Here is a 55,865-nt window from a genome sequence, read left to right on the forward strand (position 1 = left end):
CGATCGCATCGATCCGCCGATACGGCGCCCCCAACGGCGGACGCTGATCCTGTTCACCCTTGTTCGGCCACAACGACATCGCACGCTCGGCCTGGGCGGTAATGGTCAGCGACGGATTGACCCCGAGATTCGCCGAGATGGTCGAACCGTCCACGATATGCAAACCCTCGTAGCCATAGAGCCGCTGATACGGGTCGACCACCCCCGTATCGGGGGAGTCGCCGATCGCGCAGCCACCGATGAAATGCCCCGTGATCGGGATATTCGCCATTTCCGTCCAGGAACCCTGCGGAATGCCGTTGATCTTCTCGGCGACCCGTCGCGTGACCTCGTTGCCCTCCGGAATCCACGTCGGCGGCGCTTGTCCCGCACCGGGTTTGGTGGTCATCCGCTTACCGAACAAACCACGCTTGTTATAGGTGATGATCGAATTGTCGACGTTCTGCATGACCAGCAGCCCGATCATCCGCTCGGACCAGTGCGCCGGATTGTGCATGCGCAGCAGATCCCGCCGATACCGCACCATCTCCCGCAGACCGAGCACCCAACGCCGCTTCCCCTCCTGCCCGTCGACCAGCACCGTCGTCAACAGGCCCATGAAATTGCTGCCCTTGCCGTAACGCACGGGCTCCACATGGGTGTGGGAGTTCGGATGGATCGACGAGGTGATGGCGACACCCTTGGTGAAATCCGAATCCTTATCGCGGGTTCGCGCCGCCAACACCGCCTCGGAATTCGTGCGCGCCAGATGGCCCAGGCGCGGCGAAATATTCGGCAGCACACCGCGATCCCGCAGATTGTGCAGCAACTGTTGGGTGCCGAGCGCGGCCGCGGAGAACACCACCTGATCGGCGGTGAAGGTCTGCTTCGCCTTGCGAACCCACCGCCCGGTGCGCACGGTATCGACCGCGTACCCGCCGCCGGACAGCGGCCGCACCGACACCGCGGTCGTCAACGGATGCACGGCCGCACCCGCCTGCTCCGCCAGATATAGATAGTTCTTCACCAGGGTGTTCTTCGCGCCGTGCCGACACCCGGTCATGCACTCACCACAATGCGTACACGAGCGCCGCTGCGGCCCGACACCACCGAAGAACGGATCCGCGACCGCAGCTCCCGGCCGAGTCTCCTTATCCGCGAACAACACTCCGACCGGCGTTCGACGGTAGGTATCGCCGATACCCATATCCTCGGCGACCTCCCGCAGCACCCGATCCGACGGCGTGGTCGCCGGATTGGTCGTCACCCCCAGCATCCGCGTGGCCTGGTCGTAGTGCGGCGCCAGCTCGGACTTCCAATCGGTGATATGCGCCCACTGCTTATCGCCGTAGAAGGTGTCCGGCGCCTCGTACAACGTGTTCGCATACACCAGCGAACCACCACCGACACCGGAACCACTCATGATGAAAGTGTCGTTCAGCAGCGTCATCCGCTGAATACCGAAGCATCCCAATTTCGGCGCCCACAGGTACTCGCGCAGATGCCAGGAGTTCTCGGCGAATTCGTGATCGGCGAAGCGCCGCCCGGTCTCCAGGACACCGACCCGGTAGCCCTTCTCGGTCAACCGCAGTGCGCTCACACTGCCACCGAAACCGGAACCGATCACCAGCACGTCATAGTGCGTCATGGGTTACCTTCCGGTCCGAACCAGCTCGTAGTCGCGGACATCGAAATGCGTCCGCTTGTCGTATTCGCTCATCCGCCCCGGCCAGTTCGTCGTCACCCGACCACTGGCCTCCCGGTACCAGCTGGTGCACTTGGTCCACACCGTATGTTCGAGCCGCCCCTGGATCTCCTCGTCGAACCGCGCCTCCACCTCCGGCCTCACCGAGAGATAGCCACCAGCCCCGCGCAGATGCTCGACCGCTTGACGCAGATAACGCGCCTGCCGCTCGTGCATGTAGATGATCGACCCCGCGCCGAGGTTGGTATTCGGCCCGTACATGATGAACATATTCGGGAAATACGGCACGGTGAGGCCCTTATAGGCCCGCGCACCGCCCGACCACACCTCACGCAGCTCCTTGCCGCCGATCCCGCGAATCGTCATGGGCGCCAAGAACTCCGTGGCCTTGAATCCGGTGCAGTAGACGATCACATCGACCTCGTGCAGCGTGCCGTCCTCGGTGCGCACACCGGACGGCGTGATCCCAGCGATGTGCGAGGTCTCCACGTGCACATTCGGCTGTGACACCGCCGGGTAGTAGTTGCTCGCCATCAGCCCGCGCTTACAGCCCGCCTCGTAATCCGGCGTCATCTTCGCCAGCAGTTCGGGATCGGAGATCTGGGAGGCCCGATGCCGGTCCGCCCATCCGGAGATCAGATCGGCGATGCGGCCATTGCCTTCCAGTCCCGAGGTCACCAACTCGTAGAACGAATACCAGCCGAACCGCTCCGCACGCTGGATCAGCGGGAACTTCGCCACGATCGACAGCTTGTCCAGCACATTGAGTTTCGGTGGCGCGTAATAGCTTTCGATCTTCGGAATGATCCACGGCGCCGACCGCTGGAAGACCGTCAACTGCCCGACCTTCGGCTGAATCGCCGGAATGATCTGAATCGCGCTCGCCCCGGTGCCGATGATCGCGACCCGCCTACCGGTCAGGTCGACCTCGTGATCCCATCGCGCCGAATGAAACGCGTCCCCGGTGAACGAATCCATGCCCGAAATATTCGGCCACACCGGACGCGACAGCTGACCCACCGCGGGCACGAAGACATCCGCCTCGAGCAGCTCACCGGCGGTCGTGCGCACCTGCCAGACGCCACGGTCGGCATCGAAGTCCGCCGAGTCGACCTCGACACCGAAACGCATGTGCTTCTCGAGGTCGTAGCGGCGCGCGACATCATGCATGTACGCGAGAATGTCGGGCTGCTCGGCGAAGCGCTTCGGCCAGTGCGCATTGGGAGCGAAGGAGAAAGAGTACAGATCCGACGGCGCGTCACAGGCGGCGCCCGGATAGGTATTGTCCCGCCAGACCCCGCCGAGCCCGTCGGCCTTATCGATAATGGTGAACGCCTCGTAGCCGCGGCGCACGAGCTCCAGCGCGGCCGCGAGGCCGCCGAATCCGGCGCCGACGATGAGCACGGATGGAGTGCTAGTCATGTCGACAACTGTATGAACGGTGACACAGTTGTCGAGAGAGCGCCGCGGCCAGGAAATCAACATTTTCGGCCATCGAGCTGCCGACTACATCCGTAGTAACCGAACAGCCATATCGAGTTCGCACACTCTCCGCATCACTGTGCGGCTACGACAAGGTCGTGCGCGGTACATGCGGATATACATCCAACCAACTGTCACAGTGACGATTTGGCGCAGGGTAGCACAAAGAACGGGCGAAGGGGAGGGGTTTCAACGGAAACTTGCTGCAGCCCAGGATAATTCGGACGCTCCCCGGGTATCGAACTTCGGCAGGCCTCGCCAGTTCGCGACCGGCCACAGTCAAGGCGCCACCGGGACGACATCGGGCTCAGCCTTGCGATCCGCATGGAATCCGGGCAGATACCGGTCAGCGAGCGGAATCATCACCTGAATCAGCGGACCGATGCCGAACGCGTACACCACAGTGCCCACGCCGACGCTGCCCCCGAGTAGCCAGCCGGTCGTCAGTACTGTCACTTCGATCCCGGTCCGCACCAATCGCACCGACCACCCGGTCCGGCGGACCAGTCCAGTCATCAGTCCATCCCGTGGCCCTGGGCCCATACCCGCGCCGATATACAGCACCGTGGCAAGCGCATTCAAAACCACCGCGGCACCCATCGCGCCGACTCGCACCGCCAGCACATCCCAGTCCGGCAACAGCCACAACCCGACATCTACCGATACACCGATCACCACGACATTGCTCACCGTGCCGAGCCCTGGCAACTGCCGCAACGGAATCCACGCCAATAACACCACGACACCCGTCAAAGCCGTCACCGCCCCGAAACTGATCGATACATGCGCGGCAACCCCTTGATGAAACACATCCCACGGATCCAACCCGAGCCCGGCCCGAATCATCACCGCCATCGAAAACCCGTACAACCACAACCCGACATAGAGCGCGACCAGCCGCCGAACCAACATCACCTCAGCCTGCCGATAACTGGACTCCCAAAACAGAGCCAATCGCTAACCACTGGCCTTATAATCCGAACCCAATCCAAGCCAGGGAACCTCGCCTCCATCCCTTAAATCGTCACTGTGACGTTATATGGAGTTTGGCGGCCCCAGCAGGGGATCCGCCTCCAAAACAGCCAGATCGCCGTTGTCGAGCCGCTCCGATATTTCTCCGCCGAAATCCAGCATCTGCCGAAATATTTACATCAGCCGATCTGTGCGGCAAGGGGACACCACGCATCCGCAGCATGCGATTTCCGCGCACAGAACGCCGGTAAGCCAGCCAGCTACTGAGCAGCGGAGCGAAAGTCCGTACCTACCAACGTCATACAACCAAAGCCGCCCACTTCCAGCGCCTCCGTTGTAACGCCGATAATCGACATTATGTTAAGTAGACCTGATGGCGATGGCCGCTGACAGTTCATCCGACGCTCCCCTCCCAATAACCATGAGCTCGTACCGGTAGCGGACTGTGGGGTTCATCGGACGCGATCGTCCCCAGAGAGCGGCGGTTTGTGGGATCGTCTCGAGTTTCGCAAAACCCTCCCCCTGGAGACTTGAATGAGTCATACTCTTGAATGTGTCCAGCAATTCGGAATTCGAGCGCATGTTGCGCGGGGTGTCGCTGCGCGTGACCGCGCCGCGGGTTGCCGTGCTGACTGCCGTGCACGAGCATCCTCACTCCGATACGGACTCGATCCTCGGTCATGTGCGCCAGACGCTGGGTGCGGTATCCCACCAGGCGGTATACGACGTGTTGCGCGCACTGACGGCCGCCGGTTTGCTGCGGCGCATCCAGCCGATGGGATCCGTCGCGCGCTACGAAACGCGCGTCGGCGATAACCATCACCATGTCGTGTGCCGCTCATGCGGCGTCATCGCCGATGTCGACTGCGCCGTCGGCGAGGCCCCCTGTCTGACCGCATCGCACGACAACGGATTCGTACTCGATGAAGCCGAGGTCATCTATTGGGGCCTGTGCTCCGATTGCTCGGCAGCGCAAATGTCCGGATCACACCCGTGATCACAGCCCGATTCACTGAACCCCCCGAAAGGAAATGCCGTGCCTGAGGAACATCCGCCCATCGGAGAGGCCAATACGGAACCCGCCACCGGTGGTTGCCCCGTTATTTCCGGTCGCCTCAAATCCCCCGCCGAGGGCGGAAGCAACCGTGACTGGTGGCCGAACCAGCTCAATCTCAAGATCCTGCAGAAGAACCCCGCCGTAGCCAACCCGATGGACGCCGACTTCGACTACGCCGCGGAATTCAAAACCCTCGATCTGGCTGCCGTCAAACAGGACATCGTCGAGGTCATGACCACCTCGCAAGAGTGGTGGCCCGCCGACTTCGGCCACTACGGCCCCTTCTTCATCCGGATGGCCTGGCACGCCGCGGGCACCTACCGGATCAGCGACGGCCGCGGCGGAGCCGGCGCCGGTATGCAGCGCTTCGCCCCGCTCAACAGCTGGCCCGACAACGCCAGCCTCGACAAGGCCCGACGCCTGCTGTGGCCGGTCAAGAAGAAGTACGGCAAGAAACTCTCCTGGGCCGACCTCCTCGTCTACGCCGGCAATGTCGCGCTGGAAGACATGGGCTTCCCCACCTTCGGTTTCGGTGGCGGCCGCGTCGACCAGTGGGAGCCCGAGGAGGACGTGTACTGGGGTCCGGAGCAGACCTGGCTCGGCGACGAGCGCTACACCGGCACCCGCGATCTGGAAAACCCGCTGGCCGCAGTCCAAATGGGTCTGATCTACGTGAATCCGGAAGGCCCGAACGGCAATCCGGATCCGCTCGCAGCGGCCATCGACATCCGTGAGACGTTCCACCGCATGGCCATGAACGATATCGAGACGGCGGCGCTGATCGTCGGCGGCCACACCTTCGGCAAGACCCACGGCGCCGGCGATGCCGAACTCGTCGGTCCCGAGCCCGAGGCCGCCCCGCTCGAGGAGCAGGGCCTGGGTTGGAAGAGCGCCTTCGGCACCGGCGTCGGCAAGGACGCGATCACCTCCGGCCTGGAGGGCACCTGGACGCCGACTCCGACCAAGTGGGACAACAGCTTCCTCGAGACCCTCTACGGGTACGAGTGGGAGCTGACCAAGAGCCCCGCCGGCGCCAACCAGTGGATCCCCAAGGACGGCGCGGGCGCGGGCACCGTGGTCGATGCCCACGACCCGTCGAAGTCCCACGCCCCGGTCATGCTCACGACGGACCTCTCGCTGCGGATCGACCCGATCTATGAGCAGATCACCCGTCGCTGGCTCGAGCACCCCGAGGAGCTCACCCAGGAGTTCGCCAAGGCCTGGTACAAGCTGACCCACCGCGATATGGGGCCGAAGGTCCGTTACCTCGGGCCGGAGGTGCCGGCGGAGACGCTGCTGTGGCAGGACCCCGTCCCGGCCGCCGACTACGACCTCATCGGGGCCGCCGATATCGCCGCACTCAAGAGCCAGATCCTGGCCTCGGGTCTGACTGTCGCACAGCTCGTTTCGACCACGTGGGCGGCCGCGGCGTCGTTCCGTGGCAGTGACAAGCGCGGCGGCGCCAACGGCGGCCGCATCCGCCTGCAGCCGCAGGCCGGGTGGGAGGTCAACGAGCCCGACGAACTCGCCCAGGTGGTACGCGTCCTGGACGGCATCCAGGAGTCCTTCAACTCCGCCCAGACCGGGAACACCCGGGTGTCCTTCGCCGACCTCGTCGTACTCGGCGGCGCCGCGGCCGTCGAGCAGGCCGCCAAGAACGCCGGTTACGACGTCGAGGTGCCGTTCACCCCGGGTCGCACGGACGCCACCCAGGAGCAGACCGATGTGGAGTCCTTCTCCGCGCTCGAGCCCAGCGCGGACGGCTTCCGCAACTACCTCGGCAAGGGTAACCGGCTGCCCGCCGAGTACCTGCTGATCGACCGCGCGAACCTGCTGACCCTCAGTGCTCCCGAGTTGACCGTCCTCGTCGGTGGTCTGCGCGTCCTCGGGGCGAACCACAAGCAGTCTCCGCTCGGCGTATTCACCGCCAACCCGGGATCGTTGAGCAACGACTTCTTCGTGAACCTGCTCGATATGGGCACGAAGTGGGAGCCGTCGGCCGCCGATGACGGAACCTACGAGGGCAAGGATCGCGCCACCGGCACGGTCAAGTGGACCGGCAGCCGCGTCGACCTGGTCTTCGGGTCGAACTCGCAGCTGCGCGCCCTCGCGGAGGTCTACGCGACCGACGACGCGAAGGAGAAGTTCGTCAACGACTTCATCGCCGCGTGGGTCAAGGTGTCGAACCTGGACCGGTTCGACCTGGTGTGATGAAGGAGGAATGACCGACCGACCCGGCCGGTCCTCCGCACGCGGCGCCCCCGCGAACCCCCGTGGTTCGCGGGGGCGTCTTCATGCGTACGTCAGTTCCGTTGCGTCCGGCGCCCACTGGTGGCGAAGATCAGCGACGGACGACGATAATCGAATATTCTCGGTTCTGTCCCGGACACCAACCTGATCGAGTGAGCCGACGATGAATACCCAGCTCGGCGCGGTACCACCGGAGCACGGTGGGGACCGCGCGATGGCTGCTCAGGCCGTATTGGCCAGGGCGGTCGCCGATTTCGCGGGTGAGTGGGAGGCCGCGGGCGAACCACCCGAGCTGACCCCGCATCTGCCCACCGAGACCGCACTGCGGCGGTCGGCACTCATCGAGTTGATCAAGGTGGATCTGCATCACCGGTCGATCCGCAAGAAGGCCGAAAAGCGCCTCGACGAATACCTGGCCGAATTTCCCGAACTCGACACCGCCCCACTGCCACCGGATCTGATCTACGAGGAGATCACTGCGCGCCGCCAGTTCGATAAGGATCTGGATCTCACCGAATACGAACAGCGGTATTCGCAACAGATGGCGCGGATCGCCGACCGCCTCGATGGCGATCACTTCCGCAGCACCGTCCTGACCGACCCTGCCGCACTCGCGACGCTCGACTCCATCAAACCCGGTGCGACCGTTGACGATTTCGATATGTTGATCCTGCTCGGCCAGGGCGCGTTCGGCCGAGTCTTCCTGGCGCGGCAGCGCTCGATGCGGCGACTCGTCGCGGTCAAGATCTCCCATGATCGCGGCAGCGAGGGACAGACGCTGGCCCAGCTCGACCACGAGAACATCGTGCGGGTCTTCGATCAACGCCAGATCGCCGACCGGCACCTGAAATTGATGTACATGCAGTATGTTCCGGGTGGCACCCTGCTCGGCGTGCTGCGGCTGCTGCGCCGAACCGGGGTAGCGGGCAAGACCGGTCGACTACTCCTCGACGCCGTCGACGAGGCGGCCGCCAGCGGCGGCGTGCTGGAACCACAACCATCCCCCACCCGTACCGAGGTCGCGCGGCTGAGCTGGCCGGAAACCGTTGCGTGGCTCGGCAGTCGACTCGCCTCCGCCTTGGACTACGCCAACCACGCAGGCGTGCTGCACCGCGATATCAAACCCGCGAACGTACTGCTCACCGTCGACGGACAACCCAAGCTCGCCGACTTCAATATCAGCTTCAGCCGCCACATTCCAGGTGCCAGCCCCGCCGCTTACTTCGGCGGCTCACTGGCCTACATGTCACCCGAACAGCTCGAAGCCTGCCACCCGACCATGGCCACCACCGCCGCTGACCTCGACACCCGCAGCGACCTCTACGCACTGGCGGTCGTGCTGTGGGAACTGCTCACCGGCCGACTCCCCTTCGACGACGAACGCAGTGCGGGCGAATCCGATACCTCACTGGAACGGATGATCGAACTGCGCCGCCAGCCGGTCCCAGACCGCTTCGCCGCCGATATCCCGCCGGACTGCCCACCGGTACTGCAGCATGCCCTGCTCGCCTGCCTGTCCCCCGATCCCGCCGACCGCTTCGCCACCGGCGCCGAACTCGCCAGTCAACTCGATCTCACCCTGGACCGCACCGCCCGCGATCTCGTCGACCCGCCGGCGCGCAGTATCCGCGCCAAACTGCGGATGCGGCCGATGCCGGTGGTGACGCTGTCCAGCATGCTCGGGCAATTCCTCGGCGCGCTCTATCTTTCCGCGCACAACACGCGACTGCTCGACGCGCGGCTCACCAGCGAGGCGAGCGCCCAACTCCAACGCCTCGCAACGCTGCTCGGCGCGGTCGGCTACCCGCTCGGCATTCTGGCCCTGCTGTATTGGTGCCGTCTCGTGTTCCTGGTTCCCGACGGACTGCGGCGCGGTAAGTACTTCGACGAGCAGACCCTCGCTCGGGCGCGCGCCGATACGCTCGCGTGCGGCGACCGCATCGCGGTGGTCGGATTCGCCGGGTGGGCGTTATCCCTGGTGATCTTCCTGACACAGTTGCATTACACCGCGAACCTGTCCAGCGGGTTCACCTTCAACCTCATCGCATCTCATCTGGTCGCGGCCGCGGTCGCGGTGGTGTACTCGTATTTCCCGGTCACCTTCTTCGTACTGCGCTGGTATTACCCGGGTTTGCTCGGTACCGGGCAGACCTCCCCCGATGACGCCTTCCGATTGCGGCGGCTCGCTCGGCGCATCCGGATCTACCTCGGCATCGCCGCCTCGGTTCCCCTGATCGGGGTGGCAGGTGGTCTGGTCTATCTCGACGCTGCGCAGCAGCAGATGGTGATCGGTCCCATCGTGATCCTGTGCGTGGTCAGTCTCTTCGCATTCGTCGGCGCGCTGCGGGTGTTCTACGCATTGGAATCGGATCTGCACGCCCTCCAACGCATCGTGGATCCGCGTTCGCGGCGCACGGGTTAGCTTTTTCAAAGGTTTCCCAAAGGACCTCAGCAGATTTCGTGACTACTCTCGAAGCTGTTCGGAATGCCACTGGCCTCGGGGGCGCCATGAAAGAACAGCGGACACAGGTCTACGGATCGGTTATGGAGTTCGTCGAGAACTATCTGGCCGAGGTCTATCGGCGCAAAGTGGCCGACAACGGCGTGGCCTGGTGCCCGGAATGGTGGCGGCACACCGAGGCCGTGGCACGGCTCGAGGCGCTCTGGCAATCCTGGGAACTCTATCGGCTCAACGGCGAATTGGGGCTGTCACTATGGTTTCTCGACCATGCCGACAGCCATATGGACATGCTGTTCGACCTCAAGGGACCGTTCGCGGGCTGTTCCATGCACAATGGCCACACCGACCGTATCTGGCCGCTCTCGGTGAACTCCCCTCCCCCCGAGACGTTTTCAACCGCCGGCTAGCCGCGTTTGTTTGAAACAGGTTGTGGTCAACTAATCTTCATGCGGTGCTAGGACATTCACATGCGACCAGTGGCGCTTTCGCCTGGTCGGTGGCAGCGGCCACGCTGCCCATTTCGGCGTTGGTCTATCCGGTATTGCCCACTGGCGACGCGCACCTCGGTGCCGTCGAGGTATTGCTCGGAACCTTTCTGACAGCAGGGGCCGCGCTGCTGCCCGATGCGGACCATCCGAACGGCACCATCGCGCATGTGCTCGGTCCGCTCTCCTATCACCTGTGCCGCTTGATTTCCTGGATCTCCGGCGGACATCGGCACGCCACCCACTCGTTCGCCTTCGTGATCGCTGTCGCCTATGGGACCTGGGCCGGTGAGCATTGGCTCGGAAGGTATTTCACACTCGGATTGGTGTTCTTCCTGCTCGCACTGGCCGTGCGGGCACTGCATCTGTGCCCGCCCGGGGAGGGCATCCAGGCGTGGGGCACGATCGTAATCCTCGCCGCGGCAGGCACGTTCGTGATGGATCACTGGATCACCGACAAACCGGCATGGTTGCCGTTTTCCGTCGGGCTCGGGGCGCTGGCCCATCTAGCCGGTGATTGCCTCACCGATAAGGGGTGCCGACTGTTCTGGCCGTTCCCGTTGCGTACCTGCGTGCCGGTGATCGAACGGACCGGGAACAAAGTCGAGATCTGGATCCTGTCACCGTTTTTCACGCTTGCCACACTTGCCGTGCTCTGGCACGTCTTCTCCGTCAATCCCTAGTCCCCCGCTGCTGCGGCCGTCACTGGGCGCAGCAGCGGGGGCTTCCCTGTTCTGTGCTGTTTTTGAGGCGCCCGGGATTTGGTGAGTTAGAGTTTGAGAATTATATAGGTTAATTCGCATATCTAAATATGGCAATGTATTCTAGGAGCGCGGGGCCCATAGAAGCTCCGAACACGTTCCCCGCGAACCGCCTCGAGATCCCTGCGACGTCGTCCGGCGATCGCCGGACGCAGTGCTCCCCCATCCGTGGATCCCGGCCCGAATGATCTTGGGCCGGGATCCACGGATGGATCAGCTCGCCACGCTCTCGAACGTGCCGGGCACGTAGGAGCCACCCTTGGTCTGCGTAATCACCAGGAGCCGGTTGGCGGCATTGATCATCGCGACCAAGTAGACGAGCGCGGCGATCTGGTTGTCGTCGTAGTGCTCGCGCACCTGAGCCCAGGTCTCGTCGGACACACCGAGATTCGCGTCGGCGAGACGCGAGCCCTCCTCCGCGAATGCCAGCGCGGCCCGCTCGGCCTCGCTGAACACGGTGGACTCACGCCAGGCAGCGACCAGATTGATCCGAACCGCTGGTTCGCCGGCCGCCGCCAGCTCTTTGGCGTGGGCGTCGACGCAATAACCGCAGCCGTTGATCTGGCTGGCGCGCAACTCCACCAGCTCCACTGTGGACTTCGGTAGCGACGACTCCATGATCGCCAGGCTGGTGCTGGCGAACCGCTTGCCGATCTTGGCGCCGAGCTCGTTGCCGTTCAGGTTGAAACGGGGTTCCATGACTTCGGTCCTTACTGGTTGTGCTGAATCGAACGACCATGAGACGGCCCCGCCCCGATCCGCGTAACAGCCCTTGGATGTGACGCACACCACCGTCGTCTCGCTGTTACAAAACAACAGGACCCGACGTCTGATGGGTGACAAAGTCGAGAGTGAACAGGAGCCGCCCATGCCCGGCATGTCGCAGTCCACGCCCACCGGCCGCGGCGCGCGCAGCAGCCGCGAGGACCATCCGAACTCCGCGACGGAAGCGTTCATCGCGCACCGCAACCTGCTCTTCACCGTCGCGTACGAAATGCTCGGCTCGGCTGCAGACGCCGAAGACGTCCTACAGGAGACCTGGCTGCGCTGGGCAGGCGTCGATCTCGACACAGTGCAGGATCACCGGGCGTACCTGGTCCGAATCGCCACCCGCCAGTCGCTCGACCGGCTGCGTGCGCTCGGGCGCCGCAAGGAGACCTACGTCGGGCCCTGGCTTCCCGAACCTCTACTGACCGCGCCCGACGTCGCCGAGGACATCGAGTTGGCCGACAGCGTCTCGATGGCGATGCTTTTGGTATTGGAAACCCTCACGCCCATCGAGCGAGCGGTATTCGTACTGCGCGAGGTATTCGATCTGGAGTATGACGAGATCGCCGAAGCGGTCGACAAGAGCCCGGCCGCGGTTCGCCAGCTCGCATACCGGGCACGTTCACACGTCGCCGCGCGCCGGCCACGCGGGGTGGTTTCCGTGGACGAGACGCGAGACGCGCTCGCGGCATTCCAGCGGGCCGTCGAAACCGGCGAACTGCAGAGCCTGCTCGACATTCTCGCACCGGATGTCGTCTTCCTCGGCGACGGCGGCGGACTCGCACAGGCCGCGCTGGTGCCGGTCGTCGGCGCCGACGCGGTGGCCGGCTTCCTCGCTGCCGCGCTCGGAAACCTCACCGCGAGGTCCGCGCAACCCGCCCTCGTCAACGGCTACCCGGCGCTGATCCTGCGCCACGACGGCGATATCGACGCCGTCGTGGCCGCGCGCATCGACGACGGCCTCATTACCGGGATCTACGCTGTGCGCAATCCGGAGAAGCTGTCGCGTTTGCAGCACGAGACCGCCCTGCACCGCTGACATCCCTCAGGGAGCACCGAACTCCCGAACCACGGTGGCCCGCCCTCCCCTCTCCCCCATTCCGCGCGCCACCACGCGATATCGGGGGTATTGCCCTCTGGTTTCCGACCCGCCCTCTTCATTGTTCAAAGTGATCGGAGCCCATCCCCTCCCTCCCTTGCTTGTTGCGTTCGGCGAAGCCGAACGGATTCGTTTTTTGCTCCATTGGGAGGAACACATATTTAGATGCGCATATCTATGTATGACCATGCCGCGGTGTGCGGTCGGTTCTTGAACAGATGATTGTCGCCACCGGGATAGGCTGAGGCCATGGCCGCCGGATCGATAATGCAGCCGCAACGCTGGACACCGCCGCCTGCCCCACCCCGGGCTCGCGAAACGCGTAGCGCCCCACCACTTGCCCCGGTCGCGCGATTCGAACTGCCCGGCGCGGCACCCGAAGATGTGGTTCGCACCGCCGAGGGTCGGATCATTGCGGGAGTCGATGACGGTTCCATCTACAGCATCGATCCCGCGGACGGTGCGGTGAGCCTGCTGGCGAACACTGGTGGCCGCCCGCTCGGTATGCATGCCGCCACCGATGGGTCGCTGCTGATCTGCGATTTCGATCGCGGCCTGCTGCGGCTGGACAGCGCGGGCGAGATCGAGGTGCTCGTGGCCGAGGTCGAGGGCGAACCACTCCCCTTCGCCAGCAATGTGGTTCGCGCCGAGGACGGCACGATCTACTTCTCCTCGTCGTCGCGCCGCTATCCGCTGGATGAGTGGATGGGCGATCTGCTGGAGCATTCCGGCACCGGCCGCCTGTTCCGCCTCGATCCATCCGGCAAACTCGAAACCCTCATCGACGGACTGCAATTCGCCAATGGCGTGGTCCTCTCCCCCGACGGCTCCTGCGTGCTCGTCGCGGAAACGGGCGCCTACCGCGTGACCCGATACTGGCTGACCGGACCGAAGGCTGGCACCTACGACCGCCTGATCGAGAACCTCCCCGGCTTCCCGGACAATATGGCCCTCGGCAGCGACGCTCTGGTGTGGATGACCCTGCCGTCACCGCGAAATCCATTGCTGGATCGCCTACTTCCCCTGCCCGGCGTTCTGCGCCGGGTCGTCTGGGCACTGCCGCGATGGGTGCAGCCCGAACCACCGCGCACCGTCTGGGTGATGGCTGTCGACTTCGACGGCAAGGTCGTGCACGACCTGCAGACCGAGGGCACCGACTTCGCGATGGTTACCGGCGTTGTCGAGCACAACGGCACCCTCTACCTCGGCAGTCTCACTGAAACCGCGGTCGGAGTCAGCCACATACCGTCCTAGGCCGTGCTCCGACGCGAAAATCTCAGTGCACAGTTGTACACTCAATGAATGAGTGAGCCCGAGCGGCAACGACAGGCCGAGATTCAGGCGCTCGCCCGGTTGGCGGGCGATGAGCTGGGTGGTGCGATCGAGGGGATCGCCGCGGTTCACCGAGCCGTGTCGGACCGGGTGTTCGCGGCGGTGCGACTGGGTGTCGGACCGGCCGCGCAGCCGGTCAAGGTAGTGCACGATGCGATTACCGATGGGGTGTATCGCCTGGTCGGCGGTACTGCGGTGGTTGCCGGAGCGCTTGCCGAGCGCGCCGTGGATATACCCGGCGCTGCGGTGCCCTCACGCACGGTGCGCGGCTCCGGATTCCTCGCCGCGTTGCAGGGGTTGATCGGAGACACGCTCGAGGATGAGCGGCCGATTCTCGCCGGGCCGATGACATTTCGGATCAAAGGCGAGCCCGTCGCGCCGGGCTGGGCCGGCGATGTGGTGTCGAATCCGCGCTCGCGCATCGTGGTTTTCCTGCACGGCCTGGTGGAGACCGAACACGCTTGGCGCCTTGGCGGGCGGCCCAGCTACGCCGAGCGGCTCGAAGCCGACCTCGACTGCACGACGCTGATGGTTCGATACAACAGCGGACTGCACATCTCGGAGAACGCCCGTCTGCTGAACGGGATGCTGCAGCGGTTGGTCGAGAACTGGCCGGTGGAGGTCGAACAGATCGCCCTTGTCGGCCATTCCATGGGCGGCCTGATCGCGCGTGGTGCGTGCTATGACGCCGATCAAACCGACCTGCCGTGGGTGCGTCGGGTGCGGCATATCGTCTGTCTCGGATCACCACATTTGGGCGCGCCGTTGGAGCAGCTCGTCCATTACGCCTCCGCCGCATTGGTGAAAATTCCCGAGACCCGGCCCTTCGGTCGGCTGCTACGCCGCCGCAGTGCGGGCATTCGTGACCTGCACCAGGGTTCGCTCGTCGATGAGGATTGGTACGGTCTGGACGCGGATGCTTTGCGCCGCAGAGTCATTCGCGAGGTGCCGCTGCTCGACTGCGCTGATCATTACTTCGTTACCGCATCGGTCACGCGCAGCCCGCGCCATCCGCTCGGTCGCATCATCGGTGACGGCCTGGTCCTGCCCGCCAGTGGCTCCGGCCGAAATCGGGCTCGCCGCATCGGTTTCGACGACGACAATGGCCTGCATATCCCCGGAGCCAACCATTTCACCCTGCTCAACCACGACGCCGTTTACGAGGCGCTGCTGGGCTGGCTCGCCGCCGATGTGAGTCGGAAGTCGGTGCGGTGTGGTTGATCAGCGGTGCCCGAGTCAGAACAGTTGGTCGGAGTGGGCGTCGGCTTCCCCTCTGACGTCGGCGGCGAACTTGGCTTCGACTTCCGCGTCGGCGCCCGCGGTGTGGGCCGAGTACAGCAGCAGGCAGCCGCGGATGCCGTCGAGGAGATCTTCCAGCAGGTCCAGAGCCGGGCGGGTGGGGTCGAGGTGGCTGATCCGGAATTCGTCGAGAAGGGCGGCGCGGGAGGCGCTGTCGAGATCGAATTTGCGGGCCTGCTCTTCGATTTCGGCGACGCGCCCCACGACTGCCCATGGTGCGGGCACGTGCCCTTCGGAGATCGCCGTGGCCTCGGCGATGAGGTCGACGACGATCTCGGTCGGGGTCTCGCCGCCGGTCAGCCGCTCCAGCACCAGGGTCGGCGTTTCGACCTGCAGTGCCTCGATGTCATCGGCTTCGACGACCACATCGGCGGTTGGCACGCCCGCGAGTTCGCCCGCGACCTCGGCGGCGGCATAGAGCCAGTGCGCGGCCGCGACGGAGGCGGAAGCCGGGTCGAGTTCGGTGAACAGTTCCACGGTGCCGAGGGGGTCGGCGCGTAGCAGGTCGTCGGCGGCCTGCACCTGAGCCGGTGAGACATCCGGGCGTGAGAGTTCGACCGCTTGGCGTGCACGGCCGGACAGATCGCCGAGTTCGGCTGATTCGATGGCGGCCTGTTCGGTGCGGACCTCGGCCGCGATGGTGTCGCGCAGGGCAGAGTCGTCGATGGCGTGCAGGGTGCGTCCGACGCGGTGCGCGGATTCGACTACGCCGCTGTAGGAAACGACGAGGCCGTGGTCGGTCGGCAGGTTCGGGTTCCGGATTCCGGCTTCGACCTCCTTGAAGTTGCGGCGCTCCTCCGCGCGGCGCCAGGCCTCGCTATTGGGGACGTCGGGATCGCCTGCGGCGCTTGCCGGATGCGTGTAGGTGCGCCACTGGAACCGGGACAGGGTGGTCAGATTCGACGCCAAACTCGTTGCCTGGTCATGGTTTATCGGTGGCAGCTCGGCCACGGTGGTGGCGAGATCGCCGCGTCCGGTCGCCCAGATGGCGACGAGGGCGTTGCGGTCGGCGTCGAATGCGTATCTGGTCACGCACGCCAGTCTTGCCGATCCGCGGCCGTTGCGCGCGCGATCGATCGGTTCGAGACGCGGTCGTCGGCGTTTCGAATGTCCGATGTCAGCTGCTCCACGCCCCTCGGTGGTTCTGCTGCGCTACCGCGTCCCGGGCGGGATACCGCACTGGATAGCAGTGGATACCTGCGAGGATGGACGGCATGACTCTCGATCACGGTGATCCGGGCGACGCGCCTTCGATTCCACAGCCGACCTCGCCGGTGGCGAATCCGGCTCGCCCCTCGGCGGCCGAGGAGGCCAGAACCGTTGCGGCGGCGACGAATATCGCGACGCTGGCGAGTTTGAGCGAGGACGGCGGTCCGTGGGCGTCGTTCGTCACCTATGGGCTACTGGAGGGCCAGCCGGTGCTGTGCGTATCGCGGATGGCCGAGCACGGGCGCAATCTCGCGGCGGATCCGCGGGCCAGCCTGTCGGTGGTGTCGCCCGAGGTGCCCGCCGATCCGCTGGCCGGTACTCGGATCACGCTGGCCGGTGTGGTGGAGCGTCCGGTCGGCGATGAGGCTGCGGCGGCGCGCGAGGCGCATCTGGCGGCGGTGCCAGCGGCGAAGTACTACGTGGATTACAGCGATTTCTCGCTGTGGGTGTTGCGGGTGCGGCGCGTTCGATGGGTCGGTGGGTACGGGCGGATGGATTCGGCGACGGCAGAGCAGTATCTGGCGGCCGCGCCGGATCCGGTCGTTCCGGTGGCTGGGCGCGCGATCACGCACCTGAATGACGATCACGCGGACGCGCTGTTGTCGATGGCACAGGTATTGGGCGGATATCCGGACGCGACCGAGGCGAGTTGCGAACGCGCCGACCGGTACGGGCTGGATCTGCGAGTGGTGACATCCCGCGGCGTGGCACGGACACGGGTCGGCTACGCGACGCCGATTGATTCGGCAGGCGAATTGCGCGCGGCGACAGTTGAATTGACGCGGCGTTCGCGCGAGGGCTGATGGCGCATTCCGGCCGCGGTCGCCAGCCGACCGAATAACAGTATACTCAATATCGGTGCCACCCGGCACGGCGACGAGTCGGACGCGTTCCGAGTCGTCGCCTCGCCGACGGTGCATACCGCAGACGACGGCGCGCAGGGCCGTCTCGCCGGCGGATCTCGCGGACACCGATGGGAGCCTCACATGACCGATCTTGCTGACCGCATGTCACAGCACGGGCCGAACGACCCGATGATGCCCCGGACGCATGCGGCCAGATCGGCTCGTGCCGCGCGTAGCCGTCAGATAGTCGCAAGCGCCGGCGAAGTTTTCGCGACGCGCGGCTACCACGGCACCAGCATGGATCAGCTCGCGCGGCGATCAGGTATCAGCAAACCCACTCTGTACCAGTACTTTCCGAGCAAATTGGAGCTGTATCTGGCGGTATTGCAACAGCATCTCGACAGACTCGTGTCCACTGTCCACGACGCCCTGCATTCGACCGATGACAACCATGGGCGGCTATCCGCGGCGGTGCATGCCTATTTCGACTTCGTCGACGATGATCCCGCCGGATTCCGGCTGGTCTTCGAGTCGGAGGTGCCGACAGAGCCATCCGTGCAGTGGCGCGTAGGGCAGGCCAACGCAGCCTGCATCGGCGCGGTGCACGATCTACTCATCCGAGACTCCGGCCTCGGTCCGCAACGCGCGTGGGCATTCGCGGTCGGGCTTGTCGGCGCCAGCCAGTTCACCTCGCGCTACTGGCTGAACGCCGATCGACCCATACCCAAGGAGCAAGCCGTCGAAATCACCGTCACACTCTGCTGGGGCGGTCTGTCGGATGTACCGCTTCGGACGGTTTCCGCCCCACGGAAAGAGGACAATCAATTCGACCCGGCCCGTACTATCTCGAGCCGATGTTCAGAGTAAGGCTCGGAGTCCGGACGCGGATTCTGGCGATCGCGCTCGTTCCGAGCCTGTCCCTGCTCGTGGTCGGCGCGAGTACCGCGGGATACCTGGTTGCCGAGAGAAAATCGAACAGGCCGGGCGGCCGCGCGTCGCCACCTGAGTCGCAGAGACGCACCGCGCCGATTCAGAGGCGATGTGCGACGTTGTACTGGCGGTGCGGATCGGATTCGGCCATGTTATTGCGCCGCCTCTCCATCACCGACCAAAGCCGGACGCCGCTCTCGGCGAGCGGCGTCGTTGGTGAATTGCTCTCGTGCGCGGTCGATTCCGATGGCGGATGCTGTGCGGCGATGACCACGGCCATCATTCACCCACCCACAGGGTGGGCAAAATGGTCGAGAACTCCACCCGCGAACCGCCATTGAAGGTAGATCGCGGTGAGGTTCACCGCCGAAGCGGCAAGCGCGAGCAAATAGACATAAAGCAACACATTGCTCGCGTCCGGATTAGTTGCGACCTCGGTGATCAGCAGCGCAGCCCAGAGCGCGGTGAGGGCGATAAAAGGGCCACGTAGCCGAATCGGACACACCTGGACGTAACAGGGAGCGGGTCCGTTCGGGCGAGAGGCGAGGCTGCGACGCCGCTCCGGAATCACCAACCAACGCAGGAGCCCGGCGATGACTGCAGTCAGCACAATGACAGCGATGAGATGCAAAGGACGCGTGTCTTTCCTCGTGTGAGATTCCTTCGGCTTGCATGAATAGATTCGGTTACGTGTGCAGTGGGCGATAGCCACCCATGGGGTGGACATCGCCCACCCCCGAAGGATTTCTCGCTGGAGATCGACAAGCCGTTGCGCGAACCGATGGCCAGCCCTGTCCTTATGTCTGCGGTGGCGATCAACCCAACGGGTTTCAAATGCATCGGCGAGGCGGCCCAACGCCACCGCCTCGCCGAATACGGGTTCGGATGGCTATGACGGCGTAAGTGCCTTCATCAGCGCAGCGGCAGTTGCCTGGTCGATGCACGTCGGCTTACCACCGTTGGCAGAGTGGAATACTCCGCCTTTGGTGTTTCCGGTGAAGTAGCACAGCGGGAACCCCGGTTGGCCTTCAGGGAAGGTCAGCGGCGGAGCGAGACCGTCGAGGGTCTCTTCGCGCAGTGCGCGCAGTCCCTTGATCGCATCCGCGCTCGTCGAAGACGGGGAGAGGTTGGCTGCTTTGGCCGCCGCCAGGAACAGTTGCCCACCTGCCCAGGGCCACAGCAGCGGCGCGCTGAAGTCCCCGCTGCCCCGAAGACCGGGAATGTATTTGTCGAGGGCGTCACCGAAGTCCTTGATGGCGGGAATCGAGTCATCGGTGTACAGCGCGTTCGAGCCCGCGAAGATACTGCCCTCGAAGTTCGGGTCCGTGGCCCACGCTCTCTGCAGGCTCACGCCGGTAGGAGCCTGAATCGGTTTGTAACCTTGCTGTGCGCACGATGCCGCGATGCGCGAAATCGCCTCGACGGAGACGCCGGGGAATACGGCGTCGACACCCTTATCCTTGAATGCGAGACAGGGAGCGATGTAGTTCGGCGCGGCAATCGCGACTTTCTCCGCAGAGAATCCCAGACCAGCCTGTTCGGCCATTGGTTTCAGCATCTGTGGAAGCTGCTCGCAGACCGGGATTTCGGCACAATAGTAGACGCCGAGGGTCTTCGCCCCCGCCTGCTTGGCCTGGGCTACCTCACCCAGCATCAACACCGGCAGCGTGGTTCCGGAGGCGAAGAAGTTCGGGTCGGTGATGAACGGGGCGTCGACCGGCTGTCCGCCGATGACCGGGATGCCCTTGCTGTCGACATAGTTCTGCCAGCTCGAACTGACCAGGCTGGTCTGGCCGACGATTGCGACCACCCTGTCCTGTTCTACCAGTTTCTTCGCGACGGCCAGCGCTGTTGTCGGATTCTGCTCGTCGTCGTATGAGACGAGCTTGACCGGGTGCCCATTGATTCCGCCACGATCGTTGACCCACGACGCCCATGCCTGTAGCACGTCGCTGGCGTGTCCCACCGACGCCGCGGCCGGGCCGGTGCAGCTGCAAATCGACCCGATGAGGATCGGATCGCCATTCAGCCCGCCGTCGGAAACCTTCACCGGGCCAACGGGTTCGGTCCCGCCGCTCGTCGAGTCGGCGGAACACGACGAGAGCGCGAGCGCCGCCGCCAGCACCGGTGCGACCCACCACAGAAACCTTGTTTTCCTCATTACTCCACTCCTGTACGGATACCGAGCATTCGATTCGCTACGCCCATCGCCCGGCCGCGGTTCCGGGTGGGTGTCCTGCCGGCGACGCCGGCAAGTCTGTGTGACCGCTGTCGATGCCGAGATAGTTCTGCAGCACGGCAGCTCGATCGATGTCAACGGCGGGCCCGGCGAACGCGACAGTGCCGCGGCTGAGCAACACCACGCGATCGGCCATCGTCATGGCGTGATCCACGTACTGCTCGACCAGGACAATCGCCGAGCCGGTAGTACGCAATTCGCCGAGCGCCGCGAAGATCTCGTCCACGACGAGCGGAGCCAGGCCCATGGACACCTCGTCGAGCAGCACAACCGATGGATCTGCCAGCCAGGCACGCCCCAGTGCCAGCATCTGCTGCTGGCCACCGGACAGCGAGCCGGCCCGTTGATCGAGCTTCGCCCGCAGCGCGGGGAAGATATCGAGCACGTCGTCGGTGCTACCTCGGCGCCACGGCGGCGTCAGGAGGCGCAGGTTCTCCCGAACCGTCAAGTCCGCGAATACACCTCGGCCTTCGGGGATCAGGCACAGCCCCGCGCGGGCGCGACGCACAGGACGAGCTCGGGTCAGATCGGCCCCGCCTATCGACACCGTCCCCGATCGGGCCGGAAGTAGCCCGGAGGCCACCCGCAGCAGCGTCGACTTTCCGGCGCCATTCGGCCCGAGCAGCGCCACGACCGACCCGGGGGCAACCGCGAGGTCGACGTCGTGGAGCACGATCGTGGTGCCGTATCCCGCGGTGATCGAGCGCAATTCGAGCGCGTAGGCGGTCTCGGTCATGCGACGGGCTCCGTGATCCCGCGGTCGTCGGTGACCGGCTCGCCGAGGTAGGCGTGCTGCACTACCACCGAAGCGCGAACCTGCGCGGGTGAGCCCCGGAATATCAGGCGACCGAAGTCGAGTACGAAGATCTCCTCACAGATCTCGAGCACCAGCGACATATCGTGCTCTACCAGAACGATTCCGACGCCACGGGCGGCGACGACCTGCCGCAGAATCTGTCCGAAGCGCACGGTCTCCGAGCGATCCAGGCCAGCACTGGGCTCGTCGAGCAACAGGATCCGGTACGGCCCGGCAAGACATCTGGCGAGTTCGACCAGTCTTCGTTGCCCGGTGGACAGTGCACCGACGCGAGAATCCGCGATGGATTCGATACCGCACAACGCCATCGCGGAGGCCGTCGCGGTGCGCACCCGCCGGGCCTGTCCGTGCGCCGAGACCAGTTGGGCCAGCGGGTTCGCACCGGCGAGTGGACCTTCGGCGCCCATCGCGACGTTTTCGGCGACAGTAAGGGAGTCGAACAGTTCGGTCTGCTGAAAGGTTCGCCCGATGCCCAGCCGCGCCCGGCGCGCGGTCGAGGCTCGGCTGATCACCAGGTCCTGCAGTCGCACCTCGCCTGCGTTGGCTTGGACGAGACCGGTGCAGGCATCGAAGGTCGTGGTCTTGCCTGCCCCGTTTGGGCCGATGAGTCCGGTGATCCGCCCGGTGCACGCGTCGAACGAGAGTCCGTCGACTGCCACTACGCCGCCGAAGCGAACCGAAAGATCGTGGACGTCCAGCACCGTTGCGGGCTGCTCGGTGGCGGGTTCCGCGGCGAAGACCACCGAGGACCGGTGCAGGCGAAAAGCGTTGTCCAGCCAGGATCGAATCGGCACGGGAACTTCGAGTCGGCTCGCGGTGGCGGCGCGCAGCACCACCAGAATGCCGAACAGGACCTGCAGCCACAGCGACATTCCCACGACTTGGAGATAGGACGGCACCAGGATCAACGCCACCGCGGCCAGCAGCGGATACCAAGGCTCCCGGCCCACCACGACGACAATGACCGCGAAATAAGTAACCGATAGCAGCGGCTGATAATTCGCCGCCGAGGCAGTGGTCTGGGCCATTCCGGCGAGTGCGCCACCCAATGCGGCAAGAAATGCCGAAACGCAGAAGACGAGAACGCGGGTGACTTCGATTGTGACACCAGTGGTCCGCAACGCGGTCGGCGATTCGGCCAGCCCCCGGAGCAATCGTCCGAGCCTGCTCTTGTCCAACACCACCACAATCAGCGTGCCTACCGTGGCCAGCACCAGCACTAAACGGTAGAACGACGGGTCGGAGTCGAGTCCGAATACGCTGGGGCGCGGCATTTTCAGGCCCAGACCACTGGTGCCGAACATGTAGGGCTCGCTGTAGAACATCATCTGAACTACGACGCCGAATCCGAAGGTCGCCAACGCCAGATACAGGCCGCTGAGTCGAATAGCCGGAATCGACAACACCGCACCGATCGGTAGGACCACCAGTCCGCAGCCGATGAACGCGAGCGGCCACGGCCACTGCCGATCGACAGCCAGGTGCGAGAACGCGCAGGCTCCGATCGCGGTGAAAGCCATGTGGCACAGCGAGACTTGACCGGACGTGCGGACCAACAGACCGAGCGACAGAAAGACGAGCGTCATCGCCAGCGCCACAGTCCAATCCGTCAAATGGATGCCCGCGAACGACGGAACCAGCGCGAGCACCACCAACACCACGACCGCCCCCGCGGATTGCAACGCCGGTGGCGCAGTCCAACCGGACCGGATCCGCCGGACCGCTCGGTCCCGGTCCACCAGGTAGCGGCGTGGCATGATCAGCAGCACGAGAAACAACGCCAAGAACGGCAATGCGGTGGGAACTCCCGCGGCCACCCCGGTGGTGAAGTAGTGCGTAGCCAACGCGGCGAGCACCCCGATGAGCAGTCCACCGCCGAAACTCCAAGGCAGACTGGTGAATCGGCCGATGGCCGCCGCCCCGAAAGCCTGGACGACCAGCAACGTCAACTGCATGGGATCGAGCGGAATCAACGGCGCGAACAGCACACCGGACAGCGATGCCAAACCAGTGCCGACACACCAGGCCGATCGTCGCGTGCGCACCGAGCTCGTCCCGGCCAGATCCAGCAATGCCGCGTTCCCGACGACCGCGCGCATCGCGATACCACCTCGGGTGAACCGCAGCGCGGCCGATAACGCGACGGTCGCCAGTACCGCGACGCCGAACGTTGATACATCCGACCACTGCACCCGGACACCGAAGGCGGCGAATCCGCCCTGGGGCAGGAAGACCGGAACGATCCGCGGCGTCGTCTGCCCGTAGTACAGACTCGCCCCCGCCTGGACAACCAGCAGAATGCCGACCGTCGCGGCGATCCGCAGTTCCGAACTCGCCCGGTCTACAACGCGGGCCAGCAATTCCAGTGCCATGCCCATGGTCGGGCCGATCCCGAGCACACAAATCGCCAGGGCGAGCGGCCATACGACACCATCGATGATGTGCAACGTGTAGAACGCGTACGCCGACACGGTGGCCATAGCGCCGTGGGCGAAGTTGAATACTCCCGACGTCTTATAGGTGAGCACCAAACCCGTTGCGGCCAGCCCATAAACCGAGCCGGATACAATTCCGGCGATCACGAACGGCAAGAGATCTGCCACGATGTACTCCAATTTTCGCTGATCTCCGACCGACCGCGACCGTGCGGAAGTGCCGGCGCGGACTTGCCTGACCTGGTCGGCTGCTGATCGAACGGCTGGGCGAGCTGTGCCAGGTCAGTGTCGACGGCTGACGCATGCCTCGCCACGGGAACCCACCGCTCCTGCCTCGCAACAGAATTCGACGGCGCAAAAACAAAAAGCCGGGCAGCGATGCAGGTCATTAGAAGGGAATTCACACTCCGCTTGCGGACGCCGATGTACTGCCACTCGTCGACGCCCCGGACATGCGTCGGCGACTGGAACCGCCGACCACTGCTGTGCCGATCTACGCCGGTATCGTCCACGAGAAGCCCGAGGCGTAACGAGTCGTCACGGCACTGACGCAGGCCGGTCAGTACTAGGCTGTCCATTCGGGGGCCTGAGCACAGGCTGCGGTATGGCTCCGATGACCGAAGCCGAGATGGATCGGGTAGTGCTCACTATTGCGGTGGCACTCAGCCGAGAGTTGTTGTGGACCGGACCGACTCGGCTAACCGGTGTTTGCGAAACTCTCGCGGTGTCTCACCGTATCGTGCCTTGAATGCAGCGGAGAACCAGGTGAGGGTGAAGCCGCTGCGCACGGCAACCTCTCCGATTGTTGCTGTCGTGTCGGGGTTTTCGAGCATGGTCCGAGCCGCTCGCAGTGCTTCGTCCTGGCGCACTTCCCGATACGTGGTGCCCGCCTGATGCAGTGCGGTGCGCAGCTGTCGCGGCGACCAGCCCAATGCCCGCGCCACCTCGGGCAGCCGGAGGTCGGCAACTCCGATGTGTCGGCGCACGTGCTGTCGGACGGTCTCGGCGAGCTCTGTCAGATGAGTCTGCTGCGGTCCGGTATCACCCGCGCTCATCATGCAGAGCAGCTCGGCGATCCGGTCACCGACCGCGTTGAACTCCCGGCTCGTCAACGCGGATCGTTCGGCATGCAGATCACGGACCATGCCCGCGGCGATCCGGCCGAGACCCGAGCCGAGGTCGAGCACCGGCTGTCGTAGGCCGGGTCGCGCGAACTCTGCGCGTGGTACCTGGAAGCCGTAGGCCACCGAGCCGGGGATATGCAGCCGGCACTGCCGATCCAGCGCCAGCACCGCCGCCTGCCCCGGTGAGATTCGAGTGACTCCGTGCTCATCGGCCGCGGCGAATTCTCCCCGCTGTGGGACGACTACCCAGTAGAAGTCCTCGGCCGAAACACGACGGATGTTCGACGGGGTGCGGAAAGCCAGCCGGTCGCCGGGCTGATCCCAGCGCAGCAGGCGGTACGTGGTCGTCTGCTGCACGGTCATGGCCACCTGCCAGCGCTCGGGTTCGCGGTAGCGATGATCCATCGGGACGAAACTGTTGGAGGTTTCGGTCCATTCGTCGACATCCGCGATGTCCAGCTCGTAGTACTCCATTGCGACACCCCGAACGGTTCAGCCGGTGACAATGACGATGTCGGCGCCACTGAACAGCAAGTCGGACGGGCGTGCTCGAGTCCGCTGCCCCGCCGGTACCAGACGTGCGGCCGGTGCGAGAGCGTGCAATTCCCGCAGGAATACCTCGACTGCGAGCTGCGCCAATTGCTTGCCGGGGCAGACGTGTTTACCGAATCCGAAGGTCAACGGAAGTTTGCCGGCACCGTGCAGGTCCAAGGGGTTCGGGAAGGCCCGCGGATCTCGGTTGGCGGCGGCGCACATCACCAGAACCGGCCCGGGCGAGAGCGCGGTGCCGCTGCGCAGCGTCAGCGAGTCCACGACATGCCGCTTCCAAGCCACCAGACCCGGATCGAGCTGAAGTACCTTGGCCGCTACGTGCGCGGTCGATGCCTCGTCGGCGAGCAGGTGCCACCACTGCCGGTCCGGATTGTTCAGCAGGCGCTGCAGGCCCTGCTGGATACTGCCGCTGACGGTGTGTACGCCTGCGGCCAGTGAGTTGGCCACGGCGGACACGGCAACTCGACGGGGTATGCGGGCAGCGCACAGACGGCCGGGCAATCCGTCCGTCCGATCCCGTCCGCCGGATGCGATGGCGTCGGCGCTCACGGTGAACAGCCGACCGAGGCCGCCGACCGCCTCGGCCAATTCGCGTCCGCGCATCCGCCGACCCAGCAGCCCGGACTGGGCACCGCTCCATATCGCCACATGCGGCCAGTCCGCAGGCGGCAAGCCGACCGCTGCGCTGACGATCCGGGCCGCGTAATCGATCGACAGGGACGTCACGTCGAGCGTCCGGTCACTCACGTCACGTTCGGTGCCAAGCGCGTGATGGAAATGCTCGGTCAGGTCCTTGATCCGTTGCGGGCGTTGTGCCCTCGGCACTGTGAAATGTCCCCCCGGGCCTGCCAAGGTGTCCCATACCCGTTTGTGCAGGATGTCGTCGGTGAGATCCGCGGTCGCCTTCGCCGGCAGCGGGAGCAGATGCCGGCAGAGATGGCCGACGGCGCGAGGATTGGCCGCGATGCGCCCGAAACCGACAAGGGGCTCCAGCGATTTCGCGTTCGAGATGCCGGGGCTGGCCGCTTCCATCAACTCCCGCACGTCGTCGTAGCGCCACACCATCCGCAAGCCGGAGTTGTGTCGATAGGTGGGTTCGGACCAGTCGTGCAGCTGGCGATATCGTTCGTCGCGTTCGGCGAACGAGAGCTGGTTGGGGGTCAGCTCGTCGAAAGGGAATTTCATTGTCAGATCATCGGTTTCGCTGAAGTCAACGCGGGCTGTGCATCCTGGTTGCGCAATGCCGGTAACGGGTGGGCTGGCTCCCTCATGGGACCTCCGTGGTTGGTCGACCGTGGCGTCAGGCGCCTACCGGAACAGTGTCGGCTACCGGTGCTCGCTGCTCGGCCGAGTACACATTCCGTGCCGATGAACGTATATTCACTGCCCCACAGCGTAAATGGGTGTGTATTCGCGCCGGGGAATGCCGCGATCCGCCCGCGTCCAGTCTTCCCGGGCAAGACGCTGGACGGCACGTCGAAAATCCTACGCACCACCTGAGGTCGCTTCGCGCACCGGCACGGTGAGCATTGCGACGATCATGTCGATGATCTCGGCGGTGTCGCTGTCGGGGTCCGCGGTGCGCACGCCTGCTTCGAGCGCGCGTTCGTAGTCGGCGATCAGGGCGAACATGACGGTCGCCATCGTTTCCAGGCGCTGGCGGCGACAACGGGACGGGAGTTGCGGCAGGCCCGCATCCAGGCGGGTGGCGATGATGCGGACGGCGGCACGGTCGGCGCCGGCGAGGCGGCGAGCGTCGGCGATCACGGGGTGGGCGCGCACCACCTCGAGGAAGCGGCCGTAGTGGGTGACCTCTGCGGTGTAGATGAGTTCCAGGATGGGGGCGGCGAGCATCGCGACCAGTGTGCGGATCTCATGTGCGGTTCCCTCGGTCTCATACCTGGCCAGCAGTCCCATTCGGCGGTCTTCGAGCCAGTTCATGCGGCGGTCGACGATGGCCTCGAGCAAACCGCTGCGGGAGTCGAAGTAGTAGTGCACCGCGGAGTTGTTGCGCTGACCCGCGGCCGCGGCGATATCGCGCAGCGGGACGTCAACGCCGCGTTCGGCGATGAGTCGTTCGCCCGCGTCGAGCAGTGCGGCACGCGGATCCTCGGTGGCCATGTCAGCACTGTACTAAACCCAAGTATTGACGATGTTAAGCGAAAATGCTTAATTGGGGCCGTACGGAACGAAGGCGCGGTCGCCTTCGTGCAGCAGACCAGAGGTGATCCGATGACCATCGCGCGCGGGCCGATCTTCCAGCTGTGCTGGGTGGTGCGCGATATCGAGGCGGCGCAGCGGGAGTTCACCGAGCGATACGGCGTCGCGAAGTGGTTCACCGTCCCCGACGTGCACTTCGGACCGCAATTGTGCGAATTGCGTGGCGCGCCCGCCGATTACACGATCACGGTGGCATTGGGGTATGCGGGCGGGCAGCAGTTGGAGTTGATCGAGCCCAAGTCCGGGGTCAGTTTGTATTCCGAACATCTGAACAGCGTCGGGCCTGGACTGCATCACGTCGCATGGGTGGCCGAAGACTATGACGCGGCCTTGGCCGAGGCGAAGGCGAGCGGGGCCGAGGTGCTCGCTCGCGGCGCGTTCGAGGATATCGGGATGGAGTTCGCTTATCTCGACGGAGGCGCCCTCGGTTCCGCCATCGAGCTCATGCGGCTGTCAGCCGATATGAAAGCGATGTTCGATTATCTGATCCCGGAGGGGTTTTCGAACCCATGGGCCTAGGAACCGCACTCCCCCAGCTGATTACCGAACCGGACGAGTGGGACGCGACCGCGGATGTGATTGTGGTCGGATTCGGCATCGCCGGAAGCGTGCGCGGTGCCGCATCGAACAGGGCGCACAGCGCCGAACGTATGGAAGGCGATTGAGATGCGATTCACCTATGCCGAGACGATGACGGACCCGAGCTTCTATATTCCGCTGGCACAGGCCGCGGAAGCTGCCGGGTATACGTCGATGACGATCGCCGACAGTGTGGCCTATCCGAAGGAATCCGACGCCACCTACCCCTACACCCCCGATGGCAATCGGGAGTTCCTGGAGGACAAGCCGTTCATCGAGGCCTTCGTGCTGTCGGCGGCCATCGCGGCGGCCACGACGACACTGCGGCTGACGCCCTTCGTGGTGAAGTTGCCCATCCGCCCACCGGTGCTGGTCGCCAAGCAGGCCGCCTCGATCGCGGCATTGAGCGGGAACCGGTTCGGCTTCGGCGTCGGCATCAGCCCATGGCCCGATGACTTCGAAATAATGGGTGTGCCGTTCGAACATCGCGGTGCACGCATGGACGAGTGCATCGATATCGTGCGCGGGCTCACCGCGGGCGGCTATTTCGAATACCACGGACAGTTCTACGATCTGCCGCCCATCAAGATCAGCCCGGTGCCGACCGAACCGATTCCGATCCTCATCGGCGGACACAGTGGCCCGGCATTGCGACGCGCCGCCCAGCGCGGCGACGGCTGGATGCATGCAGGCGGCGATCCAGCCGAACTGGACCGGCTGCTCGCGAAACTCGATGTGCTGCGCGCCGAATACGGCACCCGCAAGGATTTCGAGATCCACGTCATCTCGCTGGACGGGTTCACCGTCGATGGTGTGAAGCGGTTGGAGGACAAGGGTGTCACCGATGTGATCGTCGGCTTCCGCTACCCGTACACCACCGAACCCGATACCGAATCGCTGGACACCAAAATCGCGCACCTGTCCCGGTTCGCGGAGAAGGTCATCGCGAAGACGAGCTGAACTCACCTGTGTACCCCACGCCTCGAGCCTTGTGACACCCCCGGGGCGATGCCCGTCACAAGCGCCTGGTGTCACAGAATGTGGTGGTCCGGCGTCTGGTGAGCGACGCAGTCGAGATCCAACAGACAGGAGCCACCCGTGACCACACACTTCCGGATGCCGGGGGCGCAGTCGTGAGTGCGGATCCTGCCACCGAAGTCTTCGTCACCCACCGCAACCTGCTCTTCACCGTCGCGTACGAAATGCTCGGATCGGCCGCCGACGCCGAAGACGTCCTGCAAGAAACCTGGCTACGGTGGGCAGGCGTCGACCACGACACCGTGCAAGACCAGCGTGCCTACCTGGTCCGAATCACCACCCGCCAATCACTCGACCGACTACGCACACTCGGACGCCGCAAAGAGACCTACATCGGCCCCTGGCTGCCCGAACCGCTGCTCACCACACCCGACGTCGCCGACGATGTCGAACTCGCCGAGAACGTCTCGATGGCGATGCTGCTGGTGCTGGAGACACTTGCACCAACCGAGCGCGCGGTGTTCGTGCTGCGCGAGGTGTTCGACCTGCCGTACGACGAAATCGCCGAAGCCGTCGACAAAACCCCGGTCGCGGTCCGCCAGATCGCCCATCGTGCCCGCGCACATGTGGCGGCGCGCCGACCTCGCGGGGTGATTTCAGCGGCCCAGAGCCGAGACGTGCTCGCGGCATTCCAGCGGGCGGTCGAAACCGGCGACATACAGAGCCTGTTCGATATTCTCGCGCCTGATGTCGTACTCCTGGGTGATGGTGGCGGAATCAAACAAGCCCTCCCGCGGCCCGTCACGGGAGCCGACAAGGTGGCCCGCCTACTGGCCGCGTTGTCGGGCAGGATTACTGCCTTGTCGCTGCAACCGGCCCAGGTCAATGGCTATCCGGCGCTGGTAATACGGCTCGACGGCGAGCTCGATACGGTCATGGCGGTGCGCATCGACGACGGGCTGATCACCGGCATCTACTCCGTTCGCAATCCCGAGAAGTTGTCGCATATGCAGCAGGAAACCGCCTTGCGCCGCTGAGTCCGTGGGCCTCGATGTGCCCTGCCCACCACCCTGCCGGTGTCGGGGCATGATTGCCAGGCCAGCAGCGCGCCGTCCTCACCGAAGGCGTCGGTCTGTCCGCACCGAGCATGGCCGGGCCCACTACCGCGATACATGCGCGCCCAGCACCCCCGCACATGTCACCGTGCTGCGCCCTCGCGAGGGGGCAGTACTGGGGCGCTGTAGGGGGCAGTCTTACGGGGTGCGGTCCTATGGGTGCGATGCGGCGAGGGCGGCCGTGGCGGCGGCGATGGTTTGGGATCGGTAGGAGATACCGAACAGAACCACGTGCACGAGGAGTGGATGCAGTTGGTGCAGGGGGATGCGGTTGCGCCAGCCGTCGGCGAGGGGGTGGGTTTCGTGGTAGGCGGCGCGGATTCGGTCCAGGTGTGGGATGCCGAAGAGGGCGAGCATGGCGAGGTCGGTTTCGCGGTGACCGCCGTGCGCGGCCGGGTCGATGACGAGTGCGTGGTCGGCGGTCCACAGGACGTTGCCGGACCACAGATCGCCATGGATGCGGCTGGGCGGTTCGGGTGGGCCCGCCAAGGTTTCGATATTCTCGATCACGCGCTCCACCAACCGAATTCCGTCGCGACCGAGCGCTGCGGCGGCCCTCGGCAGATATGGGGCGAGGCGGTAGTCGGCGTACCAGCGTGCCCACGAGCCATCGACCTGGGTGTTGTCCAGCGGTAGATCGGCGATCCAACCCGACCACGGCGCGCCGAACGATCCCGGCGAATCCGCGTGCAGCGCAGCAAGTTCGCGCCCGAAACGCGCCGCGGAAGATGCGCTCGGCACGGCCGCGGGCACCCAGGGCAGCACCAGCATCCCGCCATCGACAGCCAGCACGTCGGGCACCAACTCCGGAGCCCCCGCCGCGAGCCAGCGCAGCCCCGCCGCCTCCGCCGCGAATACCGCCGCCTGGTCGTGCGCGACCTTCACAAAGACCTCGCGCCCGTCACCGAGAATTGCTCGATGCAACGTCCACGAATGCTGTGAACCCAGATCGGTCATCGAATCCACCGCTACGCCGACCAGTGCCGCGAGATCCGCCGCGCCCGTCACTTCGGTCCCCTGCCCACGCCCCGAACCTACCCCCTCGAGCCTCGATTCGGCGCGGTTGATCCGTAGTCACTGGCGTCGATCACCATGATGCACACAGCACAACGGCCGCTCATTACGATGCGGCGTTCAGGCGCTTCTTGGTCTCCTCATCGGCAGGGAAGAACGATTCGATGGCGAGTTCGGCGACGGTGACGTTCATCGGCGTGCCGAAGACGGTGGTGACGCTGATGAAGGACAGTTCGTGGTCATCGTGGCGCAGGCGTAGCGGGACGATGGCCTGGTCCGGTTCGGGGAGAATGAGATCGGCTGTGCCACCGGGGTATTCGCGCAATTCGTCGCGGAGCTCGATCAATTCCGGCGAACCGGTGACTTCGATCTGGCGCGACAACCGCTCGAAGATATGGCCGCGCCATTCGGCCAGATTGACGATGCGGCTGGCCATACCATCGGGGTGCAGGCTCAGGCGCAGGGCATTCACCGGTGCGGTGAGCAGTTTCGGGTCGATACCCGTCAACAGCAGTGCCACACCGGAATTGGCGTCGATCATATTCCAGCTCTGGTCGATGGCCAGTGCAGGATAGGGATCGTGGCCCGCGAGGATCTGGCGCATCGCACCGCGCACCGCGTCCATCGCGGGTGTATCGAGGGATGGTTCGGCGTAGGCGGGTGCGAATCCGGCCGCGAGCAGCAGCCGATTGCGTTCGCGCAATGGGATTTCCAACTGCTCGCACAGGTGCACCAGCATGGTGCGGCTCGGATTCGCGCGACCCGTTTCGATGAAACTCAGGTGCCGCGCGGAGGTTTCGGCGCGCCCGGCCAATTCCAGCTGGCTGAGCCTGCGCTCGAGCCGCCAATGGCGCAGCAGGTCACCGGCTGTCTGCGTACTCATGCTGCCGATCCTACGAAGCCCGCGGTCCCGACACGATTACCTGACGGGTAATCGAGGTGCGGCGACTCAGAACCGCCAGCGGGTCGCGCCACCGGGTTCCACGGTGGACAGGGCCGTGGCGGTGAGCGCGGTCAGACGGTAGACCTGCCAAGGCGGCGGGCCGGCGGATGGGGCGCTGTATTCGGCGGTGAGCGCCTCTCCGGTGTCGTCCACGCGACACGGCCAGCCGCCGTCGGCCCAGCGCCGGGCCATATCGGCGACGGCGGCGGGATCGGCGATCCTGGTCGCGGTGCCCTCGACGACCAGGTCGAATTCGTGGGTGGCCACACTCATCGAGCAGCGCGGATCGCGAGCCAGGTTACGGCCCTTGCGGCTGCGGGCACCGGTGGTGAACCAGAAGGCGCCGTCGATCCAGAGCGCGCCGACTGCGGTGACATGAGGGCTGCCGTCCGGATTGATCGTCGACAACCAGCAGGTGTGCCGGTCGAGACCGCCACTGCCAGGCGCTTGTTCGATGCCCGCGTCGAGTCGTCTGCGAATGCTTTCCCAGTCGATCGGCGGCAGCTCATAGCGGTCGGCGAGGTTGATTGTGTCCATATCAGTAGGACGATCCGTGTCCGGGAAACTCACCGGTGTCAGAAGATCTCATCGCCGGCGAAGGCCTGGGCCGACGGGGCCGCGGTGAGCTCGGCGCCGATAGCTTCGGTGAATGCGGTCAGGTCGCCGGGACTGCGGGAGGTGATCAGCGGCCAGCCGTTCTCGTCGGAACGCACCACCGCTCGATCGATCCAGCGGCCGTCGGCGTTGACGACGTCGGTGCGCAGCGAGGGATAGGAGGTCAGGGTCTTGCCCGCGACGACGTCGGCCTCCACGAGCAGCCACGGGCCGTGGCAGATCGCCGCGACCGGTTTGCCCGCACGCACGAACTGCTGCGCCACTTCCACGGCGCGTTCGCAGACGCGCAGTTTATCCGCGTTCACCGTTCCGCCCGGCACGACGAGCAGGTCGAAATCGTCGGCCTCGAGGTCGTTGAGCGCCGCATCCGGCTGCACGACCTCGTCTTTGTCGACATCGTGTCGAAAAGTCTGGACCTCGCCACGTTCGGGTGTCGCATGCACGGCGACGGCGCCGTGTTCGCGCAACCAGTCCAGCGGCATCAGCAGCTCGTCGTGTTCGACGCCGGTATTCGCGGTAATGACCAATGCGCGCACACCGCGCAATTCCTCGGACATACCGGACCCCTTTCTCGCCGATCCTTCACTAAGGTCGGCCTACCCCGGCGCGGGGCACTCAAACGATTCCGGCATCCGTCCGGATCAGCGATTTGCGCAGTAAAATCCAGTGATGGCCGTGGTCCTACCCACCGTCGGCGTGGAAGAGGAGTTCCTTCTGGCGGATCCGATCACGGGTGCGCCGAGTCCGCGCAATGTCGAAGTCGCGGGGGCGGCCGCCGATGTCGGTATCGATCTGCAGTTGGAGTTGACGCGGTGTCAGGTCGAGATCAATACCGGGGTGCACACCCGGACCCCTGAATTGCTCGATGACCTGTGCCGACTGCGCCGCAGCGTGGCGAATTGCGCGGAGAAGCACGGTGCCCGATTGCTTGCGGTGGCGGTGCCGCCCGCGATACCGGATGCGTATCCGGTCACCGATACACCTCGCTATCAACGTATCGAACAAAACTTCGGGATGCTCGCCCATGAACAGGGTTTGTGCGGCTGCCACGTGCATGTCGGGGTGTCGTCACGAGATATCGCGATACGGGTCGGGAATTATTTGCGGCCGTGGTTACCGGTGTTGTTGTCGCTGACCGCCAATTCCGCTGTCTACCGCGCCACCGATACCGGATACGCCAGTTGGCGCAGCATCATGTGGCGGCGGTGGCCCAGTGCCGGTCCCCCGCCCTTCTTCGATTCCGTCGCGGACTACGACGATATGGTGCAGATGATGCTCGCCAGCGGCAGCATTCTCGATACGGCGATGGTGTATTGGGATGTGCGGCCCTCGGCCTCGTACCCGACCGTCGAGGTGCGCGTCAGCGATGTACCGGCGACGGTCGAGGAAACGGCGTTGTTGGCCACGCTGATTCGCGCGGCGGTCGTCATGGCGCAGACGGCGATTCAGGATGGGTTGCCACCGCCCCCGGTGCCCGCGGAGGTTTTGCGGGCCGCGTATTGGAAAGCCGCCCGGTCCGGGTTGGACGGAGACGGGCTCGACACGATCAGTGGGCGCGCCCTTCCGGCCAGCACCCTGCTCGCCGGTCTGATCGACCACCTCACCCCCGCGCTCGAACAGTCCGGCGACCAGCAATTCGTCGCCGATACCGTCAAAGCAGTTCTGGCGCGTGGCAACGGCGCGCGGCGACAACGCATCGCGATGCACGCGCGCAACGAGGTCACCGATGTCATCGATGTGGTCGCCGCAGCCACCCTTGAAGGGTGCTACTGACCGGACGAACCGGAGACCGGGCGCAGGCCACGATCCCGGACGACCTGTACGGCACGGAGAGCCAGTAGCGTCGCGCTGGTCACCATGTGCTCGATCGCGTCGGTGATATGGCTCGGGAAGCTGAAGATCAGCACGTGGTACGAGAATCTATCTACTACATAGCGTCGTTGACATGAGGGCCGTCAGAAAGTGCTTCGATGGAGGTATGCCCCTACTCGTCGGCACATCGGGTTGGCAGTACCGGGACTGGCGCGAGGTGCTGTATCCGACGAATGTTCCGCAGCGTGCGTGGCTGGAAACCTACGCCGCGGGCTTCGCAACGGTCGAGAGCAACAATGCTTTCTATCGACTGCCCAGCGGGGAGACCTTTGCGGCATGGCGGGATCGGACGCCGCCGGACTTCTGTTTCGCGGTCAAGGCAAGCCGTTTCCTCACCCACATCAAGCGACTGCGCGAACCCGAGGAGCCGGTCGGGCGCTTGATGGAACACGCCCGTGTACTCGGCGACAAGCTGGGGCCGGTGCTGTTGCAACTTCCGCCGACACTGCGGGTCGATCCGGCACTGCTCGACGCGTGCCTACGCTGTTTTCCGCCCGAAGTCCGGATCGCGGTCGAACCCAGGCACGATTCCTGGTGGATTCCGGAAGTTCGTGCCGTGCTGACGGAACACGCCGCGGCGCTGTGTTGGGCCGATGTCCGCTCCCGTCCCGTCGCGCCGCTGTGGCGCACGACGGACTGGGGTTATCTGCGACTGCATTCCGGACGTGCCACACCCACACCGCGCTACGGACGCACGGCACTGTCCAGTTGGGCGCGACGGCTGGCCGACACCTGGTCGGATCGCGAAGAGGTGTTCGTCTACTTCAACAATGATCCCGGCGGTGCGGCGGTGCGCGACGCGGTCGTCTTCGCGCGCGCCGCCGCCGCTGCCGGAGCCAGCGTCAGCCGAACACCCACAACTGTTTTCAGCCGACGATAGAGTTCATGATGGTGCCCGCGCTGGTTGCGATGACACCACCGAGCATCGCGCCGGCAAGCATTTTCGGCGAGTCCAGGGTGCCGCCGCTCCACTTCTCCCACGCGAACCGGCCGCCCGCGTAGGTGATGCCGCAGACACCCGACAGCATGACAAACCAGGTCAGGTAGCGGACCATCTGCAGGATCTTCTCCGAATTGGGCGGTGCCTCCGGCGTCGGATTCCCGATTTGAGCGAGGACGGTCTCGTGCAAGGCGATCAGCATCATAGGCGCATACTCATTCCAGTCGAGGTGAGCGATGAGCGGCAGATAACCGAGCAATAACCAGGTCGGTACCGGACAGTATGGGCGGTGGTTGCGATGTTCGGGGCGGTCTCCGCGGAACCTGTCTGGAATGTCCGAAGGCGCGGCCCGGCGCGCCGTGCACGGGTGTAGCATTTCGCCCGAAAACCCAGCGCGGGAGCTCGGGCACGGCCGGGCTGAGAGGGCGGACCCCATGTTTCGCCGACCGCATGAACCTGTCCGGGTAATGCCGGCGTAGGGAGAGCGGTACCGGGATGTCTGCACCCACCCTTGATCAATCCGAGCGGCGCGAAGCACCGCTGACCCTGGACCAGCCAGCGCCGAAGGTGCTCTCGTTCTGGGATCAGGGCGCGTTCTGGGCGAACCTCGGGGTCAGCCTGTTCGCATTCTCCGGTGCGTACACGGTGCTGGCGCCGAATTCCGATGGCGCCGCGCAGATCTCCATCGCCGCGGGCATTCTCGCGATGATCATCGGTACGGTGGTCGGCGGCCTCATGCTCGGTCTTGCCGCGGTGCCCGGAGCCAAGACCGGTAAGCCCGCGATGATGTTGCTGCGCGGACTATTCGGCGCGAAGCTCAGCTATCTGCCGACCGTACTCAATATCGCGCAGCTGATCGGTTGGGGCACCTTCGAATTGATCGTCATCGGCGATGCGGCGGAGGAGTTGTTCGATGGTGGTCAGCACTGGATTTACGTGGTCGCCGCGGGCGCGCTGACGACGGTCTTGACGATCTGGCCGCTCGGTTCGGTCCGGATGCTGCGACGGTTCGTGACCGTCGGCGTGGTGATCGCGTTGATCTGGTTCTACGTCCAATTCGTGCGCGCGGGTCTGCCTGATCTCACCGCCAACCCGGGCACCGCGGGTGGCGGGCCGTTCGGTGTGGATTGGAATCTGTTCTGGGTCGCTACCGATGCGGCGCTCGCGGTTTCGATTTCGTGGGTGCCGGTGGCGGCCGACTACACCCGTCACTCCCGCAGCACCGGTGCGGCATTCGGCGCGGCCAGTGGGGCGTATGCGTTCACCCAGATCATCGCCTATGTGCTCGGGCTGTTCGCGCTGGCGCTCGCGTCCGGCGACGGCGGGGTGTATTCGCCGTTCCTGAAGGTGACCCTCGGTGCGGTGTTCTTCTTCATCTTCGTCTTCCGTGAGGCCGACCAGTCGTTCGCGAATGTGTACTCGACGGCCGTATCGATCCAGAACCTCACGCCCCGGGTCGATCGCCGGGTGCTCTCGATCGGCCTGGGTGTGCTGATCACACTGCTCGCGCTGCGGCTGAACATGGCGAACTACTTCGGCTTCCTCGGCCTGATCGGGTCGGTTTTCGTGCCGCTGCTCGGCGTGCTCGTCGCGGACTTCTTCCTTCGCAGGCCTGACCAGTGGAATACCTCGGCGAACGCGCCATCGCGGTGGGGCATGGTTTTCGCGTGGCTGGTGGGACTTTCGGTCTACCAGCTGATCAACCCGGGCGACGCCGGAGTATGGACCGACTTCTGGGTGGACGTGCAGGAAAAGCTGCACTTCACCAAACAGGCCTGGATGAGCGCGTCGCTGTTGTCGTTCCTGGCCGCGGTGCTGGTCGCGTGGAGTGGAGGGCGGATTTCGGTGCTACGCAAGTCTGCGTAGCCTCCGAACAAAAGTGCCCTGGGCCGCCTACGGCCGACACCGCAAGTGCCGGCCGGTTCCTACGCCACATGTCCGCACGCGGCGAATGTTTCGCGAGCAATTCGCCGAGACGGGTGGCGGCTGTACTGATCTCGGGTGGCGGCGGTTGCGGGGTTTTCGATCCCCTTGGGGCGCACAACTTTCCGATCACGCAATCTTGCGTGCCACGCAAGATTGCGTATCGTGAAAGCGTGGCATTCGTACTCGGGTTGCGCGAACGCAAGAAGCTCGCGACTCGGGAGGCGCTCGGATTCGCGGCGCTACAGCTGGCGGTCGAGCATGGGCTCGACAGCGTGCTGGTCGAGGACATCGCGGCGGCGGCGGGAGTTTCGCCGCGCACGTTCAACAACTACTTCGCCAGTAAGCACGAGGCCGTGTGCTCGGTGGCGGTCGATCGGGCCCGGCGGATCGCGGACGGACTGCACGATCGTCCGGCGGCCGAAGCGCTGTGGCCCGCGGTCATCCACGCGGTACTCGCCGAATTCCGCGACGACGAATTGCCCGATCCGGTGTGGACTCGCGGTATTCGGCTGATCACCGCCGAGCCCGCGCTGCAGGGTGAATATCTCAAGGCGCAGGCCGTCATCCAAGAGGCCATCGCGACGGCCATCGCCGAACGCACCGGCCACGACCCGCACACCGAGATGTTCCCGCGGATCATGGCGGGCGCGATCGCGACGGCACTGCAGGTCGCCATCGACCGTTGGGTCGATGCGGACCCGCCCACCGCGGCACTGCCCGTCATCCGGGAGGCGTTGCGGCAACTGTCCTATCTACCAGGAGCCTTTCCCATGGACGTTCCCACCAGCCACACCCTCGCCGTGCCCGGTGCGACGCTGTACTACGAGATCCGCGGCACCGGACCGCTGCTGCTGCTCATCCCGGGCGGCAATGGCGACGCCGGGAGCTTCGATCAGATCGCCGAGCGCCTGGCGGATCGCTATACGGTGGTTTCCTACGATCGGCGCGGATTCTCCCGCAGCCCAGCGCAGGACCACAACGTCCAACTGGACGGCGCTGATGCCGCCGCACTGCTCACCCACCTCGGCGATCAGCCCGCCGCCGTGCTCGGCAGCAGCTCCGGCGCCATCGTCGCGCTCGAATTGCTCACGACGCGACCCGAACTCGTGCACACGCTCATCCCCCACGAACCGCCGCTGGCGACCGTCCTGCCCGATGCCGACAAGTGGCTCACCTTCTTGGACGACGTTTACCAGACAAGCAAGTCCGAAGGCTTCGTCGCCGCCATTTCCGCATTCGCCGCGGGCGTCGGGCTGCGCCAGCAGCAGCCCGGCGCCGAAGAACCCACGCCCGAAGCCGCCGCGATCGGTGCGCGCATCCAGCAGAACATGCTGTTCTGGATGGAGAACGAGATGCGTCAGTACGTCCGCTACACACCGGATTTCGACGCACTGCAATCCGTCGCCGACAAGCTCGTCCTCGTCGTCGGACACGATTCGAAGGAAACCTTCCCGGCGCTGCCCAATGTGGTAATCGGCGAGCACCTCGGACTCGACATCGTGGAATTCCCGGGCGATCACGTCGGATTCCGAAGTGCCGCCGAGGAATTCGCCACTCAACTCGATACATTGCTCGCCAAGCGCCGGTAGGCACCTCTGGTAAGCCCGCGGGGCCCTGCCCGAACCGGCCAGCGGATATCCGCCGCTCGGCACCGAGCCAGTGGCCTGATCACGGGTCCACGAACTCGTCACGCTCATACGCACCGGCGTCGCGGTCGTGGAGCGCGCCTCGGGCATTGAGATCGGGTTCGGCGAACCGGACTCTCGCGATGCGGCAGATGCCCTCCGCTCGGCGCCGAGACCAGCAACTATCGTCGACTTCATGGCTCGTGACATACCTGCGCAGGTCGCGGTGTGCGGACCGCGTGATTGCACGAACACCGAGGCCGAATGGGCGGCGGAGGTGGGACGGCTGCTCGCCGCTGCCGGGGCCACGGTGCTGTGCGGCGGCGGTAGCGGCGTCATGGCGGCCGTTGCCGAGGGGGCCTCCGGGATGGGCGGTCTTGTCATCGGGGTTCGCCCTGATACCGACCGGTCCGCCGCCTGTCGCGGTCTGTCCGCTGTCCTGTACACCGGTATGGGCGAGGCCCGAAACGCCATCCTGATTCACTCTGCCGACGCCGTCATCGTGATCGGTGGATCCTGGGGCACCCTCTCCGAACTCGCTTTCGCTCACCACCGCGGCACCATCACCGTCGTCTCCCTCGGCGGCTGGCAACTTCACGACGCCAGCGGAAGCCCCATCCCCGCAGCACAACTCGCCACCGATCCCGCCGACGCCGTGCGCCGCGCCCTCACTTAGGCCGCGAAACATTCAGCGCTTCGGCGCACTCAGCGCCCGCTGCGCCCCTGCGGGGACAGTTCGCCGAAAGGTCGGCGTGGGCCGACTTCGGGGGTTCGGACTCTGACGGGCGCGTACGGCTTGGCGACCGGCAGCTGAGTTCGGTGGCCCGGCAACTCTGCCTGTCCGCGGCAGTCGCACGCGTCGGGTCTGGCGCATGTCGTCATCGCCGGCAACCAGGCACGAGTGTCCTAGCGGGCACGGGCGCGAGACAGGTTCCAGCTCTGCCACGTGTCGTCGTCGAGACTAGTGCGGATGGGGCCGAATATCTCCGCCCGTTGCGGCTGTGGAAGCCGCCCGACGGCAGGGAGGATATCGGGCGAGAGTCTGCTGAGGTAGAGCGTGTCGAGGTTACCGCCGTGCTCCCAGCGGTCGATATTTCGTTCCGCGACAAGGCCTTCCGGGTTCAGCAGGGCCAGCGCGAACAGCGTCGACATGGCGGTGCCGATGGCGGCGCGCGGCAGCCAGGTGCCGTCGAGGCGCAGCACCGCCGCGATCATCAGCAGGTACACCAGACCCAGCCAGAGTTCGCACACCTCTACCAAGAGGCGCATCACGGTGAAGCCGTAGGCCTGCTGGTAGGTCCACATGCGACCGAGGGCCGAGGCGACGATGATCAGCGTCAGCACGCCGATCGCGGACAGCAGGATGCGCAACCAGGCTCGGTCGGCGGCGCACTCCTGTGTCGCCCAACGCAATACGACGGCAATTACGGCGAGGGTAAGGATGCTGACGATCGAGAGCTGCCAGAATCCGCTGCGCGCGTATTCGGCGTAGGTCAAATTCGCGGTGCGCTGGACGTAGTCGTCACCGCCGAACAGCGCGACGAACTGGGCGGCGACGAAGACCGCGAACAGGATGGTCAGCGCGCCCACCGGCAGTGCCCATTCCAACCGTCGCAGGCATCGGCCGGATGGCGCGCCTGTCGCCGCGGCTCGCGGACCCGCAAGCAGATACATCGCCCCGACGCTGCCGAGCCCGAGTACCGCGAACAGCGCGATCCACTGCACGACCGATGCCGCGTCGAGCTTCGGCGTCACCGCGTCGAGCAGCTTCGCGAATGTCGCATCGGCGCCGCCCAGCAATGGCACGAAAACCGCCAACAACGCGAGCGTCACCGCAACCGATATCCCGGCTCGCCACGACCGCCGCGCCGGACCTTCGCCGATCCGCCCGAACGCCGAATACACCCACGGAACGCCCGCAACAGACTCGATCGGCACCGCGATCACGTCGTACCACGCGCCATATACCGACCGTCGGCCGACGACAGCCAACGACCCGGCCACCGCGGCCGCTACAACACAGAGCGCGAACAGCCACCCCGCGGCCCGCATCGCCCCCACGGCCAGCAGCGCCAACGCCAGGATCATCCACCAAACCCGCCCCCAATTCGCAGTGCGGACACCAAATCTCGGTACGGCTCGATCAGCTTCCGCACCGCCCTCTTCCAGCCTGACCCCACCCCCGGCACCGACCGAAACCTCGCTCCCTGGTTCATGTTCGGTTGCCTTCGCAACGGGCAATTTCGGCGAATTCGGGATCGGCACCGCATCGTTGTCCACCGAACCGCTGCCGTGCGCGTCAGATCGATCGGACTCCGCGCCAGCATCTTTGAGCAACATCCGACCACCGGGCGCCTCAGGAGCCGAATGTCCTGGGTCACGCTCCCTCGCCTCGGAGCCGAGCGCATGATTTGTCGGCACGGCCATTTCTGCCGTGTGACGTGCACGGCGGTCCACCGTGCATACCGCGGCCGCCGCCACCGAGCCGGCAAGTACCCAACCGATCCCAGGCCGGTCCAGCGGAATGAACACCGCGCCCGCGAGACCTGCGATACCCGCCGCGGGCAATACGCCCGGCGGGCAGGCGATGCGCCGCCATCTCGGCAGTTGTACCGGCCAGGGTCGCGGCGCGGGCAACCCGGAGTTCGGCGGCGGAAGTGGCGCCATGGTTGGCGGCGCACTCGATGGCGGACTTATCAGCACACTCGACGGGCTCGACGCATCCGCTACCGACTCGGCTCGTACGCTCGGCTCCGATATCGCTTCGGGCGGGGTAAGTGGTTCGGGTTGATCTGGCATGAGTGGGCCCTCCTACGGGTGTGCGGGATCGTCCCGGGACCGCATTGGTCCGGGTTACGGAAAAGTGGAATGCGTTAGGGGGCGGGGAGAACCACGCGAATGCGCGAGCCCGGATCGGCGACGGCTATGGTGCCGCCGTGTAGGTCGACTATCCAGCGGGAGATGGCAAGACCCAGTCCGGTACCGCCACCATCGGTGCGCCCGCCGCGGGTGAAGCGGTCGAAGATGGTGGCGCGCTCGGCGATCGGGATGCCGGGGCCTTGGTCTTGGACGTCGATGACGAGACCGCCGCGGTCGACGCGGGCCTCGATGCGGACTTCGCCACCGGCGGGTCCGTGGCGGGCCGCGTTGTCGAGCAGGTTGAGCAACACCTGATGCAAACGTGCACGGTCTGCGAAAACGCTTGCGCTGCTCGGTTGCACGTCGGTGCAGAAGCGCACGCCGCGCCCGAGCGCCGCGGCGGCCACCTCGGCCTCGGCGATGACCTCGACCAAAAGCGGTGTGACGCTGATTTCTTCGCGGTCCAGGGCGCGGGCGCCGGATTCGATGGTGGACAAGTCGAGCAGTTCGCCGACGAGTCGGCCGAGCCGTTCGGTCTGGGCGAGTGCGGTGCGCAGGGTTTTGTCGTCGGGTTCGGATACACCGTCGACCATGTTCTCCAGTACCGCATTCAGCGCGGTGATCGGGGTGCGCAGTTCGTGCGAGACATTGGCGATCAGGTCGCGGCGCTGTTGGTCGGCGGCGGCCAGGTCGGCGGCCATCTGATTGAAGGCTGCCGCCAGTTGCCCGACCTCGTCGCGTGAGCTGGCCCGCACCCGGCGGGTGTAGTCGCCCTGCGCCATCCGCTTGGCCGCCGCCGTCATCTCGCGCAGCGGCCGAGTGGTGCCGTGCGCGAGGATCTGCGAGGTGATCAGCGCGATCACCGTTGCCGCGATCGTCGTCTTCGGCGGCAGCCAGCCGATCCGCAGCCGGAAGAACCCGAATGCCACCCCGGCCGACCCGAGCATCAGAATCGCGAACTTCAGCTTGATCGATTTCACCGGATCCAGCGGCCGCGGCAGCACCTCCGCGACCGCGGCCGATATCGCACCCAGCTTCGGTGAAACGGCCGCACGCCACTGCGGCCCCGCCGCACCAGCACGTACGCCATCCTCGATAGCGCGATCCCTACCGGACTCTGCACTCATCGCGCGTCCAACGCGTAGCCGACACCGTGCACCGTACGGATCACGTCCGCGCCGAGCTTGCGGCGCAATGCCTTGATATGACTGTCGACCGCCCGGGTGCCCGCGGCGTCGGCCCAGTTCCAAACCTCTTCGAGCAATCGTTCCCTGGCCAGCACGACGCGGGGGCGTCGTGCCAGCCGAACCAGCAAGTCGAATTCCAGCGGAGTGAGTTGGGCTTCGATATCGGCGCGCCACACCCGGCGCTGGTCCACATCGATGCGCAGATCACCGACGATGATGGTGGCGCCGTCGCGTTCGACGGCACGGTCCATGCGGCGTAGCAGGGCATGGACTCGCGCGGCGAGGACACGAACCGAGAACGGCTTGGTCAAGTAGTCGTCCGCGCCGACGCCGAGGCCGATGAGCTGATCGGTTTCGTCGGTGCGTGCGGTGAGCATGAGGACCGGGATCGGGCGCGCGGCCTGAATGCGACGGCACACCTCGAGACCGTCGAAGCCGGGCAGCATCACATCCAGCACCACCAGATCGGGCACGACCGCCTCAGCCGCCGCAACCGCCCCTGGACCGTCATGGGCCAGATCGACGGTGAACCCCTCGGACCGCAGCCGCACCGCCACCGATTCCGCGATGGTCACCTCATCGTCGACCACTAGAATCCGTCGCGCCGCCTGCCCGTTGCCCGCCCCGTGCTGTTCCATGAACCGAAACCCTAGCCACCCGCTGTGGAGAGAACCCGCACCAATTGTGGAGATTCCGTGTGCACCGCGGACGGCGGCGGCTCGACGGCGGAGATGACGACATCAAACCGTGTCCCACCTGCAACGAAAGCGAAGGTCGAGAAGTGGCGACCACGGCGGACAGTTAGCGACATGGTTGCCATGGGCAGGATCGGGATACGCGTGCTCGTGGCCGCGATCATCGCGGTCATTGCCCCCTCAGGGCTCCCTGGTAGCGCGACGGCCGCACAAATGGCGACAATGGGCGGCGGCTCCGGGATTCTGCTCGACGGCCGAGCGGTATGCACCCTCACCACGGTCGGCTACGACAGCGCCGACCGGATGGTCGGGCTCACCGCAGGACACTGCGCCGAGATCGGTATGTCGGTCCAGGCCGAGACGCAGGGAGCGGGCGTCATCGGCACCGTCGCCGCGGTCAACCGCAACAACGACTTCGCCGTCATCGAATTCGACCGCACCAAGGTCACGCCGGTTCGCCAAATAGCGCAGACCTTCATCGGCGGCATCGGCGCACCGCCGCGACCGGGCGATGTCGTCTGCAAAAACGGCCGCACCTCCGGCTTCGACTGCGGTGTGGTGTGGGATGCGCGCGACTGGTGGTTCCAGAGCCAGCTCTGCTCCAGGCCGGGCGATTCGGGCGGGCCGGTCACGCTCGGCGACCGCCTCGTCGGGATGAATATCGGGCATATCGGGCTGATGGTGCTCGGCGTGACCGTCTTCGACATCGCCTGCGGCACGGCGGCGGTGCACGATCCGGCCGTGGCGATCGAGATCGGCGTAATCCTGGGTGAGATGGATCGGTCAGGTGGCGTCGGTGCCGGGTTCCGGCCCCTCTGAGATCCTCGCGAATTGCACTGGCTGACGAACCACATGCTCTCCCAGGTCCGCCGCTGAACCCGAGGCTTCCTCCTCGGGAATAAGTATCGCTCCCAAGCAGGCCGAACCACTACCGGTGTTCACCTGAAGGCGTCATCCGTTCAACTCGGCAAGCAGAAAGTCGCGGGCGACGCTGGACGCGCGTTCGAACTGCTCCTCGTAGACGGCGAAGTGGGAACCTGGAATCAGCGCCAGATGTTTGGGTTCCAATGCCTCGGCGTAGCTCTGCAGCGCGATATCGCTCGGCGTCAGGGTGTCTTGATCGGCGATCACCATCAGCAGTGGCGTCGGAGAGACGCGCCGCAGGAAGGCTTCCGGGGCGTAAGACTGGAATTTGTCGACACTGGAGAGGGTGACCTCGTTGCGCCACGTGGGGATCTGCGGGCCGTTGGCCATCAACCAGTTGTAGACCTCGATACCAGGCATGGCGACCAGTTCGGTGGGATCATCGGAGGCCGCCTTGATCGTCTGATGTGGTTTGCCCGACGCGCGGGCTTGCCGGTCGGCGGCGATAGCCGCATGGACCGCAGGCAGCATGATGGACGGGACCAGACTGCGGAAGTTGGCCCAGCCGTTGGTGAGCGGCACCTGCGACACCACCGCGCGCACGCGTCGATCGGTCGCCGCGACGACCAAAACGTGGCCGCCCGCGAAACTGGTTCCCCAGATGCCGATGCGTTCCGGATCGATGCCCTCCAGGGTCTGCGCGAACGTGATCGCGTCGCGGTAGCCCTCGATCTGGGCGACGGGGTCGACCTCGTACCGCGGTTCACCATCGGAGGTCCCGAATCCAGGGTGGTCGTACACCAGACACGCCAGGCCGGCTTTGCTGAATACTTCGGCGAAAGGGGCAACCCATTCCTTGACGCCCGCGAAGCCGTGTGTCATCACCACCAACGGGACGGGGCCCGACGCCTCTTCCGGTCTGAACAGCCAGCCCCGCAATGTCACTGCGCCACTGGTGAATTCGATATCGACCCGCATTCGATGCCCTCCATTACTTCCGTCCTGTAACGAAGGTACGGCGTGAATGACGCCGTGTCGAAGGCCGTGCGAGCCAGCAGATCAAGCCCCATGCCGTGCGGCGGGCTGGTTACCATGACGAAGATGCTGAGCAACGCACACATCGAAGCCCGCATACCCACCAAGGATCTGGCCCGAGCCCGCAGCTGGTACGCCGAGAAACTCGGCCTCGAACCCGTCGAGGAACGCGAGGGCGGCCTGCGCTACGAAGGTGCGTCGGGCGTCTTCTGCCTATTCGCCTCCGCCGGTGCGTCCGACGGCTCGTTCACCCAGATGGGTTTCTACGTTGATGACATCGAAGCAACCGTCGCGGGCCTGCGTGCCCGCGGCGTGGTGTTCGAAGAATACGACGGCACCGTGAACGGGATCATGGACATCGAGGGCAACTATCCGAGCAAGGGCCGAGCCGAGCGGGGCGCGTGGTTCCGCGACAGCGAAGGCAATTTGTTCGGCATCGGTCAGGTCATCCCTTAGCTGCGCACCATCCGCGATCGGTCGCGCGGTCGGGCCCGATCGGATCGATAGTTGATATCCCCGCGCGACGCTAACACCGACTCGTACGGTCACGCCGCGGGGAGGGAAGCGACCCCAGATGATCGGGAGCGACACCCGCGTGGGCGTGGTTCCGGCCGGAGAAGCAGCTCACAGCGTGCGAGGTGAGCGCAGGCGAACATCAGTCCCCCAACGGAATACGCCTGCGGCCGCCGCGAAGAGAGCGACGGCCGCGGGAACTCGGAATCTCAGATCTGAGCGAGCTTCTTCGCATCCTTGCGGACACCGAACGAGGTGACGATCTCCATGATGCCCAGGATGATCAGCCACCACCCGGCGACCAATGCCAACGTCGCCACCGACGCGACCGGCCACACGATCAGCACCACACCGCCGATCGCGGTGATGATTCCGAAGAGACCCTCCCAGACCCGCCCCGGCAGCGCGGGCTCGGAGATCGCCGCCATCAGCAGCGCGACACCGCGGAAGAGCCAGCCGATTCCGATCCACAGGCCGAGTAAAAGAATTGATTCCAACTCGTCGCGGAAGCAGAACACACCGATGATGATCGACAGCACACCACTGATGAACGCGAGCACCCGGATTCCGGTGCTGGTGTGCGTACCGAATGCGGCCACCAACTGCAGGAAGCCACTCACCACCAGGTAGATGCCGAAGATGATGCCCGCGGCGACCAACGTCACACCGGGCCAGACCAGGATCATCACACCGAGGATCACCGACAGGATGCCGGTGACCAGAACCGTTTGCCACGCACTGCGCGCAAGCGACTGCAGAGGACCCTCTAGCACGCTGTTTGTCGTCATGACGTGATGTTAGGCCTTGCAGTATCAGTTTTCTGGAGATTTGCTAGAAGGACGGCCTGGGCAGCCGCTAGGCGGGTGCCGCGATATTGACCATCCACGCGATACCGAAGCGGTCCAGGCACATGCCGAATTCGTCGCCCCACATCTGTTTCTCCAACGGCACGGTCACCGTGCCGCCGGCGCACAGCTGGTCCCAGTAGCCGCGCAGCTCGTCGGCGTCGTCACCGCTGAGACTGATCGAAATGCTGCTTCCTGGTTTGTATTCCATACCGGGCGGGGTATCCGATGCCATCAGCGTGAATCCGCTCGGCGTTTCCAGCATGCCGTGCATGATCAGCTGCGCGCCGGGCGCGTCCTTATCCCCCATATCCCCGAAAGTCTGCATAGTCAGCGTGCCGTCGAACACATCGCGATAGAACTCCAACGCGGTGCGGGCCGAGTCGGAAAAACTGATGTACGGGTTGAGTCGGGAGGTCATAGGAACGCTCCTTGGTGGTAGTGGCCGCCATCGCCGAGGCTAGTCCTCTGACTCGGACAGTGGGCTCGATAACGGGGTACTCGCTCACGTTTATCGCCGAGGGGGCTCGGGTAGTCATCCCTAAGTGGCTCTCGTCGTGTGCACCCATGAGGTGAAGCGGGTGGGTCGGGTTCGCGATCTCGGGTGGCTAGGAGAAGAGGGTGGCGGTTGTTCTCGTGCTGCAGGCACGTGGCCTCGGTGATCTGCTCACCGCGGTTCCCGCGTTGCGCGCGCTGCGACGGGCGAAACCGCGCGATCAGATCGTCCTTGCCGCTCCGCATCGCCTGAAGCCCATCGTCGACCTCATCGCCTCCGTCGACTCCATGATGCCCACAGCCGATCTCGGCGACCTGCGCTGGGATGCCCCCCAACCCGCACTGGCGGTGAATCTGCACGGACCGAGCGCCGAGAGCATCGTCGCGCTCACCAAGACCGATCCCGGCCGCATCCTCTCCTACCGCAATCCGGCCTTTCCGGAGCTGGAGGGCCCGGAATGGCAGGCGGATATGCATCACGCCGAGCGCTGGTGTCATCTGCTCGAATCCGACGGCATCGTCGCCGATCGCCGCAATCTCGGGCTCGTCCCGCCGGTCGCGACCACCAGTCGTCGCGACTGCGTAGTGGTGCACGTGGGCGCGGGCGCACCGGCTCGTCGCTGGCCGCCGGACCGGTTCGCCGCGGTCGTGCGGCATCTGCTCGTGCTCGGTCGCGAAGTGGTGCTCACCGGTGACCCGTCCGAGCGCGATACCGCGCTGAATATCGCCGCTCGCGCGGGCCTACCCGTAGGCCGGGTGCTCGCGGGTGAGCAGAACCTCATCGAACTCGCCGCCACGGTCGCCGAGGCCGCGCTCGTCATCTGCGGTGATACCGGCGTCGCGCATCTGGCCACCGCCTTCGGAACCCGCACCGTCTTGCTGTTCGGTCCGACACCGCCACGCTGGGGTGGGCCGCCACCGCATCTCCTCGGCAGGCATGCGGTGCTGTGGGCCGGTCAACTCGGCGATCCGATGGCCGATACGCCCGACCCCGGATTGCTGCGGATCGGCGTCACCGAGGTGATCAGCGCGGTCGACAAGCAGCTCGCCAAGCGGGCGTGGCCGGGCAGTGGAAACAATCGCGGGCGTACAACCTATCGCCGCGTGGGTTGACCACCGTTCAGGCATTGCCCCCGGCGCGGGCGTCGCTCAAGGCTGCGGCGTAGGCCGCCAGCGCGCTGGGCCAGAACCGCTCCAGGTAGTCACGGGCGTCGCCCAGTCCGCGAGGGTCCAGGAAATACAGCCGCCGATTGCCGTCCGGGCGCATCATCACCAGTCGGGCCTCGCGCAGTACACGCAGATGCTGGGAGGCCGCCGAGCTGGTTACGCCGACGAGTTTCGCGAGATCGCCGACCGACATCGGCGCGGTCGGCAAAGCCTCGAAAATGGCCCGACGAGTCGGGTCGGCGAGCGCCTCGATGGCCAGAACTCCATTAGTCGCCACTGAAACAGTGTGAGCGACTGCCCGCTGGCTGGTCAATTCCCCGCACTACGCGATTTCGCCAGGTAGATAACGCAGACACGCCGTGTCGTTACCTGGTCGTTATCGCCAACAGGTCTTTTCTCGGCTTGTGGCGGTTGCCACAGGATTACGAAACCCAAATGGCAGTCCCGTACGTTCTTGCCATGCCCGTGACCGTACCGTTATCTTATCGTCTCGGCGCGACTCGTTCCCGCCGCAACCGCGCCGCAACCCGGGTAGTAGCCGCGGCCGCAGCCGTCAGCGCCTCGCTCGGCGTCTTGGCCGCCGTGGAGCCCGACGCACTGGCCGGAAAGACCGACCAGTCGACCGACCGGACCGGTGACACCGTCGCCTTCACCGCGTTCACCCCACGCGAGGCCCAGATGCCGCAGACCGTTCCCGAGGCCGTGAGCTGGGAGCACAACCGCATCGCCGCCGAGGCGGCCCGGCCGCGCACCGTTCGTCCCATCGAGGGCATGCTGACCTCCAACTTCGGCATGCGCTGGGGAGCGCTGCACGCGGGTCTCGATTTCTCCGACCCCATCGGGACCCCGATCGCCGCGGTCACCGACGGCACCGTCATCGAGGCAGGTCCGGCGTCCGGCTTCGGCATGTGGGTACGGGTGCGGCAGGATGACGGCACCATCGGCGTCTACGGCCATGTGAACGACATTCTCGCCACCGTCGGTCAGCAGGTGCGCGCCGGCGATGTCATCGCCACCGTCGGCAACCGCGGCTTCTCCACCGGCCCGCACCTGCACTACGAAGTCCACTCGGGCGACGGCGCTCCGATCGATCCGATGCCCTGGCTCGGCGCACGCGGTATCGCCGTCGGATTCGCCTCGGAGTAAGGGCTCCGTATCCGATTCGGCCACCGGCGCATTCGCGATTCGATGAGGGAATAGCGAATGCGACCGGTGGTCGATTTCTAGCACCCGGGTATTACCCGCATATGGCGCCGCAGCGGGACGTGATCGTGCGTCGTCGATTCCTACCGTCGGATCATGCCGACGACCGATAGTCTTTCCGCCCCTGGCGAGTCCGCGCGCCACCGTCGCCCCGCCGTCGTCCCGGACCTGCCGGGCGGCGGTCGCCTGCATCGCCCCCTGCTGTGGATGGTGGCCGCGATGGCTGCGCTGGTCCTGTTCTCGGCCGGTGGCATGGCATTCGACGACCGGATGCTGCTCGACGAATCCGTATGGCTCAAACCGTTCAAATTCGGGCTCGCGTTCGTGCTCTATGGCATCACCCTGGCATGGCTGCTGTCATTGCCGCACAGGGGAAGTCGGGTCACCTGGTGGATGGGGACGGTGTTCGCGATCACCGGATTCGTGGACGTCGGGTTCATCGTGGTGCAGGCCGCGCGCGGCACCTACAGCCATTTCAACAGCGAGACCGATGCGGTGAATTCGATCGGTCAGCTGGTGTTCGCCTCCGGCGTGCCCGGCTTGTTCTTCGCGAATCTCGTTATCGTGCTGATCCTTTCATGGCAGCAGCTGGTGGACCGGCCCACCGCGCGGGCCATTCACGCCGGACTCGGCCTTGCGGTCGTGGGAATGGCACTCGGGTATCTGATGGGGTTCACGGGAAAACAGTTGGTCCGCGACACCGACGGCAACGTGGTCGAGTTGGTGGCCGGACATACCGTGCTGGACAACCCGTCGCTGGACGCGCGTGACGGTGTCGCCGGCATGCCGATCACGCACTGGAGCACCATCGGCGGTGATCTGCGGATCCCGCATTTCCTCGGGCTGCACGCCATTCAAGTCTTGCTGCTCGCGGTTGTCGCGCTGACCTGGTTGGCGCCGCGCTACCAGTGGCTGCGGGCCGAACGCACGCGCGCCGCGTTGATCGGTGTATTCGCGTCGGGCTATGCCGGACTGCTCGCCATCGTGTTCTGGCAGGCGATGCGAGCCCAGTCGCTGGTGCATCCGGACGGGCGGACGCTGTTCGCCGTCGGTGTATTGATCTGGATGGTTGCGCTACTGACCCTCGCCGTCTACTGGCGGGCGCGCGCCCACGGCCACAATGCCCCGAGCGCCGTGCGACTGTTCGCCGCGGGCACGCGCGTTCACTAAGCTCCTGCTCCTATGGCCCTCAGCGCAACACTGCACAACTTCGCCGTCCACCTCGCCGATGTCGACCGTGGCGTCTATCAGGAGTTGGAGTTACGGGTCGCGCGCCACCCGTCCGAAACCGCCGAGTTCATGCTGACGCGACTGCTCGCCTACTGCCTCGAGTATGAGGAAGGCATCGCCTTCAGCGACGGCGGCGTTTCGTCCACCGATGAGCCCGCGGTGCTGGTGCGCGATCTCACCGGTCAGCTCACCGCCTGGATCGAGGTCGGCGCACCCGATGCCGATCGTGTACACCGCGGCAGCAAATCGGCAGAGCGCGTTGCCATCTACACCCATCGCGACCCGGCCAAGGTGCTCGCACAGCTCACCGGCAAGCGGATCCACCGCGCCGAAGCGATTCCGCTGTACAGCTTCGATCGCGACTTCATCGATTCCGCGGTAGCCGCCATCGAACGCCGCAATACGGTCACGCTTTCGGTTACCGAGCGACTGCTGTACTTGGATCTGAATGGCACTGGCCTGAGCACATCGGTCGAAGAGCGCAGAATCGGCTAGCGATCGACGCTCACCGCAGACGTTCGGCCTCGCGGGTGAGGGTCAGCAGGGTGGCGCTCAAGGCCTTCAGTTCTTCGGTGTCGGCGCCCTCACCGATGGCCGTGGCCACGTCCTCGGCGGCGCAGCGGGCGGCGAACCAGCGGTCGGCCAGATCGGCCGCCTCCTGGGCGCTCAGTACCACCGAATCCGCCGGAATTCCGGTTCCCTTCAAGCTGCTGCGGTGTTCGTAGGCGCGTTGGCGACAGGACTGACGGCAGTACCGGCGACGGCGTCCGGCCTCCGATTCGACGATCTCCCGCCCACACCACAGGCAGCAGGACAGCAAGCGGCGCGACATGACGCAGAACCCTAATGGTTATGCCGACCGAATGGGACTCGCGACCCCGGTTCAATCGGCGCGGCGCGGGCGTGGCGGAGTGTGGCCGGGACACCGACTACAATGGAACGGTTCGCCAGAACGCCGATGGGGAACTATTGGCGCAGGCACGATCGTTACATCTAAGGTCCAGCGAGCGTCACGCGTTCATCCGGCAGTGACCGATGAAGGACGCGGTCGCAGCGCAACAAGACTCGAGCACACAGGGAGAGGCACACCATGGCAGATCGCGTACTCCGGGGCAGTCGGCTCGGAGCGGTGAGCTACGAAACCGATCGCGACCACGACCTGGCCCCGCGACGGATTGCTCGGTACCGGACCGATAACGGCGAGGAGTTCGACGTTCCCTTCGCCGACGACGCAGAGATCCCCCCGACCTGGCTTTGCCGCAACGGCCAGGAAGGCACCCTCATGGAGGGCACCACCCAGGAGACCAAGAAGGTCAAGCCGCCGCGCACGCACTGGGACATGCTGCTGGAACGTCGCAGCAAGGAAGAGCTGGAGGAGCTGCTGAAGGAGCGGCTGGATCTGCTGAAGACACGGCGTCGGGTCTAGGTTCCTCGCCCGGAGCCGGTGCAGACTGACAAAAGGCCGCTTGCATCAACCGGTGCAAGCGGCCTTTCTTGTACCCGAGTCCAAGGCGTGCACTCCCTGTGGCAGCTGCACACCGGGGTATAGCGGGTGAGCAGCTGCTACAAGGGGGTGAGAACTTGCCCCGGGCGACCCGGTGCTGCCCGAGGATGAATCGCGGTCTACTTGCTGGCGACCTTGCGATAGCGCAGCAGAGCCAGCGGTACGACCACGATAAGAATGGCGAGGGAACACGCCACCGCGTATTCGATGCAGTGGTCGGCGGGCCAACCGGTTGGGGTGCCGAAGGTGGGGGGTGCACTGTTGTCGAAGAGCTTTCGTCCGGCGGCGGAAACCGCGGTAATGGGGTTCCATTCGGCAACGGTGCGCAACGGGCCCGGCAGCGATTCCGCGGAGACGAAGGCCGAGGAGATGAACGTCAGCGGGAACAGCCAGATCAGGCCCGCGCTCTGGGCGACTTCGACGGTGGGTGAGAACAGACCGGTGATAGCGCCGACCCATGACATGGCGAACGCGAACAGCAGAATTATCGCGAAAGCCAGTACGGCATCGGCGATCCCGCCGTTGATGCGCCAGCCGACGATATACCCGCAACCGACCATGACGGCCAGGCTCAGAATATTCACCACCAGATCCGAGAGTGTGCGGCCCATCAGCACCGCCAGCCGCGACATCGGCAGCGTGCGCATGCGGTCGATGATGCCCTTCTCCAGATCGCCCGCTAGGCCGACGGTGGTGAAGGCGGCGTTGAAAGCGACTGTCTGGGTGAAGATTCCGGCGAGCAGGAATTCGCGATATTGGCCGCCGCCGAGTGAGGCGCCGAAGATGTAGGCGAACAGGAAGACGAACATCAATGGCTGGATCGTCGCGGTCACCAACAGGGTCGGAACCCGCAGGATGGTCAGCAGATTCCGGTAGGCGACGATGGCGCTGTCCCGGATGATCCGGACGTGTGGCTGCCGAATCTCCTGCGGGGATTCGGTTTTCGCGGTCGGTTCCGCTTCGGCGCGCACGATTGCGGTGCTCATCAAGACAAGATCTCCTCTTGTACATCGTCGATTTCCGGCTCGAGTTCATGCGCGGCGGTGCCGGTGAGGGACAGGAATACGTCGTCGAGACTGGGCCGGTGCACGTCGGCGTCGACCACGCACACCCCGGCGTCGTCGAGCCTGCGCAGCGCTTCGACCATGGTGCGAGAGCCGTCGGCGACCACAATGGAAACTTCGTCCGCGTCCAAATCGTGAGTTGGCTCACCGATACCGACCTGCGCGAGGATCGTCAGCGCGGGCAGCACGTCCTGGCCCGCGGCCAACGTGATGGTGAGTCTGTCGCCGCCGATGGAGGTCTTCAGTTCATCGGCCGACCCCTTCGCGATGACCCGCCCGCGATCGATGACCGTGATGCGGTCGGCGAGCTGGTCGGCCTCTTCCAGATACTGGGTGGTGAGCAACACCGTGGTGCCGTCGACGACGAGATCGCCGATGACGCGCCACATATCGAGACGGCCACGCGGATCCAGCCCGGTGGTCGGCTCGTCCAGCACCACCACCGCGGGCCGCGCCACCAATGCCCCGGCGAGGTCGAGCCGCCGCGCCATACCGCCGGAATAGGTGCCCGCGCGACGGTGCGCCGCATGGTCCAGACCGAAGGCGCTCAGCAACTCCGCCGCGCGAGATGTGGCCTGCCGCTGCGACATTCCGTACAGCCGCGCCACCATGCGCAGATTCTCGTATCCGGTCAGATTGGCATCGACCGCCGCGTACTGACCGGACAGTCCGATGCGGCGACGTGCCGCCGCCGGATCGCGCAAGACGTCGATGCCCGCGACCCGCACCGCTCCGGCACACGGCCGCAGCAGGGTGGTCACGATGCGCACCGTCGTCGTTTTGCCCGCGCCGTTGGGTCCGAGCAGCGCCATTACCGTGCCGGCCGGAATCTGTAGGTCGACCTCGTCCAGCACCCGCACCCGGCCGTAAGTCTTGACCAGGCCGCGCACTTCTACCGCGAGACTCACGACACAACCTGCCGAGCCCTCGCCCCCGGGGCCCGCACTCTGGCCGCACCTGCTACGGCTTGCTCACGACCTATCGTTTCACGGCATTCGCTCACGACCGCACCTCGCTGACGCTGTTGCGTCGTGCGCGAAGGCGCACTGTGTCGATGGTTCACTCGCTGACGCTCGCTCACGATTCGCTCCTATTCCGGCCCTCGGCACCGACGTCCCGGTCCGCGCGGTCGTCTGCGCTGTATCGCGCGAATCCGCTTTGGTGACACCAGGCTTCGTCGATGCGTACGGGTGCTGTGTCGATGGATTGTCGAAACGCTCTCTCACGACCATGACTCCTGCCCCGGTCCGCCTTCCAGGTGTTCGTTGAGCACGGGACCGATGACGGCGAGTGATTCCGGTGTCGTCATGGCCGAGTGTTTGCAGGGCAGGTCGTGGTTGTGAATGGTGCCGGTGACGAAGGGGGCCCACGCCGCGGCGCAGCGGGTCGGGTCGGTGCGGTTGATCTCGTCATCGGCCGCGGTGAAGAAGAGCACGTCACCGTCGAAGGTCTTGGGGCGGAAGCTGTGGGCCAGGACAGTGCCACTGGTATAGCCCGCGTACAGGTGCTCCAGGTGTTCGACGGTCAGGGCGGCGAACGGCCCGGGACGCGAGCGCAGCAGTTCGGCGGCGTCGCG

57 protein-coding genes and 1 riboswitch (2 of these 58 cut by a window edge) are annotated in these 55,865 nt (G+C 65.3%); of the genes, 27 read left to right on the plus strand and 30 right to left on the minus strand.

All coding sequences use genetic code 11. The features are described from left to right. From ACIBJI_RS30910 to ACIBJI_RS30920, 3 genes are all read right to left on the minus strand, one after another. Nucleotides 1-1,627, minus strand: partial view of an FAD-dependent oxidoreductase gene (locus ACIBJI_RS30910; protein WP_397086916.1) — the 5' portion only. 68 nt of this gene lie to the left of the window's left edge; 1,627 of the gene's 1,695 nt are visible here — the first part of the coding sequence; the start codon lies at nucleotides 1,625-1,627; its stop codon lies beyond the left edge, outside the window. 3 nt (nucleotides 1,628-1,630) lie between these two features. After that, nucleotides 1,631-3,106, minus strand: a complete 1,476-nt coding sequence (locus ACIBJI_RS30915; RefSeq protein WP_397086918.1) for a flavin-containing monooxygenase — start codon at nucleotides 3,104-3,106, stop codon at nucleotides 1,631-1,633. Between the two features lie 339 nt (nucleotides 3,107-3,445). Then, the gene (locus tag ACIBJI_RS30920; RefSeq protein ID WP_364348128.1) at nucleotides 3,446-4,078 is read right to left on the minus strand and encodes a hypothetical protein; all 633 of its coding nucleotides are present in this window, start codon (nucleotides 4,076-4,078) and stop codon (nucleotides 3,446-3,448) included. Between the two features lie 640 nt (nucleotides 4,079-4,718). On the opposite strand from ACIBJI_RS30920, the gene ACIBJI_RS30925 reads away from it, so the two are divergent. The 5 genes from ACIBJI_RS30925 to ACIBJI_RS30945 all read left to right on the plus strand — a co-directional run bounded on the left by ACIBJI_RS30925 (nucleotide 4,719) and on the right by ACIBJI_RS30945 (nucleotide 11,074). Continuing rightward, nucleotides 4,719-5,135 carry a Fur family transcriptional regulator gene (locus ACIBJI_RS30925; protein WP_364348469.1) on the plus strand — a complete coding sequence of 139 codons (417 nt, stop codon included), beginning with the start codon at nucleotides 4,719-4,721 and terminating at the stop codon, nucleotides 5,133-5,135. A 39-nt stretch (nucleotides 5,136-5,174) separates the two neighbouring features. Next, a complete protein-coding gene (gene katG / locus ACIBJI_RS30930) occupies nucleotides 5,175-7,406 on the plus strand; it encodes a catalase/peroxidase HPI (protein ID WP_397086920.1) in 2,232 nt (743 codons plus the stop codon). A gap of 202 nt (nucleotides 7,407-7,608) precedes the next feature. After that, nucleotides 7,609-9,867, plus strand: coding sequence for a serine/threonine-protein kinase (locus ACIBJI_RS30935; RefSeq protein WP_397086922.1), 2,259 nt, complete (start codon nucleotides 7,609-7,611; stop codon nucleotides 9,865-9,867). Nucleotides 9,868-9,989: 122 nt separating this feature from the next. Then, complete coding sequence (locus ACIBJI_RS30940; RefSeq protein ID WP_397086924.1) at nucleotides 9,990-10,313, plus strand: DUF4913 domain-containing protein; 324 nt, start codon at nucleotides 9,990-9,992, stop codon at nucleotides 10,311-10,313. Between the two features lie 44 nt (nucleotides 10,314-10,357). Continuing rightward, complete coding sequence (locus ACIBJI_RS30945) at nucleotides 10,358-11,074, plus strand: metal-dependent hydrolase (RefSeq protein WP_364348116.1); 717 nt, start codon at nucleotides 10,358-10,360, stop codon at nucleotides 11,072-11,074. Between the two features lie 291 nt (nucleotides 11,075-11,365). On the opposite strand, the gene ACIBJI_RS30950 is transcribed toward ACIBJI_RS30945, so the two are convergent. Further along, nucleotides 11,366-11,851, minus strand: coding sequence for a carboxymuconolactone decarboxylase family protein (locus ACIBJI_RS30950; protein ID WP_364348113.1), 486 nt, complete (start codon nucleotides 11,849-11,851; stop codon nucleotides 11,366-11,368). 169 nt (nucleotides 11,852-12,020) lie between these two features. On the opposite strand from ACIBJI_RS30950, the gene ACIBJI_RS30955 reads away from it, so the two are divergent. The 3 genes from ACIBJI_RS30955 (at nucleotide 12,021) to ACIBJI_RS30965 (ending at nucleotide 15,572) form a co-directional block, all read left to right on the plus strand. After that, nucleotides 12,021-12,959: an RNA polymerase sigma-70 factor gene (locus ACIBJI_RS30955; RefSeq protein WP_396955570.1), complete on the plus strand. Its 939-nt coding sequence runs from the start codon at nucleotides 12,021-12,023 to the stop codon at nucleotides 12,957-12,959. Between the two features lie 309 nt (nucleotides 12,960-13,268). Next, on the plus strand, nucleotides 13,269-14,273 hold the full coding sequence (locus tag ACIBJI_RS30960) for an SMP-30/gluconolactonase/LRE family protein (protein WP_397086926.1): 1,005 nt from the start codon (nucleotides 13,269-13,271) through the stop codon (nucleotides 14,271-14,273). 48 nt (nucleotides 14,274-14,321) lie between these two features. Continuing rightward, nucleotides 14,322-15,572, plus strand: a complete 1,251-nt coding sequence (locus ACIBJI_RS30965; RefSeq protein WP_364348107.1) for an alpha/beta hydrolase — start codon at nucleotides 14,322-14,324, stop codon at nucleotides 15,570-15,572. A gap of 15 nt (nucleotides 15,573-15,587) precedes the next feature. On the opposite strand, the gene ACIBJI_RS30970 is transcribed toward ACIBJI_RS30965, so the two are convergent. Beyond that, complete coding sequence (locus ACIBJI_RS30970) at nucleotides 15,588-16,682, minus strand: hypothetical protein (RefSeq protein WP_364348104.1); 1,095 nt, start codon at nucleotides 16,680-16,682, stop codon at nucleotides 15,588-15,590. A 182-nt stretch (nucleotides 16,683-16,864) separates the two neighbouring features. Between ACIBJI_RS30970 and ACIBJI_RS30975 the strand changes: the two genes are divergently transcribed. Both ACIBJI_RS30975 and ACIBJI_RS30980 read left to right on the plus strand, forming a co-directional pair. Further along, nucleotides 16,865-17,662 (plus strand): DUF2470 domain-containing protein, encoded by a 798-nt coding sequence (locus ACIBJI_RS30975; protein ID WP_364348101.1) that lies wholly within the window; start codon nucleotides 16,865-16,867, stop codon nucleotides 17,660-17,662. Between the two features lie 183 nt (nucleotides 17,663-17,845). After that, nucleotides 17,846-18,571, plus strand: coding sequence for a TetR/AcrR family transcriptional regulator (locus ACIBJI_RS30980; RefSeq protein ID WP_397086929.1), 726 nt, complete (start codon nucleotides 17,846-17,848; stop codon nucleotides 18,569-18,571). A gap of 163 nt (nucleotides 18,572-18,734) precedes the next feature. Here ACIBJI_RS30980 and ACIBJI_RS30985 read toward each other — a convergent pair whose 3' ends face one another. The 8 genes from ACIBJI_RS30985 to ACIBJI_RS31020 all read right to left on the minus strand — a co-directional run bounded on the left by ACIBJI_RS30985 (nucleotide 18,735) and on the right by ACIBJI_RS31020 (nucleotide 27,922). Next, nucleotides 18,735-18,914, minus strand: coding sequence for a hypothetical protein (locus ACIBJI_RS30985; RefSeq protein WP_397086930.1), 180 nt, complete (start codon nucleotides 18,912-18,914; stop codon nucleotides 18,735-18,737). A gap of 3 nt (nucleotides 18,915-18,917) precedes the next feature. Next, on the minus strand, nucleotides 18,918-19,361 hold the full coding sequence (locus tag ACIBJI_RS30990; protein ID WP_397086932.1) for a hypothetical protein: 444 nt from the start codon (nucleotides 19,359-19,361) through the stop codon (nucleotides 18,918-18,920). Between the two features lie 162 nt (nucleotides 19,362-19,523). Next, a complete protein-coding gene (locus tag ACIBJI_RS30995) occupies nucleotides 19,524-20,759 on the minus strand; it encodes an ABC transporter substrate-binding protein (protein ID WP_397086934.1) in 1,236 nt (411 codons plus the stop codon). A 73-nt stretch (nucleotides 20,760-20,832) separates the two neighbouring features. Continuing rightward, entirely contained in the window at nucleotides 20,833-21,609 is a 777-nt protein-coding gene (locus tag ACIBJI_RS31000) for an ABC transporter ATP-binding protein (RefSeq protein WP_397086936.1), read from the minus strand. Continuing rightward, nucleotides 21,606-24,293: an ATP-binding cassette domain-containing protein gene (locus ACIBJI_RS31005; protein ID WP_397086938.1), complete on the minus strand. Its 2,688-nt coding sequence runs from the start codon at nucleotides 24,291-24,293 to the stop codon at nucleotides 21,606-21,608. Before ACIBJI_RS31005 ends, ACIBJI_RS31000 begins: the two co-directional genes overlap by 4 nt. 494 nt (nucleotides 24,294-24,787) lie before the next feature. After that, entirely contained in the window at nucleotides 24,788-25,723 is a 936-nt protein-coding gene (locus tag ACIBJI_RS31010; RefSeq protein ID WP_364348083.1) for an AraC family transcriptional regulator, read from the minus strand. An 18-nt stretch (nucleotides 25,724-25,741) separates the two neighbouring features. Then, the gene (locus ACIBJI_RS31015; protein ID WP_397086940.1) at nucleotides 25,742-26,986 is read right to left on the minus strand and encodes a hypothetical protein; all 1,245 of its coding nucleotides are present in this window, start codon (nucleotides 26,984-26,986) and stop codon (nucleotides 25,742-25,744) included. Nucleotides 26,987-27,286: 300 nt separating this feature from the next. Next, nucleotides 27,287-27,922: a TetR family transcriptional regulator gene (locus tag ACIBJI_RS31020; RefSeq protein WP_396955561.1), complete on the minus strand. Its 636-nt coding sequence runs from the start codon at nucleotides 27,920-27,922 to the stop codon at nucleotides 27,287-27,289. Between the two features lie 111 nt (nucleotides 27,923-28,033). On the opposite strand from ACIBJI_RS31020, the gene ACIBJI_RS31025 reads away from it, so the two are divergent. From ACIBJI_RS31025 to ACIBJI_RS31040, 4 genes are all read left to right on the plus strand, one after another. Further along, nucleotides 28,034-28,540: a VOC family protein gene (locus ACIBJI_RS31025; protein ID WP_364348074.1), complete on the plus strand. Its 507-nt coding sequence runs from the start codon at nucleotides 28,034-28,036 to the stop codon at nucleotides 28,538-28,540. Next, complete coding sequence (locus ACIBJI_RS31030; RefSeq protein ID WP_364348071.1) at nucleotides 28,531-28,686, plus strand: hypothetical protein; 156 nt, start codon at nucleotides 28,531-28,533, stop codon at nucleotides 28,684-28,686. Before ACIBJI_RS31025 ends, ACIBJI_RS31030 begins: the two co-directional genes overlap by 10 nt. A gap of 1 nt (nucleotide 28,687) precedes the next feature. Next, nucleotides 28,688-29,560, plus strand: coding sequence for a TIGR03619 family F420-dependent LLM class oxidoreductase (locus tag ACIBJI_RS31035; RefSeq protein WP_364348068.1), 873 nt, complete (start codon nucleotides 28,688-28,690; stop codon nucleotides 29,558-29,560). A 173-nt stretch (nucleotides 29,561-29,733) separates the two neighbouring features. Then, entirely contained in the window at nucleotides 29,734-30,615 is an 882-nt protein-coding gene (locus ACIBJI_RS31040; RefSeq protein ID WP_396955559.1) for an RNA polymerase sigma-70 factor, read from the plus strand. Between the two features lie 231 nt (nucleotides 30,616-30,846). Here ACIBJI_RS31040 and ACIBJI_RS31045 read toward each other — a convergent pair whose 3' ends face one another. From ACIBJI_RS31045 to ACIBJI_RS31060, 4 genes are all read right to left on the minus strand, one after another. After that, complete coding sequence (locus ACIBJI_RS31045; protein WP_397086942.1) at nucleotides 30,847-31,701, minus strand: fructosamine kinase family protein; 855 nt, start codon at nucleotides 31,699-31,701, stop codon at nucleotides 30,847-30,849. A gap of 112 nt (nucleotides 31,702-31,813) precedes the next feature. After that, a complete protein-coding gene (locus tag ACIBJI_RS31050) occupies nucleotides 31,814-32,590 on the minus strand; it encodes a helix-turn-helix domain-containing protein (protein WP_397086944.1) in 777 nt (258 codons plus the stop codon). Between the two features lie 66 nt (nucleotides 32,591-32,656). Next, on the minus strand, nucleotides 32,657-33,187 hold the full coding sequence (locus ACIBJI_RS31055; protein ID WP_364348059.1) for a pyridoxamine 5'-phosphate oxidase family protein: 531 nt from the start codon (nucleotides 33,185-33,187) through the stop codon (nucleotides 32,657-32,659). Between the two features lie 38 nt (nucleotides 33,188-33,225). Next, nucleotides 33,226-33,822, minus strand: coding sequence for a type 1 glutamine amidotransferase domain-containing protein (locus ACIBJI_RS31060; protein ID WP_364348056.1), 597 nt, complete (start codon nucleotides 33,820-33,822; stop codon nucleotides 33,226-33,228). Nucleotides 33,823-33,934: 112 nt separating this feature from the next. Between ACIBJI_RS31060 and ACIBJI_RS31065 the strand changes: the two genes are divergently transcribed. After that, nucleotides 33,935-35,038 (plus strand): glutamate--cysteine ligase, encoded by a 1,104-nt coding sequence (locus ACIBJI_RS31065; RefSeq protein ID WP_364348053.1) that lies wholly within the window; start codon nucleotides 33,935-33,937, stop codon nucleotides 35,036-35,038. Here ACIBJI_RS31065 and ACIBJI_RS31070 read toward each other — a convergent pair. Further along, nucleotides 35,032-35,172: a hypothetical protein gene (locus ACIBJI_RS31070; protein WP_364348050.1), complete on the minus strand. Its 141-nt coding sequence runs from the start codon at nucleotides 35,170-35,172 to the stop codon at nucleotides 35,032-35,034. The two genes, ACIBJI_RS31065 and ACIBJI_RS31070, sit on opposite strands and share 7 nt — an antisense overlap. Nucleotides 35,173-35,243: 71 nt before the next feature. On the opposite strand from ACIBJI_RS31070, the gene ACIBJI_RS31075 reads away from it, so the two are divergent. Next, nucleotides 35,244-36,017 (plus strand): DUF72 domain-containing protein, encoded by a 774-nt coding sequence (locus ACIBJI_RS31075; RefSeq protein WP_364348457.1) that lies wholly within the window; start codon nucleotides 35,244-35,246, stop codon nucleotides 36,015-36,017. On the opposite strand, the gene ACIBJI_RS31080 is transcribed toward ACIBJI_RS31075, so the two are convergent. Further along, entirely contained in the window at nucleotides 36,004-36,282 is a 279-nt protein-coding gene (locus ACIBJI_RS31080; RefSeq protein WP_364348454.1) for a hypothetical protein, read from the minus strand. The two genes, ACIBJI_RS31075 and ACIBJI_RS31080, sit on opposite strands and share 14 nt — an antisense overlap. 179 nt (nucleotides 36,283-36,461) lie before the next feature. Further along, nucleotides 36,462-36,578: riboswitch (TPP riboswitch) on the plus strand. Between ACIBJI_RS31080 and ACIBJI_RS31085 the strand changes: the two genes are divergently transcribed. From ACIBJI_RS31085 to ACIBJI_RS31095, 3 genes are all read left to right on the plus strand, one after another. Then, nucleotides 36,573-37,943, plus strand: coding sequence for a purine-cytosine permease family protein (locus ACIBJI_RS31085; RefSeq protein ID WP_397086947.1), 1,371 nt, complete (start codon nucleotides 36,573-36,575; stop codon nucleotides 37,941-37,943). It overlaps the preceding riboswitch by 6 nt. A gap of 230 nt (nucleotides 37,944-38,173) precedes the next feature. Next, on the plus strand, nucleotides 38,174-39,592 hold the full coding sequence (locus ACIBJI_RS31090) for an alpha/beta fold hydrolase (RefSeq protein WP_397086949.1): 1,419 nt from the start codon (nucleotides 38,174-38,176) through the stop codon (nucleotides 39,590-39,592). A gap of 232 nt (nucleotides 39,593-39,824) precedes the next feature. Then, on the plus strand, nucleotides 39,825-40,304 hold the full coding sequence (locus ACIBJI_RS31095) for a dethiobiotin synthetase (protein ID WP_396955556.1): 480 nt from the start codon (nucleotides 39,825-39,827) through the stop codon (nucleotides 40,302-40,304). A gap of 230 nt (nucleotides 40,305-40,534) precedes the next feature. On the opposite strand, the gene ACIBJI_RS31100 is transcribed toward ACIBJI_RS31095, so the two are convergent. Then, entirely contained in the window at nucleotides 40,535-41,716 is a 1,182-nt protein-coding gene (locus ACIBJI_RS31100) for a DUF4153 domain-containing protein (protein WP_397086951.1), read from the minus strand. Nucleotides 41,717-42,152: 436 nt separating this feature from the next. Here ACIBJI_RS31100 and ACIBJI_RS31105 point away from each other — a divergent pair, with 436 nt between their 5' ends. Continuing rightward, nucleotides 42,153-42,419, plus strand: a complete 267-nt coding sequence (locus tag ACIBJI_RS31105; RefSeq protein ID WP_364348036.1) for a hypothetical protein — start codon at nucleotides 42,153-42,155, stop codon at nucleotides 42,417-42,419. Nucleotides 42,420-42,501: 82 nt separating this feature from the next. On the opposite strand, the gene ACIBJI_RS31110 is transcribed toward ACIBJI_RS31105, so the two are convergent. Together ACIBJI_RS31110 and ACIBJI_RS31115 are read right to left on the minus strand one after the other, a co-directional pair. Further along, nucleotides 42,502-43,434: an ATP-binding protein gene (locus ACIBJI_RS31110; protein WP_397086979.1), complete on the minus strand. Its 933-nt coding sequence runs from the start codon at nucleotides 43,432-43,434 to the stop codon at nucleotides 42,502-42,504. Between the two features lie 176 nt (nucleotides 43,435-43,610). Continuing rightward, entirely contained in the window at nucleotides 43,611-44,312 is a 702-nt protein-coding gene (locus tag ACIBJI_RS31115; protein ID WP_364348030.1) for a response regulator transcription factor, read from the minus strand. 171 nt (nucleotides 44,313-44,483) lie between these two features. Here ACIBJI_RS31115 and ACIBJI_RS31120 point away from each other — a divergent pair, with 171 nt between their 5' ends. Continuing rightward, a complete protein-coding gene (locus tag ACIBJI_RS31120; RefSeq protein ID WP_364348027.1) occupies nucleotides 44,484-45,188 on the plus strand; it encodes a S1 family peptidase in 705 nt (234 codons plus the stop codon). A gap of 132 nt (nucleotides 45,189-45,320) precedes the next feature. Here ACIBJI_RS31120 and ACIBJI_RS31125 read toward each other — a convergent pair whose 3' ends face one another. After that, nucleotides 45,321-46,211, minus strand: a complete 891-nt coding sequence (locus tag ACIBJI_RS31125) for an alpha/beta fold hydrolase (protein WP_364348024.1) — start codon at nucleotides 46,209-46,211, stop codon at nucleotides 45,321-45,323. Between the two features lie 123 nt (nucleotides 46,212-46,334). On the opposite strand from ACIBJI_RS31125, the gene ACIBJI_RS31130 reads away from it, so the two are divergent. Next, a complete protein-coding gene (locus tag ACIBJI_RS31130) occupies nucleotides 46,335-46,724 on the plus strand; it encodes a VOC family protein (protein WP_364348021.1) in 390 nt (129 codons plus the stop codon). 266 nt (nucleotides 46,725-46,990) lie between these two features. Here ACIBJI_RS31130 and ACIBJI_RS31135 read toward each other — a convergent pair whose 3' ends face one another. Next, on the minus strand, nucleotides 46,991-47,569 hold the full coding sequence (locus tag ACIBJI_RS31135) for an HdeD family acid-resistance protein (RefSeq protein ID WP_364348018.1): 579 nt from the start codon (nucleotides 47,567-47,569) through the stop codon (nucleotides 46,991-46,993). A gap of 67 nt (nucleotides 47,570-47,636) precedes the next feature. Then, nucleotides 47,637-48,047, minus strand: coding sequence for a VOC family protein (locus ACIBJI_RS31140; RefSeq protein ID WP_364348015.1), 411 nt, complete (start codon nucleotides 48,045-48,047; stop codon nucleotides 47,637-47,639). A gap of 200 nt (nucleotides 48,048-48,247) precedes the next feature. Between ACIBJI_RS31140 and ACIBJI_RS31145 the strand changes: the two genes are divergently transcribed. Beyond that, nucleotides 48,248-49,234: a glycosyltransferase family 9 protein gene (locus ACIBJI_RS31145; RefSeq protein ID WP_364348012.1), complete on the plus strand. Its 987-nt coding sequence runs from the start codon at nucleotides 48,248-48,250 to the stop codon at nucleotides 49,232-49,234. A gap of 7 nt (nucleotides 49,235-49,241) precedes the next feature. On the opposite strand, the gene ACIBJI_RS31150 is transcribed toward ACIBJI_RS31145, so the two are convergent. Continuing rightward, the gene (locus ACIBJI_RS31150) at nucleotides 49,242-49,565 is read right to left on the minus strand and encodes a metalloregulator ArsR/SmtB family transcription factor (protein ID WP_364348009.1); all 324 of its coding nucleotides are present in this window, start codon (nucleotides 49,563-49,565) and stop codon (nucleotides 49,242-49,244) included. Between the two features lie 182 nt (nucleotides 49,566-49,747). Between ACIBJI_RS31150 and ACIBJI_RS31155 the strand changes: the two genes are divergently transcribed. From ACIBJI_RS31155 to ACIBJI_RS31165, 3 genes are all read left to right on the plus strand, one after another. Next, entirely contained in the window at nucleotides 49,748-50,434 is a 687-nt protein-coding gene (locus ACIBJI_RS31155) for a M23 family metallopeptidase (protein ID WP_364348006.1), read from the plus strand. 153 nt (nucleotides 50,435-50,587) lie between these two features. Further along, a complete protein-coding gene (locus tag ACIBJI_RS31160) occupies nucleotides 50,588-51,661 on the plus strand; it encodes a hypothetical protein (RefSeq protein ID WP_364348003.1) in 1,074 nt (357 codons plus the stop codon). Nucleotides 51,662-51,673: 12 nt separating this feature from the next. Continuing rightward, a complete protein-coding gene (locus tag ACIBJI_RS31165) occupies nucleotides 51,674-52,216 on the plus strand; it encodes a YaeQ family protein (RefSeq protein ID WP_364348000.1) in 543 nt (180 codons plus the stop codon). Nucleotides 52,217-52,226: 10 nt separating this feature from the next. Here ACIBJI_RS31165 and ACIBJI_RS31170 read toward each other — a convergent pair whose 3' ends face one another. Next, nucleotides 52,227-52,553, minus strand: a complete 327-nt coding sequence (locus ACIBJI_RS31170) for a hypothetical protein (RefSeq protein WP_364347997.1) — start codon at nucleotides 52,551-52,553, stop codon at nucleotides 52,227-52,229. 258 nt (nucleotides 52,554-52,811) lie between these two features. Between ACIBJI_RS31170 and ACIBJI_RS31175 the strand changes: the two genes are divergently transcribed. Next, a complete protein-coding gene (locus tag ACIBJI_RS31175; protein WP_040691372.1) occupies nucleotides 52,812-53,147 on the plus strand; it encodes an RNA polymerase-binding protein RbpA in 336 nt (111 codons plus the stop codon). A gap of 197 nt (nucleotides 53,148-53,344) precedes the next feature. On the opposite strand, the gene ACIBJI_RS31180 is transcribed toward ACIBJI_RS31175, so the two are convergent. From ACIBJI_RS31180 to ACIBJI_RS31190, 3 genes are all read right to left on the minus strand, one after another. Further along, complete coding sequence (locus ACIBJI_RS31180) at nucleotides 53,345-54,127, minus strand: ABC transporter permease (RefSeq protein ID WP_397086981.1); 783 nt, start codon at nucleotides 54,125-54,127, stop codon at nucleotides 53,345-53,347. An 83-nt stretch (nucleotides 54,128-54,210) separates the two neighbouring features. Next, nucleotides 54,211-55,197 (minus strand): ATP-binding cassette domain-containing protein, encoded by a 987-nt coding sequence (locus ACIBJI_RS31185; RefSeq protein ID WP_364347993.1) that lies wholly within the window; start codon nucleotides 55,195-55,197, stop codon nucleotides 54,211-54,213. 314 nt (nucleotides 55,198-55,511) lie between these two features. Next, nucleotides 55,512-55,865, minus strand: partial view of an amino acid adenylation domain-containing protein gene (locus tag ACIBJI_RS31190; RefSeq protein ID WP_397086953.1) — the end only. It continues 13,296 nt past the right edge of the window; the window shows 354 of its 13,650 coding nt (coding positions 13,297-13,650); its start codon lies off the right edge, out of view; its stop codon occupies nucleotides 55,512-55,514.

The organism is Nocardia sp. NPDC050408 (genome assembly GCF_044458905.1).
Lineage (GTDB): Bacteria > Actinomycetota > Actinomycetes > Mycobacteriales > Mycobacteriaceae > Nocardia.

Bases quoted from the DNA above. Each gene is read 5' to 3' on its own strand.
- ACIBJI_RS30985 (WP_397086930.1), bottom strand. From the start codon at position 18,914: ATGGCCGTGGTCATCGCCGCACAGCATCCGCCATCGGAATCGACCGCG.
- ACIBJI_RS31050 (WP_397086944.1), bottom strand. From the start codon at position 32,590: ATGAGTACGCAGACAGCCGGTGACCTGCTGCGCCATTGGCGGCTCGAG.
- ACIBJI_RS31085 (WP_397086947.1), top strand. From the start codon at position 36,573: ATGTCTGCACCCACCCTTGATCAATCCGAGCGGCGCGAAGCACCGCTG.
- ACIBJI_RS31135 (WP_364348018.1), bottom strand. From the start codon at position 47,569: ATGACGACAAACAGCGTGCTAGAGGGTCCTCTGCAGTCGCTTGCGCGC.
- ACIBJI_RS30990 (WP_397086932.1), bottom strand. From the start codon at position 19,361: ATGTCCACCCCATGGGTGGCTATCGCCCACTGCACACGTAACCGAATC.
- ACIBJI_RS31160 (WP_364348003.1), top strand. From the start codon at position 50,588: ATGCCGACGACCGATAGTCTTTCCGCCCCTGGCGAGTCCGCGCGCCAC.
- ACIBJI_RS31115 (WP_364348030.1), bottom strand. From the start codon at position 44,312: ATGGAACAGCACGGGGCGGGCAACGGGCAGGCGGCGCGACGGATTCTA.
- ACIBJI_RS31095 (WP_396955556.1), top strand. From the start codon at position 39,825: ATGGCTCGTGACATACCTGCGCAGGTCGCGGTGTGCGGACCGCGTGAT.
- ACIBJI_RS31065 (WP_364348053.1), top strand. From the start codon at position 33,935: ATGGCCGTGGTCCTACCCACCGTCGGCGTGGAAGAGGAGTTCCTTCTG.
- ACIBJI_RS31015 (WP_397086940.1), bottom strand. From the start codon at position 26,986: ATGAAATTCCCTTTCGACGAGCTGACCCCCAACCAGCTCTCGTTCGCC.
- ACIBJI_RS31130 (WP_364348021.1), top strand. From the start codon at position 46,335: ATGCTGAGCAACGCACACATCGAAGCCCGCATACCCACCAAGGATCTG.
- ACIBJI_RS30915 (WP_397086918.1), bottom strand. From the start codon at position 3,106: ATGACTAGCACTCCATCCGTGCTCATCGTCGGCGCCGGATTCGGCGGC.
- ACIBJI_RS31060 (WP_364348056.1), bottom strand. From the start codon at position 33,822: ATGTCCGAGGAATTGCGCGGTGTGCGCGCATTGGTCATTACCGCGAAT.
- ACIBJI_RS30935 (WP_397086922.1), top strand. From the start codon at position 7,609: ATGAATACCCAGCTCGGCGCGGTACCACCGGAGCACGGTGGGGACCGC.
- ACIBJI_RS30960 (WP_397086926.1), top strand. From the start codon at position 13,269: ATGGCCGCCGGATCGATAATGCAGCCGCAACGCTGGACACCGCCGCCT.
- ACIBJI_RS31055 (WP_364348059.1), bottom strand. From the start codon at position 33,187: ATGGACACAATCAACCTCGCCGACCGCTATGAGCTGCCGCCGATCGAC.
- ACIBJI_RS30920 (WP_364348128.1), bottom strand. From the start codon at position 4,078: ATGTTGGTTCGGCGGCTGGTCGCGCTCTATGTCGGGTTGTGGTTGTAC.
- ACIBJI_RS31030 (WP_364348071.1), top strand. From the start codon at position 28,531: ATGGGCCTAGGAACCGCACTCCCCCAGCTGATTACCGAACCGGACGAG.
- ACIBJI_RS30925 (WP_364348469.1), top strand. From the start codon at position 4,719: ATGTTGCGCGGGGTGTCGCTGCGCGTGACCGCGCCGCGGGTTGCCGTG.
- ACIBJI_RS30965 (WP_364348107.1), top strand. From the start codon at position 14,322: ATGAGTGAGCCCGAGCGGCAACGACAGGCCGAGATTCAGGCGCTCGCC.
- ACIBJI_RS31010 (WP_364348083.1), bottom strand. From the start codon at position 25,723: ATGGAGTACTACGAGCTGGACATCGCGGATGTCGACGAATGGACCGAA.
- ACIBJI_RS31175 (WP_040691372.1), top strand. From the start codon at position 52,812: ATGGCAGATCGCGTACTCCGGGGCAGTCGGCTCGGAGCGGTGAGCTAC.
- ACIBJI_RS31140 (WP_364348015.1), bottom strand. From the start codon at position 48,047: ATGACCTCCCGACTCAACCCGTACATCAGTTTTTCCGACTCGGCCCGC.
- ACIBJI_RS30980 (WP_397086929.1), top strand. From the start codon at position 17,846: ATGACCGATCTTGCTGACCGCATGTCACAGCACGGGCCGAACGACCCG.
- ACIBJI_RS31120 (WP_364348027.1), top strand. From the start codon at position 44,484: ATGGTTGCCATGGGCAGGATCGGGATACGCGTGCTCGTGGCCGCGATC.
- ACIBJI_RS31110 (WP_397086979.1), bottom strand. From the start codon at position 43,434: ATGCTCGGGTCGGCCGGGGTGGCATTCGGGTTCTTCCGGCTGCGGATC.
- ACIBJI_RS31075 (WP_364348457.1), top strand. From the start codon at position 35,244: ATGCCCCTACTCGTCGGCACATCGGGTTGGCAGTACCGGGACTGGCGC.
- ACIBJI_RS31100 (WP_397086951.1), bottom strand. From the start codon at position 41,716: ATGATCCTGGCGTTGGCGCTGCTGGCCGTGGGGGCGATGCGGGCCGCG.
- ACIBJI_RS30955 (WP_396955570.1), top strand. From the start codon at position 12,021: ATGCCCGGCATGTCGCAGTCCACGCCCACCGGCCGCGGCGCGCGCAGC.
- ACIBJI_RS31020 (WP_396955561.1), bottom strand. From the start codon at position 27,922: ATGGCCACCGAGGATCCGCGTGCCGCACTGCTCGACGCGGGCGAACGA.
- ACIBJI_RS30950 (WP_364348113.1), bottom strand. From the start codon at position 11,851: ATGGAACCCCGTTTCAACCTGAACGGCAACGAGCTCGGCGCCAAGATC.
- ACIBJI_RS31125 (WP_364348024.1), bottom strand. From the start codon at position 46,211: ATGCGGGTCGATATCGAATTCACCAGTGGCGCAGTGACATTGCGGGGC.
- ACIBJI_RS31000 (WP_397086936.1), bottom strand. From the start codon at position 21,609: ATGACCGAGACCGCCTACGCGCTCGAATTGCGCTCGATCACCGCGGGA.
- ACIBJI_RS31165 (WP_364348000.1), top strand. From the start codon at position 51,674: ATGGCCCTCAGCGCAACACTGCACAACTTCGCCGTCCACCTCGCCGAT.
- ACIBJI_RS30940 (WP_397086924.1), top strand. From the start codon at position 9,990: ATGGAGTTCGTCGAGAACTATCTGGCCGAGGTCTATCGGCGCAAAGTG.
- ACIBJI_RS31080 (WP_364348454.1), bottom strand. From the start codon at position 36,282: ATGATGCTGATCGCCTTGCACGAGACCGTCCTCGCTCAAATCGGGAAT.
- ACIBJI_RS30975 (WP_364348101.1), top strand. From the start codon at position 16,865: ATGACTCTCGATCACGGTGATCCGGGCGACGCGCCTTCGATTCCACAG.
- ACIBJI_RS31105 (WP_364348036.1), top strand. From the start codon at position 42,153: ATGAACACCGCGCCCGCGAGACCTGCGATACCCGCCGCGGGCAATACG.
- ACIBJI_RS31025 (WP_364348074.1), top strand. From the start codon at position 28,034: ATGACCATCGCGCGCGGGCCGATCTTCCAGCTGTGCTGGGTGGTGCGC.
- ACIBJI_RS31155 (WP_364348006.1), top strand. From the start codon at position 49,748: ATGCCCGTGACCGTACCGTTATCTTATCGTCTCGGCGCGACTCGTTCC.
- ACIBJI_RS31035 (WP_364348068.1), top strand. From the start codon at position 28,688: ATGCGATTCACCTATGCCGAGACGATGACGGACCCGAGCTTCTATATT.
- ACIBJI_RS31170 (WP_364347997.1), bottom strand. From the start codon at position 52,553: ATGTCGCGCCGCTTGCTGTCCTGCTGCCTGTGGTGTGGGCGGGAGATC.